55 protein-coding genes and 1 other RNA gene (2 of these 56 only partly in view) are annotated in these 57,340 nt (G+C 50.3%); 29 read left to right on the plus strand and 27 right to left on the minus strand.

The window, feature by feature from the left end:
• The 11 genes from ACM9J1_RS01330 to ACM9J1_RS01380 form a co-directional block, all read right to left on the minus strand.
• Positions 1-406: the start of a T9SS type A sorting domain-containing protein gene (locus tag ACM9J1_RS01330; protein WP_415580053.1), read on the minus strand. The gene continues 839 nt to the left of window position 1, outside the view; the window shows 406 of its 1,245 coding nt (coding positions 1-406); it begins with the start codon at positions 404-406; its stop codon lies beyond the left edge, outside the window.
• Positions 403-2,625 (minus strand): DUF7619 domain-containing protein, encoded by a 2,223-nt coding sequence (locus ACM9J1_RS01335; RefSeq protein ID WP_415580054.1) that lies wholly within the window; start codon positions 2,623-2,625, stop codon positions 403-405. The genes ACM9J1_RS01330 and ACM9J1_RS01335 overlap by 4 nt, the downstream gene beginning before the upstream one ends.
• Positions 2,626-4,737 carry a DUF7619 domain-containing protein gene (locus tag ACM9J1_RS01340; RefSeq protein WP_415580055.1) on the minus strand — a complete coding sequence of 704 codons (2,112 nt, stop codon included), beginning with the start codon at positions 4,735-4,737 and terminating at the stop codon, positions 2,626-2,628.
• Positions 4,738-6,735, minus strand: a complete 1,998-nt coding sequence (locus ACM9J1_RS01345; RefSeq protein WP_415580056.1) for a DUF7619 domain-containing protein — start codon at positions 6,733-6,735, stop codon at positions 4,738-4,740.
• 73 nt (positions 6,736-6,808) lie between these two features.
• Complete coding sequence (locus ACM9J1_RS01350; RefSeq protein ID WP_415580057.1) at positions 6,809-7,573, minus strand: hypothetical protein; 765 nt, start codon at positions 7,571-7,573, stop codon at positions 6,809-6,811.
• Between the two features lie 76 nt (positions 7,574-7,649).
• Complete coding sequence (gene creD / locus ACM9J1_RS01355) at positions 7,650-8,984, minus strand: cell envelope integrity protein CreD (RefSeq protein WP_415580058.1); 1,335 nt, start codon at positions 8,982-8,984, stop codon at positions 7,650-7,652.
• Between the two features lie 17 nt (positions 8,985-9,001).
• The gene (locus ACM9J1_RS01360) at positions 9,002-9,301 is read right to left on the minus strand and encodes a hypothetical protein (protein WP_415580059.1); all 300 of its coding nucleotides are present in this window, start codon (positions 9,299-9,301) and stop codon (positions 9,002-9,004) included.
• A complete protein-coding gene (locus ACM9J1_RS01365) occupies positions 9,301-9,936 on the minus strand; it encodes a DUF1361 domain-containing protein (RefSeq protein WP_415580061.1) in 636 nt (211 codons plus the stop codon). Before ACM9J1_RS01365 ends, ACM9J1_RS01360 begins: the two co-directional genes overlap by 1 nt.
• A 47-nt stretch (positions 9,937-9,983) precedes the next feature.
• Complete coding sequence (locus ACM9J1_RS01370) at positions 9,984-10,280, minus strand: winged helix-turn-helix domain-containing protein (RefSeq protein ID WP_415580062.1); 297 nt, start codon at positions 10,278-10,280, stop codon at positions 9,984-9,986.
• 30 nt (positions 10,281-10,310) lie between these two features.
• Complete coding sequence (locus ACM9J1_RS01375; protein ID WP_415580064.1) at positions 10,311-10,940, minus strand: hypothetical protein; 630 nt, start codon at positions 10,938-10,940, stop codon at positions 10,311-10,313.
• Positions 10,941-11,007: 67 nt separating this feature from the next.
• Positions 11,008-12,975: a T9SS type A sorting domain-containing protein gene (locus tag ACM9J1_RS01380; protein WP_415580066.1), complete on the minus strand. Its 1,968-nt coding sequence runs from the start codon at positions 12,973-12,975 to the stop codon at positions 11,008-11,010.
• A gap of 118 nt (positions 12,976-13,093) precedes the next feature.
• Between ACM9J1_RS01380 and lpdA the strand changes: the two genes are divergently transcribed.
• The 3 genes from lpdA to ACM9J1_RS01395 all read left to right on the plus strand — a co-directional run bounded on the left by lpdA (position 13,094) and on the right by ACM9J1_RS01395 (position 17,343).
• On the plus strand, positions 13,094-14,497 hold the full coding sequence (lpdA, locus tag ACM9J1_RS01385; RefSeq protein WP_415580067.1) for a dihydrolipoyl dehydrogenase: 1,404 nt from the start codon (positions 13,094-13,096) through the stop codon (positions 14,495-14,497).
• 87 nt (positions 14,498-14,584) lie between these two features.
• Positions 14,585-16,006, plus strand: coding sequence for a choice-of-anchor B family protein (locus ACM9J1_RS01390; RefSeq protein WP_415580068.1), 1,422 nt, complete (start codon positions 14,585-14,587; stop codon positions 16,004-16,006).
• On the plus strand, positions 16,003-17,343 hold the full coding sequence (locus ACM9J1_RS01395) for a hypothetical protein (RefSeq protein ID WP_415580070.1): 1,341 nt from the start codon (positions 16,003-16,005) through the stop codon (positions 17,341-17,343). Before ACM9J1_RS01390 ends, ACM9J1_RS01395 begins: the two co-directional genes overlap by 4 nt.
• Positions 17,344-17,424: 81 nt before the next feature.
• Here ACM9J1_RS01395 and ACM9J1_RS01400 read toward each other — a convergent pair whose 3' ends face one another.
• The gene (locus tag ACM9J1_RS01400) at positions 17,425-18,312 is read right to left on the minus strand and encodes a DUF4349 domain-containing protein (protein ID WP_415580072.1); all 888 of its coding nucleotides are present in this window, start codon (positions 18,310-18,312) and stop codon (positions 17,425-17,427) included.
• 170 nt (positions 18,313-18,482) lie between these two features.
• Between ACM9J1_RS01400 and ACM9J1_RS01405 the strand changes: the two genes are divergently transcribed.
• The 11 genes from ACM9J1_RS01405 (at position 18,483) to ACM9J1_RS01455 (ending at position 31,288) form a co-directional block, all read left to right on the plus strand.
• The gene (locus ACM9J1_RS01405; protein ID WP_415580444.1) at positions 18,483-19,772 is read left to right on the plus strand and encodes an anthranilate synthase component I family protein; all 1,290 of its coding nucleotides are present in this window, start codon (positions 18,483-18,485) and stop codon (positions 19,770-19,772) included.
• A gap of 69 nt (positions 19,773-19,841) precedes the next feature.
• Entirely contained in the window at positions 19,842-20,273 is a 432-nt protein-coding gene (locus tag ACM9J1_RS01410) for a thioredoxin family protein (protein WP_415580073.1), read from the plus strand.
• Complete coding sequence (locus ACM9J1_RS01415; protein WP_415580074.1) at positions 20,260-21,207, plus strand: FAD:protein FMN transferase; 948 nt, start codon at positions 20,260-20,262, stop codon at positions 21,205-21,207. Before ACM9J1_RS01410 ends, ACM9J1_RS01415 begins: the two co-directional genes overlap by 14 nt.
• Positions 21,204-21,425 (plus strand): DUF4266 domain-containing protein, encoded by a 222-nt coding sequence (locus ACM9J1_RS01420; protein ID WP_415580075.1) that lies wholly within the window; start codon positions 21,204-21,206, stop codon positions 21,423-21,425. The genes ACM9J1_RS01415 and ACM9J1_RS01420 overlap by 4 nt, the downstream gene beginning before the upstream one ends.
• A gap of 15 nt (positions 21,426-21,440) precedes the next feature.
• Complete coding sequence (locus tag ACM9J1_RS01425; RefSeq protein ID WP_415580076.1) at positions 21,441-22,628, plus strand: DUF3570 domain-containing protein; 1,188 nt, start codon at positions 21,441-21,443, stop codon at positions 22,626-22,628.
• Between the two features lie 32 nt (positions 22,629-22,660).
• Complete coding sequence (gene tilS, locus ACM9J1_RS01430) at positions 22,661-23,962, plus strand: tRNA lysidine(34) synthetase TilS (protein ID WP_415580077.1); 1,302 nt, start codon at positions 22,661-22,663, stop codon at positions 23,960-23,962.
• Positions 23,959-25,962, plus strand: coding sequence for a protein-disulfide reductase DsbD family protein (locus ACM9J1_RS01435; protein WP_415580078.1), 2,004 nt, complete (start codon positions 23,959-23,961; stop codon positions 25,960-25,962). Before tilS ends, ACM9J1_RS01435 begins: the two co-directional genes overlap by 4 nt.
• A 130-nt stretch (positions 25,963-26,092) precedes the next feature.
• Positions 26,093-27,523: a hypothetical protein gene (locus tag ACM9J1_RS01440; protein ID WP_415580080.1), complete on the plus strand. Its 1,431-nt coding sequence runs from the start codon at positions 26,093-26,095 to the stop codon at positions 27,521-27,523.
• A gap of 68 nt (positions 27,524-27,591) precedes the next feature.
• Positions 27,592-28,119 carry a sigma-70 family RNA polymerase sigma factor gene (locus ACM9J1_RS01445; protein WP_415580081.1) on the plus strand — a complete coding sequence of 176 codons (528 nt, stop codon included), beginning with the start codon at positions 27,592-27,594 and terminating at the stop codon, positions 28,117-28,119.
• A 2-nt stretch (positions 28,120-28,121) separates the two neighbouring features.
• Positions 28,122-29,024 carry a FecR family protein gene (locus tag ACM9J1_RS01450; protein ID WP_415580082.1) on the plus strand — a complete coding sequence of 301 codons (903 nt, stop codon included), beginning with the start codon at positions 28,122-28,124 and terminating at the stop codon, positions 29,022-29,024.
• Entirely contained in the window at positions 29,021-31,288 is a 2,268-nt protein-coding gene (locus ACM9J1_RS01455; protein ID WP_415580083.1) for a TonB-dependent receptor plug domain-containing protein, read from the plus strand. The genes ACM9J1_RS01450 and ACM9J1_RS01455 overlap by 4 nt, the downstream gene beginning before the upstream one ends.
• On the opposite strand, the gene ACM9J1_RS01460 is transcribed toward ACM9J1_RS01455, so the two are convergent.
• Positions 31,285-31,485 carry a helix-turn-helix transcriptional regulator gene (locus ACM9J1_RS01460; RefSeq protein ID WP_415580084.1) on the minus strand — a complete coding sequence of 67 codons (201 nt, stop codon included), beginning with the start codon at positions 31,483-31,485 and terminating at the stop codon, positions 31,285-31,287. The genes ACM9J1_RS01455 and ACM9J1_RS01460 overlap by 4 nt on opposite strands.
• On the minus strand, positions 31,475-31,954 hold the full coding sequence (locus ACM9J1_RS01465; RefSeq protein ID WP_415580086.1) for a hypothetical protein: 480 nt from the start codon (positions 31,952-31,954) through the stop codon (positions 31,475-31,477). The genes ACM9J1_RS01460 and ACM9J1_RS01465 overlap by 11 nt, the downstream gene beginning before the upstream one ends.
• A 136-nt stretch (positions 31,955-32,090) precedes the next feature.
• Between ACM9J1_RS01465 and ACM9J1_RS01470 the strand changes: the two genes are divergently transcribed.
• From ACM9J1_RS01470 to ACM9J1_RS01480, 3 genes are all read left to right on the plus strand, one after another.
• Positions 32,091-33,620, plus strand: coding sequence for a YifB family Mg chelatase-like AAA ATPase (locus tag ACM9J1_RS01470; protein ID WP_415580087.1), 1,530 nt, complete (start codon positions 32,091-32,093; stop codon positions 33,618-33,620).
• A gap of 337 nt (positions 33,621-33,957) precedes the next feature.
• Positions 33,958-34,344 carry a hypothetical protein gene (locus ACM9J1_RS01475; protein WP_415580088.1) on the plus strand — a complete coding sequence of 129 codons (387 nt, stop codon included), beginning with the start codon at positions 33,958-33,960 and terminating at the stop codon, positions 34,342-34,344.
• Between the two features lie 92 nt (positions 34,345-34,436).
• Entirely contained in the window at positions 34,437-34,565 is a 129-nt protein-coding gene (locus ACM9J1_RS01480; RefSeq protein WP_415580089.1) for a hypothetical protein, read from the plus strand.
• A 1-nt stretch (position 34,566) separates the two neighbouring features.
• Here the strand turns inward: ACM9J1_RS01480 and ACM9J1_RS01485 are convergent, their stop codons facing one another.
• The 6 genes from ACM9J1_RS01485 to panB form a co-directional block, all read right to left on the minus strand.
• On the minus strand, positions 34,567-35,121 hold the full coding sequence (locus tag ACM9J1_RS01485) for a YdeI/OmpD-associated family protein (RefSeq protein ID WP_415580090.1): 555 nt from the start codon (positions 35,119-35,121) through the stop codon (positions 34,567-34,569).
• 3 nt (positions 35,122-35,124) lie between these two features.
• On the minus strand, positions 35,125-35,988 hold the full coding sequence (gene ypfJ / locus ACM9J1_RS01490; protein ID WP_415580091.1) for a KPN_02809 family neutral zinc metallopeptidase: 864 nt from the start codon (positions 35,986-35,988) through the stop codon (positions 35,125-35,127).
• Positions 35,989-36,016: 28 nt separating this feature from the next.
• Entirely contained in the window at positions 36,017-37,345 is a 1,329-nt protein-coding gene (locus ACM9J1_RS01495; protein WP_415580093.1) for an aldehyde dehydrogenase, read from the minus strand.
• Between the two features lie 35 nt (positions 37,346-37,380).
• The gene (locus ACM9J1_RS01500) at positions 37,381-38,724 is read right to left on the minus strand and encodes a DUF5723 family protein (protein WP_415580094.1); all 1,344 of its coding nucleotides are present in this window, start codon (positions 38,722-38,724) and stop codon (positions 37,381-37,383) included.
• A 73-nt stretch (positions 38,725-38,797) separates the two neighbouring features.
• Positions 38,798-39,487, minus strand: a complete 690-nt coding sequence (locus ACM9J1_RS01505; RefSeq protein WP_415580095.1) for an RluA family pseudouridine synthase — start codon at positions 39,485-39,487, stop codon at positions 38,798-38,800.
• A 140-nt stretch (positions 39,488-39,627) separates the two neighbouring features.
• Positions 39,628-40,446 carry a 3-methyl-2-oxobutanoate hydroxymethyltransferase gene (gene panB / locus ACM9J1_RS01510; protein ID WP_415580096.1) on the minus strand — a complete coding sequence of 273 codons (819 nt, stop codon included), beginning with the start codon at positions 40,444-40,446 and terminating at the stop codon, positions 39,628-39,630.
• A 97-nt stretch (positions 40,447-40,543) separates the two neighbouring features.
• On the opposite strand from panB, the gene ACM9J1_RS01515 reads away from it, so the two are divergent.
• The 5 genes from ACM9J1_RS01515 (at position 40,544) to ACM9J1_RS01535 (ending at position 46,168) form a co-directional block, all read left to right on the plus strand.
• Positions 40,544-40,978: a nuclear transport factor 2 family protein gene (locus ACM9J1_RS01515; RefSeq protein WP_415580097.1), complete on the plus strand. Its 435-nt coding sequence runs from the start codon at positions 40,544-40,546 to the stop codon at positions 40,976-40,978.
• Positions 40,979-41,033: 55 nt separating this feature from the next.
• Complete coding sequence (locus ACM9J1_RS01520; RefSeq protein ID WP_415580098.1) at positions 41,034-42,167, plus strand: sensor histidine kinase; 1,134 nt, start codon at positions 41,034-41,036, stop codon at positions 42,165-42,167.
• On the plus strand, positions 42,160-42,846 hold the full coding sequence (locus ACM9J1_RS01525) for a response regulator (protein WP_415580099.1): 687 nt from the start codon (positions 42,160-42,162) through the stop codon (positions 42,844-42,846). The genes ACM9J1_RS01520 and ACM9J1_RS01525 overlap by 8 nt, the downstream gene beginning before the upstream one ends.
• An 81-nt stretch (positions 42,847-42,927) precedes the next feature.
• Positions 42,928-44,865, plus strand: coding sequence for a KUP/HAK/KT family potassium transporter (locus ACM9J1_RS01530; protein WP_415580100.1), 1,938 nt, complete (start codon positions 42,928-42,930; stop codon positions 44,863-44,865).
• Between the two features lies 1 nt (position 44,866).
• Positions 44,867-46,168, plus strand: a complete 1,302-nt coding sequence (locus ACM9J1_RS01535; protein WP_415580101.1) for an outer membrane beta-barrel protein — start codon at positions 44,867-44,869, stop codon at positions 46,166-46,168.
• A 3-nt stretch (positions 46,169-46,171) separates the two neighbouring features.
• On the opposite strand, the gene bla is transcribed toward ACM9J1_RS01535, so the two are convergent.
• Both bla and ACM9J1_RS01545 read right to left on the minus strand, forming a co-directional pair.
• Complete coding sequence (gene bla, locus ACM9J1_RS01540) at positions 46,172-46,876, minus strand: BlaB/IND/MUS family subclass B1 metallo-beta-lactamase (RefSeq protein ID WP_415580102.1); 705 nt, start codon at positions 46,874-46,876, stop codon at positions 46,172-46,174.
• A gap of 2 nt (positions 46,877-46,878) precedes the next feature.
• The gene (locus ACM9J1_RS01545; RefSeq protein ID WP_415580104.1) at positions 46,879-48,306 is read right to left on the minus strand and encodes an L-serine ammonia-lyase; all 1,428 of its coding nucleotides are present in this window, start codon (positions 48,304-48,306) and stop codon (positions 46,879-46,881) included.
• Positions 48,307-48,432: 126 nt separating this feature from the next.
• Here ACM9J1_RS01545 and ACM9J1_RS01550 point away from each other — a divergent pair, with 126 nt between their 5' ends.
• The gene (locus ACM9J1_RS01550; RefSeq protein WP_415580106.1) at positions 48,433-49,677 is read left to right on the plus strand and encodes a TPR end-of-group domain-containing protein; all 1,245 of its coding nucleotides are present in this window, start codon (positions 48,433-48,435) and stop codon (positions 49,675-49,677) included.
• On the opposite strand, the gene ACM9J1_RS01555 is transcribed toward ACM9J1_RS01550, so the two are convergent.
• On the minus strand, positions 49,653-50,018 hold the full coding sequence (locus ACM9J1_RS01555; RefSeq protein WP_415580107.1) for a VanZ family protein: 366 nt from the start codon (positions 50,016-50,018) through the stop codon (positions 49,653-49,655). The two genes, ACM9J1_RS01550 and ACM9J1_RS01555, sit on opposite strands and share 25 nt — an antisense overlap.
• Before the next feature lie 231 nt (positions 50,019-50,249).
• On the opposite strand from ACM9J1_RS01555, the gene dnaK reads away from it, so the two are divergent.
• Positions 50,250-52,139, plus strand: coding sequence for a molecular chaperone DnaK (gene dnaK / locus ACM9J1_RS01560; protein ID WP_415580109.1), 1,890 nt, complete (start codon positions 50,250-50,252; stop codon positions 52,137-52,139).
• A gap of 48 nt (positions 52,140-52,187) precedes the next feature.
• Here the strand turns inward: dnaK and ACM9J1_RS01565 are convergent, their stop codons facing one another.
• Positions 52,188-52,850 (minus strand): carboxypeptidase-like regulatory domain-containing protein, encoded by a 663-nt coding sequence (locus ACM9J1_RS01565; protein ID WP_415580110.1) that lies wholly within the window; start codon positions 52,848-52,850, stop codon positions 52,188-52,190.
• 75 nt (positions 52,851-52,925) lie between these two features.
• Positions 52,926-53,414, minus strand: a complete 489-nt coding sequence (locus ACM9J1_RS01570; RefSeq protein ID WP_415580111.1) for an acyl-CoA thioesterase — start codon at positions 53,412-53,414, stop codon at positions 52,926-52,928.
• 111 nt (positions 53,415-53,525) lie between these two features.
• On the opposite strand from ACM9J1_RS01570, the gene ACM9J1_RS01575 reads away from it, so the two are divergent.
• On the plus strand, positions 53,526-53,879 hold the full coding sequence (locus tag ACM9J1_RS01575; RefSeq protein ID WP_415580112.1) for a winged helix-turn-helix transcriptional regulator: 354 nt from the start codon (positions 53,526-53,528) through the stop codon (positions 53,877-53,879).
• Positions 53,880-53,944: 65 nt separating this feature from the next.
• Entirely contained in the window at positions 53,945-54,541 is a 597-nt protein-coding gene (locus ACM9J1_RS01580) for a hypothetical protein (protein ID WP_415580113.1), read from the plus strand.
• 2 nt (positions 54,542-54,543) lie between these two features.
• On the opposite strand, the gene ACM9J1_RS01585 is transcribed toward ACM9J1_RS01580, so the two are convergent.
• Together ACM9J1_RS01585 and ACM9J1_RS01590 are read right to left on the minus strand one after the other, a co-directional pair.
• Positions 54,544-54,777 carry a hypothetical protein gene (locus ACM9J1_RS01585; RefSeq protein WP_415580114.1) on the minus strand — a complete coding sequence of 78 codons (234 nt, stop codon included), beginning with the start codon at positions 54,775-54,777 and terminating at the stop codon, positions 54,544-54,546.
• Positions 54,777-55,817 carry a glutaminyl-peptide cyclotransferase gene (locus ACM9J1_RS01590; protein ID WP_415580115.1) on the minus strand — a complete coding sequence of 347 codons (1,041 nt, stop codon included), beginning with the start codon at positions 55,815-55,817 and terminating at the stop codon, positions 54,777-54,779. Before ACM9J1_RS01590 ends, ACM9J1_RS01585 begins: the two co-directional genes overlap by 1 nt.
• A 73-nt stretch (positions 55,818-55,890) precedes the next feature.
• On the opposite strand from ACM9J1_RS01590, the gene ffs reads away from it, so the two are divergent.
• The 3 genes from ffs to fsa all read left to right on the plus strand — a co-directional run.
• Positions 55,891-55,989, plus strand: an RNA gene (gene ffs, locus ACM9J1_RS01595) — signal recognition particle sRNA small type.
• A 317-nt stretch (positions 55,990-56,306) separates the two neighbouring features.
• Entirely contained in the window at positions 56,307-57,110 is an 804-nt protein-coding gene (locus tag ACM9J1_RS01600) for an SDR family oxidoreductase (protein WP_415580116.1), read from the plus strand.
• A 141-nt stretch (positions 57,111-57,251) separates the two neighbouring features.
• Positions 57,252-57,340, plus strand: partial view of a fructose-6-phosphate aldolase gene (gene fsa, locus ACM9J1_RS01605; RefSeq protein WP_415580117.1) — the beginning only. It continues 565 nt past the right edge of the window; 89 of the gene's 654 nt are visible here — the first part of the coding sequence; the start codon lies at positions 57,252-57,254; its stop codon lies beyond the right edge, outside the window.

Here is a 57,340-nt window from a genome sequence, read left to right on the forward strand (position 1 = left end):
TCGGATTTCCCGGCATCACTTCGATGTCCTCGGCGTAAAAGTCGCCGGTAATCTCGTTGCTGCCCAGCAGAATGTCGGCACCTATGGTGTGCGTCGTGACGTCAAACGGCCGAACGGCGCCAGCACTTTTGAGACCGACGTAAATTTTTTGGCCGTCACCTGACACCGCCATGACGCCCGGATTGTCACCAATAGGATAGTAGTCTTCAAACTGCGCGGTGGCAGGATCGATTTTCGCGAGCGTACTGGCATTGGCGGCCGCGGCCGCAGAAACCGAAACATACAACCGGTTGGTTTGGCCGCTGTAAGCCAAATCGTTGGCGGTGACCTCGAGCACTGATACCGTTTGCCCGTTTGCCCATGCCGACAGCAGTGCGATGAATAGGAGGTAGTCTTTCCGGATCATATTTTTATCATTTTTTTCGTTGTTTTTCCTTTGCTCGAGACAAGCTGCAAGAAGTAACTTCCCGGCGACAAACCGGAAATGTCGATTGTCGTCTGCCGGTTTGCCGTCTTGACCAATTGCCCCAGCGTGTTGTAGATGGCGACCGATTCAATGGAGGTATGCGCTTGGATTGAAATTGTATGTTTCGCCGGATTCGGATACACCACAAAATCATTCGCGGCCACTTCAGGATTGCCCAATGCTGTTACGGTTGTAGTTACGGTATTGGTTACGATGGGCGCATTAAAATCAAAGTAGATTGACGCGTCGTTTGCTATGGTGTTGCCCACGACAAGATTGCTTTTCGGTTTGATTTTAAACGTCACGTAACCGTGGCTTCCGGGCTCGTCGTCGCCGACTGCCGGAAGGTTGATGCCTTCAAAGAAGAACTCCAGTTTGTTGGTGTTTGTCAGGGTCGCGCGGTACGGATGGCTGGCCGATACCATCTGCAACGTCGTCAAATCGAGGTTGGCGGAAAGCATGTCTTTCACGACCACGTTCTCCGCATAAAAATTTCCGGTATTTTGGAACCGGACCGTGTAGTACAGGTAGTCGCCGAGTTGCGCAATGCCTATACTTTCGCGCGAAACCGCCTTATCATTCGGGTCGAACGAACCCACCACGACATGGTCGAATTCGAAAGTGTTGTCGGCAGGCGTTTCATCAGTTCCGGCTGAAACCGCCGCGGTAAAATCAAGGACGTCGCCGATATTGACCGCAGGTGTCTCGAGCGGAGAATTCACATTGAGCGTCAGCGTAATCTCTCGCGACTCGAATGGGGCGAGGTTTGAAAAATTCCACGACAAGGTGTTGGCGGCTTGTGAATCTGTCGTTGGGTTTGCCGATACAAAATCGAGAATGTCGTCCTCGAAAGCAAGCGACACGGTACCGGATTGGGTTTCGGTGCCTTTGTTCCTGTAATTGATTTTGTAGGTCGCATCAAATCCTGGGCGCGCCACGGTAATAGGAATCAGCGTGATTTCCAAATCCGGATGGACGCCGTTGGGCGCGATGCAGAAATCGGCCGTAGCAGAATTCCCATAACCAATAAATGACGTAGTGTACGTCGCGGGTGTCGCCGAATAATATAGGTTTTCAAAAAGCGGGGTCAGTATGGTGTTGTATCCGCCCGGATTGGAGAACACCGAGTAACTGGTATATCCGCCTTGCATATTCGTAAAAGTCTTGCCGCGTTCGACGGCTCCCGAATTAATTTTAACAGCCAATTGCGGAACCACCGCATCGTCGGCATCGCAGCCGTTTCCACTGGCGTCAAGCCTTACGGTTCCGGTAACTGTATTGTAGTCACCACCGGGCGTAAAGCCGCAATACGATGAAATGACCGGATTGGAGCCGATGGGCAATGACATGATGTTTGCGAGGTCAAAGTCGTCGCCACAGATAAATTCAAGTGAAGGAAGTAGTGACAAGTAAAGTTGCGCCCAGCCGCCTGAGGCAGTTTCGGGGCATCCATTTTTCAGATTCAGGTATTGCAGCAAAGGATTGTTTTGGATTTTCGTGTCGCCATTGAGGTTATGGACGCCCGACAAATCGAGCGAAACAAGCTGCGGATTGTTGGAAAATTCTATATCTGGAATGATCGAGCCGGTGGGGTTGCTTACTATGGCCGATGAAATATCGGTATTGGACACTTTAACCAGGTTAGATGCAGAGATGATGTAATCTCCTACAAGCGGGTTATTTGAAATCCAGCAATAACCGAAGTCGTGGTTCAAATCGAGTGTGCTAAGCTGGTTGCCGGCGCAGAACAGGTCGCGGATGCTGTCACTCAGCGTGAGAGAGGTCAACGCATTGCTTTCGCAATACAATTCTTTGATATTTGTATTGCTGATGTCCAGTGTCACCAAGTCGTTGCCACTGCACAAGAGCAGTTCCATGTTCATCAGGCCACCCACGTCAAGCGTTGTCAGGTTATTTCCTTGGCAAATCAATTGCGTCAGGCCTGTAAATGCCGAAATGCCTTCCAACGATGAGATGTTTGATCCGGTAACGTCCATGAAGGTGACTGCCGATGCTTCGCTTTCCTGGATTTCATTATCGTTGTTGGTGTCCACACCAATCACCAATAATTTGTTCTTGAAATTCGCATCGGGGATGTTGACAATTTGAGCACTGGCCGACAAGCCCACCAATACCAGCAAGAAGTAAATTTTTCTCATTTAAATCTTGATTAGTTTTTTGGTTGCTTTTCCTTTGTCTGACACAATCTGTATCAAGTAACTTCCTGCCGACAACTCCGAAACATCAATCGTCGTTTGCCCATTGGCGGTCTTGACCAATTGCCCCAGCGTGTTGTAGATGGCGACGCTTTCAATGGTTGCATCTGACTGTATCGAGATTGTATGCTTCGCCGGATTCGGATACACCACAAAATCATTCGCGGCCACTTCAGGATTGCCCAATGCAGTTACGGTTGTAGTTACGGTATTGGTTGCGATGGGCGCATTGAAATCAAAGTAGATTGACGCGTCGTTTGCTATAGTGTTGCCCACGACTAGACTGTTTTTAGGCTTGATCTTGAAGGTTACGTAGCCGTGGCTTCCGGGCTCATCGTCGCCAACCGCCGGAAGGTTGATGCCTTCGAAGAAGAACTCCAGTTTGTTGGTGTTTGTCAGGGTCGAGCGGTACGGATGGCTGGCCGAAACCATCTGCAACGTCGCCAGATCGAGGTTGGCGGAAAGGATATCTTTCACGACCACATTTTCGGCGTAGAAAGTCCCGGTATTCTGGAATCGCACCGTGTAATAGAGGTAATCGCTGAGTTGCGCAATGCCTATACTTTCGCGCGATACGGCTTTGTCGTTCGGGTCGAACGAACCCACCACGACATGGTCGAATTCGAAAGTGTTGTCGGCAGGCGTTTCATCAGGTCCGGCTGAAACCGCCGCGGTGAAATCAAGGATGTCGCCGATATTGACCGCCGGTGTCTCGAGCGGGGAATTGACGTTGAGCGTCAGCGCAATCTCTCGCGACTCGAATGGGGAGAGGTTGGAAAAATTCCACGATAATGTATTCGCGGCTTGTGAATCTGTCGTCGGGTTTGCCGATACGAAATCGAGAATGTCATCCTCAAAAGTCAAAGTTACCGATCCCGATTGTGTTTCCGTGCCTTTGTTTTCGTAATTGATTTTATAGGTTACATCAAATCCCGGACGCGCTACCGTTACCGGAATGATGGAAATTTCCAAATCAGGATGGACGCCATTCGGAACGATGCAGAAATCGGCCACTGCGGTGTTTCCGGTACCTGAGAACGCAGACGTGAATGACGCTGGCGAAAAAGCATAATACGGATTTTCGAATTGAGGCGTTACAGTGCGGTTTCCGGAACTCGTGTAAGTCGTAAAATTTCCGGTATTGTCGGTAAAGGAAATGCCGTTGAAATTTGCGCCGTTGTAAATATTTACAGGAATTCCCGACGCGAACGTATCGCCAGCGTCGCATCCGTTTCCGTTGGTGTCAAACCTGATTGTTCCTGTGATTGTGTTATAATTTCCGCCAGGCGTAAAACTGCAATAGGTCGAACAGTTGAAGTTTGAAAAATGGGCTGCTTCTGCCTCGTTGTCCACACACATGAATGCAAGGTTGGGATTGTTTGCAATACTTAGCGACATGCCCGAACATTCTTCGGGCGTAGGCGATGAGCAATAATCTGCACTACCGTTCTTTAAATTGATGTACGCAAGGTTTTGGTTACCGGCTATCGAAAAATCACCTGTCCCGAGATTGAACCTCAGGTTTGAAAGGTCGAGCGATGTCAACAATGTATCGTCGCAATAAAAAGCATCGACAAGTCCTTCCGGGAGGTCAATTGACGTGTACAAATTTCCGGAAATGTCCAATCCGTAATATTGATTTGGGTTAAATGGAAGCAGCGGAGGTAAATCGACGTTCGTAAGCTGGTTGTATGAGATTGTAATAAATTGCATCGGGTGGTCAGGAAAAATGAGCGTCGAGAGTTGGTTGTGGTCACAATGCAGTGTTTTCAAATTTTCCAGCGCGCTTACATCAAGTGAGGTCAACAGGTTTGATTGGCAACTCAGCTGATGCAGATTTGTGAACGCCTGTATGCCTTCGAGAGAAACAATTCCCAAACCGTCAAGTAAAAGGTAGTTCACGGTCGCGGCTTCGCTTTCCTGGATTTCGCCATCGCCATTGGTGTCGAATTCGTTTGATAAAAGAAAATTTTTAAAGTTCGCATCCGGAATGTTGACAATCTGAGCGCTAGCCGACAAGCCCACCAATACCAGCAAGAAGTAAATTTTTCTCATTTAAATCTTGATTAGTTTTTTGGTTGCTTTTCCTTTGTCTGACACAATCTGTATCAAGTAACTTCCTGCCGACAACTCCGAAACATCAATCGTCGTTGGCCCATTGGCGGTCTTGACCAATTGGCCAAGCATGTTATAGATGGCGACCGAGTTTATGGTTGTATTGGCCTGTATCGAGAAAGTATTCGCCGTCGGATTCGGAAACAACGCGAAAGCGCTTTCCAATACTTCACCGGCGTTGAGCGAAGTGATTGTCGTGGTGACCGTATTGGTGATGATCGGGAAGTTGAAATCGAAGTAAATCTCGGCCTTGTTCGTGATCTGGTCGTTCAGGACCAAAGTACTTTTCGGTTTGATCTTGTAAATGACATAGCCGTGGCTGGCCGGTTCGTTTACTGATTCGGCGGGCAGATTGATGCCTTCAAAATAGAATTCCAGGATGTTTCCAGGCTTGAGGTTGCGGTGCCCGTTGTGGCTCGTGGCGACAATTTCCAATGTGGATGTGTCGAGGTTTGCAGATAGGACATCCTTTATGACGACATTTTCGGCGGCGAAATTTCCGGTATTCTGGAAACGTATGGTGTAATAAAGATATTCATCGAGGCCAGATGGCAAAACGGCAACTTTGGAAACAGCTTTGTCGTTTGGATCGTACGACCCAAGAACGACTTGCTTGAACCCGAAGATATTGTCGGCAGGCGTTTCATCGCTTCCGGCTGTGACCGTTGCATTGAAGTCCAAGGTGTCGCCGATGTTGACCGCGGGGGTTTCCATCGGGGAATTGACATTTAGCTTAAAGTTCACCACCTGGTTTGCAAACGGGACAACGTTCGAAAACGTCCATGAAATCTGGTTTCCGGATTGGACGCCCGATCCGGATGCCGAAACAAAATCGGTCAACGCGTCATCGAATGTGACCGCGAAAGTTCCTGATTGGACTTCTGTTCCCTTATTTTTCACGACGACCACATAATCGGCATCGAATCCGGGCCGCGCCGGGCCGTTGGGTAAGATGGAGATTTCCAGATCCGGGTGCACGCCGTTGGCATTGAGGCAGAAATCGGCGGTGACATTGTTGTTGAGCGAACTGAAAGTAGTGGAAAAGCTTGCCGGAGTCAGCGTGAAGTAGGGCGAACCCGGGATTTGCGGTGTAACCGAAACCGGACCGTTGCCCATAAAATACGAATATTGCCCTAGCCAGTCCGTATAGACGGAGTTGCTTCCGGCGCTGCCTTCGATGGTCGTGAGCGCAACGCCCGGCATCGGGTAATTGCCGTTGCCGCAGTTTACCGTCAAATGGCCCGTAATCGTATTGTAATCGCCGCCCGGGGCAACGCTGCAGTAGGAATTGATGACACCCCAAGGCAGCGGTGCGTATCCGGGTGTTTGTATCGTCAATTCGCCTTCGTCGCGGCAGACGTATTTCAGGTTTGTCAATAGAAACCACTGCGTGCAGCCATCGTCCGGACCGTACTGGCAAGATGATAAGTAACCGTTCTTTAAATTCAGGTAGGTCAATTGGTTGCAGCCGTTCACGTCAAATGTCACTACTTTGGTCTGGCTGAAATCGAGCGTTTGCCACAGTCCGTTTTGGCCGTTGAAGGTTTGTAGATTGGCCATCTGACTCGTATCGAGCGTTGCCGCCGCAGCATTGTAAAGACTCAGGTATTCCAACGCGGTTAGCCCGGAAATGGGCGAAAAATCAGCAAGCCCCGTACTTTGTAAAAGCAGTCGTTTTACACTCGTGAACGCCTCGAGGCCTACGCATGACGTCAAGGCGCCCGACACAAAGAGTTGTTTAACGGCAAGCGCCTCGCTCAATTGAATTTCGCCATCGCCATTGGTGTCAACATTATTCGTGAAGTTGCCGGTATCGGTAAAGCTCGCACAGATTTCCGTGACAAGCTTGTTCTTTAGGACCGGGTCGGGAATGTTCACGATTTGCGCCTGGGCAATTCCAACAAACATCAACATTGAAAGAAAGTAAAACTGTTTCATAGCCAAGGATTTTCGAGTAAATATAACAAAAAAAGCCACTCCGGAAGTGGCTTCATGTTAAATTGAACAATCGTTAATGCGTATAATACTGTTGCAGGAATTCATGCCGGTAGTAGGCTTTGGCCTCAGGGCTGCGCAGCTGCCGGAAGTTCCGTCGGAATTTCAACCGCATCTTCCGGAAGTATTTCCAAAAACCGTTGCCACCGGCCGTAAAAGCTTTGCGGTGCGCAAACCAAACCACCGAAATGGTCGCGAAATAGAAAAGCATGTACGCCCAATACCGCAACAGCCGCGTACTGGGTTTGGCGGCAAAATAAATCGTTTCCATCCGTTCGCGTTGGAATTCGATGTGTGGCGCTTCGTCGATTAAAATGTCGGTACAGATTTGCTTCAACAGAGGGCAATTGGTAGCGTCCTTCAACGACTGGTAAAACACCTGCGCGGTACTTTCCACCGTGATGACGGCCAACGTCCAGAGTTCCATGCTGGTGTTGTAATAGCGTATTTTCCTAAACATCGTATCGCCCCAGTCTTTCGAGACGCGTTTTTCGCCAATCAGGTCGAGGTATTTTCCGAGGTTGTTGCCGTGCTTTTGCTCTTCCTTGATGAACAATTCCACGGCCAGCGGATAGATCATGTCGTGCGTTTGATTGGCATAACGGCGTGCGGCTGACAGCAGGTGGCTGCCGTCTGAGGTTTCGCCCAATTGCCACGCCTGCAATGATTTCAGAATGGCTTGTTTTTCTGTTGGCGTGATGGCAACTTTTGTGGTCCAATCCACGCGGTGTATTTTGCTGTTGTCACCGAAATGGCGCACCCAGTCTGCAGATGTTCTCATAAGTTCAATATTAATTTGACGGTCTGTTNTCCCTTNTTCTTTCTTCTTTCTTCTTTCTTCTTTCTTCTTTCCTCTCCTAATTCCAATCAATCTTCCGCGAGAAATACATCACCGCGCCCAAAATCGCAAACAGCCCGATGCTGCCAAAGAGCAAGGCATAATTTTCCAATTGGATGATCACGTAAATGAAACTGTACAATACCGTGAGCGCGCCGCCGATGAACAGCGGGAATTTCCGGCCTTTTAAAATGGATATCGAATATAAAGTGATCATGGCCACGACCGCGCCGCCTGCAATCAGGTAGGCCGTCAAAAACGAGCTGTGTTCGGTGATCGAAATCAGTAGTGTGTAGAACATGATGAGCGCCAACCCAATCATCGAGTATTGGAAAATGTGGATCTTAATCTTGCTGATGGTCTGGATCAGGAAGAAAATCAGGAACGTCAGCCCAATCATCAAAAAGCCGTATTTCACCGCGCGCTCATTCTGCTGGTATTGGTCCACGGGAACGACGAAGTTTACGGTAAACGCGAACGCACCCAAGTCGGGCAATTTCCCGAAAGATTGTTGCTGGAACGGACGGTTAATGTCGAGTATTTTCCAGTGCGCGGAAAAGCCACTTTCATTGATTGTTTTGTCGTCTGCGGGCAGGTAATTCCCGGCGAAACTCGGTGACGCCCAATCCGAAGTCATCTGCGCCGTTGAGGTTTTCCCGACCGGAACCATGCTGATGCTTTGACTGCCGTTGTAGGTCATGTTGAAGGCGAACTTGGCCGTGCCTTCCTTCAGGAAACGGGCATCGAAATAACCCGTATTGAGTTCCTGCACAGCATCGTTGGCTTCGTTGTACACCGGCCGGAAAGAAAATTCCTTGTCGCCAATGGTAATCTTTACGGCTTCCTTGATGCTTTTCAGGTTCGTCGTCTTGATCAGGATGCTGGCCTTTTCCCAATGGATATTTTCTTCAGCAATGTCTTCCGGGGTGAAATCGGGAGCAGTGAAATCACCGGTAAAAGCCATTTTCGTGCTGTAAACCACAGATTCGTAATTGTTGCGCTTGAGTAATTTGGTCTGCACCGATGAGTTGTTATTGAGCGTGTTCGGGAAGAAATACGCATAATCCGTGATGGCCGTGCGTTCGGTGGTTTGCACTTTCGTTTTTTCATCGACGGTCACTGTTTCCTGATACCTCGTGTACGGCACTTGCAGGATCGGTCCGTAGCAATAAACGCTTTCGCCCCATTTGTCGTTGATTTCCGAGACGACTTCCAGCTGCCGTCCGGCGCGTTCCTGTATCAGGCCGTCGACCAAAACCAGTGGCAGCATGAGCACAAGGGTGAGCAGCCCAACCATGATCATGCGGGCGGTGTTCGATTGAAAAAATCCGGGTTTGTTTTCAGGTGTTTCCATGTTATTGAGATTGGTGGTTAAAATGCAATATGGGTGTAAAGCCCGGCCACAGGAATGTTGCAGAGCAGCAGGAAGATTTTGTGTGCGTAATAGGAGCGATACCCCGAACGGACGACACAGTAATAGCAGAGCCAAAGCAGCAATACGGTATTGGCCGATGCCGCCATCAGCGTGAAATAGCCGGTAGCCGAAACAAGATTTTTATTTTCGGGCAACAACAACCTGAGCACGACAATCAGCGTGGCAAAGGCGAAGGTGCCGTAGGCGAGGAGCGTCGCGTACAATCCGGCCTGACTGTGGTAATTCTTGGTATGCATCACGGGTTGGTCTTGAAAATGCGGTAGAAAAGGAAAAAGAAAATACCGTAACCTAAAGAAAACCCAACTGCTCTGGGTTGTAGGAGCAGCGGCGGCAAATCAAGCAATAATTGAAAGGGTTTGTGTACAATATCCCAGCTGTTGTAGCGTAGGAAACGGCCCATGTAAATGCCCAGCCCGGACAGCATACAGGCGAGGAAAATCATGGCAGTTGCAGCCTTTTGATGGAATCGGACCGTCCAGGTTTCCTCCATCGTCTGGAGCGAGGTGAAACCGAACGCGAGACCGCTGCAGGAAAAGGACGCCAGCAGCAAGACATCATACCATTCGGGCATGGCGGATTCTTTTTTGAAATGCAGGAAATCCGTGACGATGTACGGCGCATTGGGCAAGAACAAAAGCCAGAGTGCCGTCCCGAAAAACAGCCACAGTTTGCGTTGGTGCAGTTTCCAGGTCGTCGCCCAAACCCACGCGATCAAAAACGGCACGGTGGCCAGAAAGAGATTGAAGATCAAGAATCCGTAGAAGACTTGTTGCGTCAGGATGATGCGGAACGCCACCAGCATAAAGCTGAAAAGTGCGAGCAGGCTGAGGCTTTGCTGTTTTTGTTTGCTGAAGATTTGCGAGGTTATCATATTTAAAAGTACTTTGTATTTCAAAGTTAAACAACAAAAAAATAGATTTATTCTTTCCGGATTAATTTTTCCAACGCATCGATATGCGCCGTAAACGCCTGTTTGCCCATTTTCGTCGCGTGGTAACTGGTGTTGGGCTTTTTCCCGATGAACTGTTTTTCCACGCCCACATAGCCTTCCGATTCCAGCGCCTTGATGTGGCTGGCCAAGTTGCCGTCGGTCACACCGAGCAATTCCTTGAGCGTGCTGAAGTCGGCCGACTCGTTCACCATCAGGACAGACATGATGCCCAACCGGATCCGATGGTCAAAGGCCTTGTTGATATGTTGGATGATGTTCTTCACGGTGCAAAAATAACCGACAATGGGCAATCGTCAATTATTCCTTTCATATTTAAAATGCATGATACCGCCATAGATGATGTGGCAAACGCCGAATCCGAGTGCCCAGAATTCCAATGCGTATCCGGAATATTCGGTGGCAATCAATCCAAGGAGAATTACGGTGATTCCCAAGTAGCGCACGTCGCGGAAGGTATGTTTACTGGCATTCACGCATGCCAATCCGTAGAAAATCAGCGTGACCGGCGCAATCAACCCGTACACCTGATGACGGAGCAGGAGCAGTGCAAACACGCCGCCCGTCACCAGCGGGATCAGGAAATTGATCACCAATCTTCTAGAAGTAGCGTTCCAAAGGCTTTGCCCGTTCTTTTTGGCTTTTATCCGGGACATCAGCAGCGCCGTTCCTACCGACAATACCAATACGCCGATTGCCATTGCCATGATGTTCCGGAAGGTGTCGCTTTCCAAGGTGACATAGCCGGAGTAATCATACCCGCGCTGCATATGGCTGTTCAGGATTTGCTTCGCGAAGAAGGCGCCAATGAGCGCATACACGCCGGCCAATACACCCGAAAGTCCGCTCAGAGAAATGAATTGCGTAGAGCGGTCCATCATTTCCCGGATGTTCTTCAGGTCGTCGAGGTATTTTTTGTCATCCATAGTAAAGTACTTTGAAAAACAAAGTAAATGATAAACATTTTATTGTGCAATAGTTTATGAGAAAAAATTACAGCTTCATGATTTTTTTTGTTGTCGCGCCGTTGTTTGTAACAAACTGCATGAAATAAGTTCCGGTGTTCAAGGCATCCGTATCAACACTCATTGAACCGTTTTCAAAAGCCGGCGTGATTGATTCGACCAATTGCCCGAGCATATTGTAGATTGAGATGCGCGATACCGCAGCATTATTAAGCATCGAAATCGTCAAGCTATTTTTGACAGGGTTAGGATAGAGGCTGAAATTATCGGTCACCGTTTCGCCTACGCCCAACGCCGTAACGGTTGTCGTTACCGTATTGGTAATAATCGGGAAATTGTAATCGAAATAAATTTTCGCCGTATTCGAAATCGAATCGCCCAATTCGAGTCCGCCGACAGGCTTGATTTTGTAGGCGACATAACCTTGGCTGCCCGGTTCATCTTCGGAAGTTGGCGGCAGGTTGATGTTGGCGAATAAAAATTCCGCGCGGTAGCCTTGCAGCGACAGCCTGACGTCGTGGCTCCAGGAAACGATTTCCAGCGTAGTCAAATCAAGATTGTTGCTCAAGTCATCTGTAATCCTGACGAACTCGGCGCTGGCGTTTCCTGTATTTTGGAATCGGATGACATAGTGCAGGAAGTCATCGATCTGGTCTGGGGTAATCGTTGCTCCTTCATTTACAGATTTATCATTCGGGTCATAGGATCCAACCACAGTTTCTTTGAGCGCCGCAATATTGTTCGCAATCACATCATCAACCGGTATCGAGGCACTGGCGATAAACTCGATTTGTTGCCCGATATTGACGGCCGGCGTTTCTACGGGCGAATTCAAATTGAGTATAACAACGTATTCCCTCCTTTGGAATGTGTACAAATCGGTAAAGTCCCAACTTACGTTTCCGGCAGTAATATTACCTGACATTGATGCTGAAATGACATCCAGGATTGATTCATCAAAGCTGAAATTTACTGTGCCACTTTCCGGTAAATGGCCATGGTTTGTAACGATGATTTTGTAAGCGCAATCAAATCCCGGACGCGGCGGCGAACCAAGGCGGATGATTTCGACACTGACATCGTAAATCAAATCTCCGCTGGGCACAAAGCAAAAATCTGCAGTTGCCGAACTACCGCTTCCGGGAAAATTGATTGTGTGAGATAACGGCATAGGACTGAATATGCTTGGATAATTGTGCGGCGAGACTGTAAAATTATTTCCCAATACAGTCATCGAGTAGGTTCCGTCGTATGCTTGCTTGTAAAATGTATAGGCGCCGTTGTCGGCAGCAATGGTGATGGCATTCACGCCGTCGTTGTCACAACCATTGCCGTCAGCATTATAAGATACGGTCCCATTGATAGTATTGACAGATTGATTCTCACCCGGCGACCCTTCGGCTACTGAAACATTATCCACAAGCCAGCGGTCACCGCTCAATGGCGCATCGAATTGCTGAAAACGCCGCATAAATGCGATATAAATACTTTGCCCGGCATAGGCACTTAAAGATACTGCTTTCTGTTCATAAATATTGTATGCGGCCGTCAAGTCACTTTCATTCCAAAGCACAATTGGGACAAAGCTGGATTGGTCGCTCTGCGAAGTGGTCGATACCAAGATCTGATAATCGGTACCTTGGTCGCCGAAAATGGTCGTCCGCGTGTAGAAGGTAAGCACGTAGTCTGGACCGACAGTTACCGCAGGTGTAACCAGCCAGTCTTGTCCAATGTTATCAGGGCCTATGTTTTCACGGTTGATGTAAGCTGCGTTTGTTCCTTCATAAACCGTCGGTGGGAAGGTGACGGCTGAGATGGTTGTCCATTGCTGATTAAGCCCGACACCGTTGTCGAATACCAGCCAGTTTCCGGAGCTGAGTGTCCATTGTCCGGTGACTTGATTAGCTAAAGTCGTTCCCTCAAATCCCTCAAAAAACTGCGCTTCACCACGGCAAAAAGCAAAAAGCGCCAAAATGGATAGTAATATTTTTTTCATAGCGGTGATTTTCCGATAAATATAAAAAAATAATTTGCGCGACAACGCCCATCACCACGCAAAAACTCGTAATTTTGTGCAACTCAAAAATCATCGTATTAACTAATCCATATCCTGCATGAATTCATTTGATGTCGTCGTTATCGGCTCCGGTCCAGGTGGTTACGTATCTGCCATCCGTTGCGCACAACTTGGTTTCAAGACCGCCATCATCGAAAAATACCCAACCCTTGGCGGCACGTGTCTCAACGTGGGCTGCATCCCGTCGAAGGCGCTTTTAGATTCGTCCCACCATTACCATGATGCGGTGCACCATTTTGAAGGCCATGGCATCGAGATCAAGGGCGGCGTAAAAGCGAACCTCAAACGCATGATCGAAAGAAAAGGTGAAGTCGTTGACCAGAACGTATCGGGCATCAAATACCTGATGGACAAAAATAAAATCACGGTGATGGAAGGCGTCGGCTCGTTTGAGGATGCGACGCGCATCAAAGTCACCAACGGCAAGAAATCGGAAGTGATCGAGGCGAAAAACACCATCATCGCCACCGGATCGAAACCGTCCACATTGCCCTTCATTAAAATCGACAAGGAGCGCATCATCACTTCTACCGAAGCCTTGAAACTCAATGAAATCCCGAAACACCTCATCGTCATCGGCGGCGGCGTGATCGGGCTGGAACTGGGTCAGGTTTACTTAAGGTTGGGTGCCGAAGTTTCCGTGGTTGAATTCATGGACCGCATCATTCCGGGCATGGACGGCGCACTCTCGAAAGAACTCACCAAAGTCCTGAAGAAACAAGGCATGAAATTCTACACCTCGCACAAAGTGAAATCGGTGGAAGCCAAAGGCGAGAAAGTGACCGTACAGGCCGACAATGCCAAAGGCGAAACCATTACGCTCGAAGGTGACTATTCGCTCGTATCGGTAGGCCGTCGCCCGTATACAGACGGTTTGGCTGCCGAAAAGGCTGGCGTGAAAATCACCGACCGTGGCCAAATTGAAGTGAACGACCATTTGCAGACCAACGTGCCGAACATCTATGCCATCGGCGATGTGGTGCGCGGTGCCATGTTGGCGCACAAGGCCGAGGAAGAAGGCGTGATGGTAGCCGAAATCATCGCAGGGCAGAAGCCACATATCGATTACAACCTGATTCCAGGTGTTGTATATACGTGGCCGGAAGTCGCCGCAGTAGGCAAGACCGAAGAGCAATTGAAGGAAGCAGGCGTGGCGTACAAAGCCGGTTCGTTCCCGATGAAAGCACTCGGGCGTTCACGTGCCAGCGGCGATACAGACGGTTTCGTAAAGATATTGGCCGATGCCAAGACCGATGAGGTGTTGGGCGTCCACATGATTGGCGCGCGCGTGGCCGATTTGATCGCCGAAGCGGTAACCGCCATGGAATTCCGGGCATCCGCTGAAGACATCGCCCGCATGTCGCACGCACACCCAACATACGCCGAAGCCGTTAAGGAAGCGGCGCTCGATGCCACCGACAAGCGTTCCATCCATTCTTGAAACTTTTAAAGAGCATAAAAAAAATCCGCATGGTCTTTCACGGGCTTTGCGGATTTTTATTTAAACTTGTTGCTTAATCTACTGACTATGAAAAGAATTACTTTGGCCATTTTGGCTTTTACCTTGAATTTCGCCGTCGCGCAAACCGTTTGTACCGGCGGTTTCGCTGGTGCTTATCCGTGCAGCAACGTCAACCTCATGGCGCGTGTCGACTTCCCTGACATGGGCGGAAACGCCAACACCGAAGGCAGCAGTTGTTGGGGTTGGACCGACCCGCTCAACGGACGCGAATACGCCATCATGGGTTGTTCGACGCACACGGCGTTTGTCGATATCACCGATCCGGTCAATCCGATATACAAGGGTAAATTGCCATCTACCAACAACGTGGCCAGCATCTGGCGCGAAATGAAAGTATACAACAACTACGCGTTTATCGTTAGTGAGGCAGGCGGTCACGGGCTCCAGATTTTCGACCTGACGCGACTTCGGACGGTGACCACGCCACAGACGTTTGCCGTCGATGCATTGTATACCGGCTTCGGGAATTGCCACACCATTACGATAAACGAAGAGAAAGCCTATGCGTATTGTAACGGCACGGGCACGTTTGGCGGCGGGCCGCACATCGTAGACATCAGCAACCCACTCAACCCAGTATTGGCTGGAGGCTACGCCGATATGGGCTATTCGCACGACGCTCAGGTAATCACGTACAATGGACCCGATATAGACCACATCGGCAAGGAAATCTTCATCGGTGCCAACGAAGATCAGGTCGTTTATGTAGATGTAACCGACCCGGCCAACCCGTCGCTGATCTCTCAATTTTTCTACCCAAATACGAGTTATACCCACCAAGGCTGGACCACGCCAGATCAGCGGTATTGGATTTTGGGCGACGAGATTGACGAGCTCGATTTTGGATTCAACTCGCGCTCAATCGTGATAGACATGAGTGACCTGGACAACCCGGTTTGGTCCAGCGAGTATTTCGGCCCGACCGAGGCCATTGACCACAACGGTTTCGTGTTGAACGACAAATTTTACCTGGCCAATTATACCGCCGGACTACGCATCATCGGTACGGCCGATATCGACAACGGTAACCTGGAAGAGCAAGGCTTTTTTGACACGTTTCCAGGAAACAACAATGCCACGTTCAACGGCGCGTGGAGTGTGTATCCGTACTTTCCGAGTGGCAGCATCATCATCAGCGATATTGACCGCGGATTGTTCATCGTCAGGAAAGGTGCCGCGTTAGGGTTGACTGATTTCACAGGCGACGATACGCTTAAAATTGCACCGAATCCGGCTGTGGATGTCACCACGATTTCTGCTTCGGGAATTATCGAAACCGTTGCCGTGTATGACATATTGGGCAAGGAAATAAAGAGTTTTAACGGGCTTTCCTCATCCGATTTCAGTTTTGAAATCGCAGATCTGGCGCCAGGCATGTACGTCGTAAAAGTCAATAACATCCTTGTCAGGAAAATGATCAAGCAATGAAAAAACTGAGTTTTCTTGTATTCGCCGCAAGCCTTTTGGCTGGCTGTTCCGCGTCCGATCCGGTGGACGAGCCGATGGGTTTCGAAGGGGAAAAAGTCTGGAGCAAAACATTCGGCGGCAGCCATGACGAGCACATCGGGACATCGGTGGCCACACCCGACGGCGGCCTGATCGTGATCGGTTACACCGACAGCGACGATGGCGACGTCATCAAATCGCACGCATCGCTTGAGATCTGGCTTTCGCGTTTCGATGCCAATGGCAACTTGGTCTGGACCAAAACCATCGGCGGCGCGCAGGACGATTACGGTACGAGCATCACGGCCACAGCCGACGGCAACTACATCATTTCCGGTTACAGCGGCAGCCAGGACGGCGACGTGCCCGCAAACATCGGGATGCACGATTTTTACATCTCGAAGATTGACGGCAACGGCAACATCATTTGGAGCAAGAATTACGGCTTCATGAGCCACGACCACGCCCATAAGATTATCCAAACGCGCGACGGGGGCTATTTTGTCGCCGGTTATGCAGATTTTGCGGGCATCGACGGTTCGGTCACCAACAACGGCGAAGGCCATTCCATGCGCAGCGTACAGCACGGCGTGGGCGAGTTCTTCGGCATCAAGTTGACGGCCGACGGCGGTTTCTCGTGGTTCCGTTATTTCGGCGGTACGATGAACGACCGCGTCAACGACGTGGTAGAAGCCAACGATGGCAGCATCTTGATGTGCGGCTACACCGAAAGCGAGAATTTCGACGTGACGGACAGCCACGGAAGCTATGATTATTGGGTGGTGATGTTGCATGCCGACGGCGGACTGCATTGGAAGAAAACCTATGGCGGTTCGGGCATTGACCAGGCGTTCGGTATCGTCAAGACCAACAACAATTCTTACCTGATTGCCGGGCGTTCCAACAGCACCGATGGCGATGTCACCGCAAGCCTCGGTAATTTCGATGCCTGGATCGTGCACATCAACGACCATGGCGATTTGTTGTGGCAGAAATCTTTCGGCGGAAGCGATTATGACGTGGCGTCTGCCATCCGGAAAACGCGCGACGGGAATTTCGTCGTGGCCGGCAATACCCGCGGCAACTTGGGCACCGATACCAACAAAGGCCAGAATGATTTCTGGTTGTTCCAGATAGACAACTTCGCCAACACCACACAACACTGGCAAAAAACCTACGGTGGTTCTGGGATTGATATTGCGACAGACGTGACCGAAATGGCCGATGGTTTTGTCATTACCGGCGAATCACAAAGCGCCGACGCCGACGTTCCGGGTAACAAAGGCATGAACGACTTATGGCTGCTGCGTTTGCGGTAAGCCGCGTTCACCTCAAGATAAGTAAAACCACGAATTCACGAATGGGTTAAAATTCGCGAATTCGTGGTTTGTCTTTTTTAACTACAACGCCGGTTTGGCTTTGCGGCTGTATTTTCGGAATAGGAAAATACCGATGAGCGCCAGCAAGATCAGGCTCCATAACTGCGCAATGAACGCCAGGATGCCTTCCAGGATGAACCAACCGGTCTTGAACGAATCCCAAATCTGCAGCCCAATGTGCGGCCTGTAGGCGTTCACGCTTTTTTCGTTCGCGACCAATTCCTGCCTTACTTTTTCATTCTGGTAAAGCGCCAAGGTAACGGTGCTGTACGCGACTTTGTCTTTCAAGGAAAGGCTTTCCAGTTTCGTGTTGTCCGCAGTTTCCTGTTTGTCGAGCAGGTCGTTTTCGCTATTGGCGATATCATTGAGTTTGCGTGGTTGTTTGTCGATGGCGTTCTGCATCCGGTCGCGGTGTGCGTCTGTCCGGTGCTGCGCCATGTTGTTGGCCAGGAGTTGTAGGCTGGCGTCCTCGGCCTTGATGACGCGGAAATCGAGATAATCTACTTGTTTTGCGATGGATTTGACAACCGTATCAAGCCTGTGGTTCGGGACGCGGAACGTGAGGTTGTTCTCGACGGTGAATTTGGTGGTTTGCAGCGTACTGTCTGGGCTGACTTGGGTTTCCTTGTGCTGTGAAACGACGCTCTGCAAGTTGGTGTGCGTCACGAAACCGCCAAATTTCTGGACGGTGTTCTCGATGGCGTACGTGGATTGTGCGACATCCTTGACCTTAAACTTCATGTCGGCGGTGCGGATGAATTGCCGACCTTGGTCGTTGGTTGTGGAAGCTGCCGAGGACGAGGCAAGGGTTTTGGCCTCTTCGGCCGCTTCGGCATTCTCGCCGGATTTGGCGCACGCAAACGCGGCCAGAAGGAGTAGGGCCACGCCCATTGTTGGAAGTGTTTTCATAAAATTCAGATTAATGGTTACTATTTAAAAATTACGGATCCAAAAAAGGCGGGGCGAAGTAATTTTGCGCAATAGGCTGAATTTTATGTTTTTCGGGCGCCACTAAAAATGGTGCCAAAAATTTTGGGTTGGGCGCGAAAGGTTTAATTTTGGGCTTTTCCGATTTCGATTTGAGGACTTCCGTAACCCGACATATAGACGATGCCACCGCATTCAAGGAAAAACTCCTGGCATGGGCGCAGCAGTTCCGCGAAGTAATTTTCCTGGACAGCAATGACTTTCCGCAAGCCTATACATCGTTTGATGCGGTGCTCGCCGTTGATGCCTTGACGTCGATCCGGACGGACAGCGGCAATGCGTTTGAAGACTTGTCTCAGTATAGAAGGCATACCGGGGATTGGCTTTTCGGCTATTTGTCCTATGATTTGAAGAACGACATCGAAGATTTGCACTCTTCCAATTTTGATGGCTTGGATTTCCCCGACTTGTTTTTCTTCCAGCCCAAGAAATTGTTCCTGCTGAACGGAAATCGGTTGGAAACCCACTATCTGAAGATGTGCGACGATGAGGCCGACGGAGATTTCGATGCGATTACCCATTACCCATTGTCCGCTAACGATTCCGCGGCTCCCGTTTTTGTGAAGCCGCGCATTTCCCAAAGCGGTTATCTCGATAAAGTTTCCGACATGTTGGCGCACATCCACCGCGGCGACATTTACGAAGCGAATTTCTGTATGGAATTTTTCGCCGATGATGCCCAGATCGATCCGTTGGTTACATTTTTTAAGCTCAACGCGATTTCCCGGCCGCCGTTTGCCGCTTTCCTGAAAAACCACCACCAGTATGCCTTGTCGGCCTCGCCCGAACGGTATTTGCGCAAACAAGGAAACAAAATCATTTCACAACCCATCAAAGGTACGGCGCGGCGCAGTGTTGATCCGGCAGAAGATGCGCGCATCAAATCGGAACTGGTTTCTTCCGAAAAAGAGCGTTCGGAAAACATCATGATTGTTGATTTGGTGCGCAACGATTTGTCGCGGACAGCCGAAAAAGGCTCCGTAAACGTCGAGGAATTATGTGGCGCGTATGCCTTCAGGCAAGTCCATCATTTGATTTCGACCGTCGTTTCCCAAAGCGATGCCGCGCCTGAAGACATCCTGAAGACCACGTTTCCCATGGGCAGCATGACCGGCGCCCCGAAGATTTCGGCCATGCAGATCATCGAAAAACTGGAGGACACCAAGCGCGGCCTGTACAGCGGCGCCATCGGCTATTTCACGCCCGACGGTAATTTCGATTTCAATGTCGTCATCCGGTCGATTCTGTACAACCAACATCGCAATTATGTTTCGTTGTCGGTCGGCAGCGCCATTACCTCTTTGTCTGACCCGCAGCAGGAATACAACGAATGCCTGTTGAAAGCCAGTGCGATGCGCAAGGTCTTAAGCGGCGATTCTTAAGGTTCGCTTAAGAAAATCTGAAAATAACTGGGGTAATTTCTCATTGTGCTGTTTAAAAAAAAAACAACAATGAAACTACTTGCACTGCTTTTGATTTTTTCGCTCCCGATCCAATGGGAAACCGATTTTGAGAACGCCAAGAAAACGGCGGCCGAACAACACAAACTCATCCTGCTCAATTTTTCCGGTTCAGACTGGTGTGCGCCGTGTATCCTGATGCACCGCGATTACATCGGTAGCGAAGCGTTTGCGGCGATGGCCAAAGACAATCTCGTATTGGTCAATGCGGATTTCCCGCGCAAAAAGAAAAACGCCTTGTCACCGGAATTGGCCAAACGCAACGATGGGCTCGCCGAGAAATACAACAAATACGGCGATTTTCCATTGACACTGCTGCTCGATGCCAACGGCAAAGTCCTGAAAACCTGGAAAGGCAAGCCGGAAAGCAGCGTCGAGGACTGGACAAAGGAAGTAAAAGCCGTTTGCGATGCCAACCGTTGAAACCGTGACGCTCGAAAAATTTTCCCGGTCGCTCAAACTCATGGGCAATAACTTCACGATCACGGTCGTGGAAGGTGATGCCGCGGCCGCGGAAGCCTATATTGATATGGCGGTGGAAGAAATCCGTCGGATTGAGCGTTTGCTGACGACTTTCGCGGACACGAGCCAGACCAACCAGGTGAATGCGATGGCGGGCATTGGGCCGGTGAAAGTTGATGAAGAAATGTTTGCCCTTGTCCAGCGCAGCATCGCGATATCACAGGTCACGCAAGGCGCGTTCGACATTACCTACGGGAGCATCGACAAAAGCCTGTGGAATTTCGACAAAGACATGACGGCGCTTCCCGATGCGGAAACCGCGAAGAAAATGGTCCACCTGATCGATTACCGCAACATCATCATGGACGCCGAAAACACCACGATTTTCCTCAAGGAAAAAGGCATGCGCATCGGGTTCGGCGGCATCGGGAAAGGTTATGCGGCCGAAATGGCCAAGCAACTGCTCCGGAAAAACGGCGTGCTAGGCGGTATCATCAACGCCAGCGGCGACCTCACGACTTGGGGTTGCCAGCCCGACGGAAAACCCTGGACCATCGGCATCGCGAACCCCGACCATCCGGAAGGCGCATTTTCATACCTGGGTATTTCCAACAAAGCCGTGGCCACGTCGGGCAACTACGAAAAATACGTCCTCATCGGCGGAAAGAAATATTCGCACACCATCGACCCCAAAACCGGTATGCCGATTACGGGCATCAAAAGCGTCACGGTGATTGCAGACAATGCCGAGTTCGCCGATGCCATGGCCACACCGATTGCCGTCATGGGCATCGAGGCCGGATTATATCTGGTCAACCAAATCAAAGGCTTGTATTGCCTGATCGTTGACGACCACAACAAATTATATACTTCCCGTAATATCAATCTCACATGAAAAAAACAATCCAGAAAACGATGGCTTTGGCCGGTGTTTGCGCCGTGGCGGCAGCTTGTTCGCCGGTCAAGGAGTACGAAAAGGCCAAACTCAACGACTCCGAAATGGTACTTTCCACCCGGAAAATCCAGAAAACTGAAATGAGTTTCCAATCCTACCGCGAAGGCGCTTCGGGTGCCAATGGCGGCAAAGTAGGCGGCGGCTGCGGCTGTAACTAAACCTTAAAACAAAGCATGAAAAAAAGAATCATTACCGGATTCGCCCTGATGCTGATGTTTCAGGCGTATTCCCAGACGCAACAGACCGATTCAACTAGTTACAAAAGCCAAAAATTGAAGATCGACGAGATCAACCTGGTGTCGAGTTACTACAAGCAAGACGGCGAAAATTCAGCGGTTACCGGCGGTATCGGCACAGAAGAATTGACTGATATTTCCAACACCATCGATGTCAAACTGGTCAAGTACGGCAGTACCGGCAAGAAACACACGCTCGATGTGGAAGTAGGGGTAGACCATTACACCTCTGCGTCGTCAGACCGTATCGATTTGGCCGGAAATTCCTCGGCATCGTCAAAAGACAACCGTTTTTATCCGTCCTTGACCTATGCGCTCGAGAACGAGGAAAAAGGCACGACGTTCAGCGCAGGCGTTTCGTCATCGAGTGAGTTTGACTACCAATCTTTCGGCGGTAACGTGAGCTACTCCAAGAAAACCAAAGACCGCAACGGCGAATTCACGGCGCGGTTCCAGGCGTTCCTCGACCAGATCAAGATCATCAAGCCATTGGAACTCCGAACGATTGACGAAGACGGCGGCTACCCGAGCGAATCGCGCAACACATTCGCCGGTTCACTCAGTTGGGCGCAGGTCATCAACAAGAATTTCCAGTTGATGTTCGTTGGCGAATTCGTCACGCAAAGCGGTTACCTCGGGCTGCCTTTCCACCGTGTCTATTTTACGGATGGTTCGGTCAATCAAGAGAAATTGCCCGATACGCGCATGAAAATCCCGATTGGCGTACGTGGCAGTTACTTCCTGGGCGACAACGTCATCATCCGCGGCTACTACCGTTACTATACAGACGATTGGGGCATCAACGCCCATACACTTGATCTGGAAGTGCCGCTGAAATTGACGTCGTTCATCTCGGTCAGTCCTTTCTATCGATTCTATTCGCAGACCGAATCCAAGTATTTCGACGGCTTCGAGAGGCACACTGCGGCCGATGAATTCTATACCAGCAACTATGACTTGTCACGGTTCACGGCCAATTTCTTCGGCGCAGGCATCAAGTTTACCCCGGTGAACGGCGTATTTGGCATCAAGCATTTCAACACGTTGGAAATCCGATACGGCCATTACGACAAGAGCAATACGATGTCGGCGAACATCATCAGCATCAACCTGAAATACAAGTGATGCCGTACCGATAAAATCCCGTATTTTTGGGCATGCTTGACGCATTCCAAAAACATGTGGCCGCGTACTTTCCGTTTCTTTCCGGAAAGCGGTTGCTCATCGCCTGTAGCGGCGGGCTGGACAGCATGGCACTGTGCAGCCTGTTGCTCCGGTCGGGGCATGATATCGCTCTTGCCCACGCCGATTTTGGCCTGCGTGGCGCAGAAAGTGACCAAGACCGGCAATTCGTGGAATCCTTTTGCAGGGAACAAAGCCTTCCGTTTTTTACGGCGAAGTTCGATACGAAGGCTTTTGGAAGTGAGATGAAGGTGTCGCTCCAGATGGCCGCTCGGGAATTGCGGTATGCGTGGTTTGCGGAACTGTTGCAGGAAAATCAATTGGACTTTTTGCTGACGGCGCACCATGCCGACGACAACCTGGAGACGTTCCTGATCAATTTGTCCCGCGGCACCGGAATAGACGGTTTGGCGGGCATTCCGGCGGTGCACGGGAAAGTCATTCGGCCATTGTTGTTTTTTTCGAGGAGCGAAATCGAATCCTACGCGACGCAACAAGGATTGGATTGGCGTGAAGACAGCAGCAACGCTTCGGATGCTTACCTTCGGAACCAGATTCGGCATGATGTCGTTCCGATTTTGAAAACAATAAAGCCCGGTTTTTTGGATTCGTTCCTCGAGACGCAGGCGCACCTTCGGGAATCGCAATCGCTCATTGCCGATGCCGCGAAGTTGGTGTACAAACAAGTGGCTTTGGAACTTGACGATAAAATATTGTTCAAATTGTCCGAACTGACACGGTTGCCGAATTACCGCGCGTATCTGTACCAATGGCTCAGGGATTTCGGTTTTACGGCATGGGATGACCTCTATGCACTGCCCGACGCCAACTCCGGAAAGCAAGTACACGCGCCGGAATTTACGCTGCTCAAAGACCGCGACGTGCTGGAATTGTTCCGAAGTCAAGGATTTGACATTCAGGTTTTTACCATCGAAAAAGATACAAAAGCAATTGAAAATCCAATAAAGATGTCGTTTTGTCGGGCAGCCGTCATTTCGCAAACCGCGCCAACACGTATCTTTGTGGACGAAGAAAAATTGCAATGGCCGCTGACCTTGCGCAAGTGGCAACCGGGCGACCGTTTCCAACCCATTGGCATGAACGGCAGCAAAAAAGTCGGGAAGTTTTTCAAGGACGAAAAGTTCTCACTACACGAAAAATCAAAAACCTGGCTGCTGTGTTCCGGCGATGATATCGTCTGGATCGTCGGCCATAGACAAGACAATCGTTTTAAAGTAACCCAAACAACACAACACATACTCGAAATTTCTTTATGAAAAAAGCAAGCCTTACCTTATTGTTCCTGCTCGTTTCGCTGGCCGCGATGGCACAAATCGTCGAACCGGTAAAATGGAAAAGCCGCACCGAGAAAATATCAGATACGGAGTTTAATTTAGTGGTTGAAGCCAAAATCGATGAAGGCTGGCACGTGTATTCGCAATTTACGCCCGACGGCGGTTCGCTCCCGATGGAACTCAAATACCATGACACAAAGGGCAATTATGAACTCATCGGCAAAACCAAGGAAAGCCCATACAAGAAATTGTATAGCGACGTTTTCGAAGTCGACGAATATTTCTTCGAGAAGTCGTTCAAGTTGCAGCAGCGGGTGAAAATCAAAAATCCGAAGTTGGCTAAAATAAAGTTGTCCATCGATTACCAAGTCTGTCAAACGGCCTGCATCAACGGTTTCAAGGAATTGACCTTTGACATTCCAGTCTCGTCGAATGCGGCAACCACACCGCCCAGCACAGATACCGTGACCATAGAAAATGCGGTATCGCCAGAAATAAAACCGGCTGTAACCGACGTGAAAGCGAAGACGGTAGCGGTGACAGAACCTGTCAAGGGCAAGGAGCAAAAAGGTCTTTGGACGATATTTTTCTTGTCGTTCCTGGGCGGTTTCGCCGCACTCATGACGCCGTGCGTATTTCCGATGATTCCATTGACGGTAAGTATCTTCACCAAACAGAGCAAGACGCGCGCGGCCGGTATCCGCAACGCGATTTTCTACGGGTTGTCCATCATCTTGATTTACGTCTTGCTGGGCAGTATCATCACGGCGATTTTTGGTGCCGAAGCGCTCAATGCATTGTCCACCAACGTATGGTTCAATATTATTTTCTTCGTGTTACTGGTGGTTTTTGCGATTTCGTTCCTCGGCGCGTTCGAAATCGTACTCCCGAATTCCTGGGCCAATAAAGTGGATCGGCAGGCAGACCGCGGCGGCATTGTGGGCATTTTGTTTATGGCGCTCGCCTTGGCCATCGTATCGTTTTCGTGCACGGGCATCATCGTAGGCGATTTGCTCGTAGTGGCGGCCTCGAAAGGTGGCGTGGCGCCGGTTGTGGGCATGCTCGGCTTTTCGCTCGCGCTGGCCTTGCCGTTCATGTTGTTCGCGATGTTCCCGGGTTGGCTCAATTCGCTCCCGAAATCTGGCGGCTGGCTCAACACCGTAAAAGTTTCCCTCGGTTTCCTGGAATTGGCCTTTGCGTTCAAGTTCCTCTCTAACGCCGATTTGGTATTGCAGGCACACTGGCTGGAGCGCGAGGTTTTTCTGGCGATCTGGATTGCCGTATTCGGCGCCTGGGCATTGTATCTGCTGGGTAAAATCACCTTGCCGCACGACAGCCCGCTGAGCAGTATTTCGGTTGGCCGGTTGTTGCTCGGATTGCTCATCCTGTCGTTTACGGTGTACATGATTCCGGGCATGTTCGGTGCGCCGCTGAAGTTGATCAGTGCGTTTCCGCCGCCGCAGACTTACAGTGAAAGCCCAATGGGATTTGGCGGTGGCGCTGAGTCCGATAGTGAGCAAGCGTTGCCCGACGGTGCAAAATTCGGCGAACATGGTATTGTCACGTTTAACGATTACGAAAAAGGCTTCGCGTACGCCAAGAAAGTAAACAAACCCATCATGCTCGATTTCACCGGTTACGCCTGTGTGAACTGCCGCAAGATGGAAATAAATGTTTGGTCGGACGAACAAGTCCTGAAAGTACTCAAGAACGACGTCGTGTTGATTTCGCTGTACGTGGACGACAAACGTCCGTTGCCGGAAAACGAGCAGTATGTCTCTAAAGTCACCGGGCGGAAAGTCGAAACCATCGGCAACAAATGGAGCGATTTCATCATTTCGCGTTACCAGACCAATACGCAACCGTACTATGTGTTGACCGACCTGAACGAGCAAAAACTGAATGAACCGATTGGCTACGCACCGGATGCGGATGATTATCTGGCCTGGCTTCGCGATGGCATCGGTAAATTCAAGAAATGACGTACGTTAAATAAACGAATTGCAATCCCGGAAGTTTGTCGTCCGGGATTTTTTTTGACTATTTTCGAAAAGAAAAGTAGGGTGTCTGTTTTTTCGGTTGTCTAAACAGAAACCTAAAGACTAAAATTGTATGAAAACAATCAAACTCCTTTTGCTGTTCCTGGCCGTTTCTGCGGTGACTTTGTATTCTTGTTCGGATTCTGATCCTATCGACAACAATGCAACGACGCAGAAAAGCATCGCCCTGCGCACGGCCTTGAACGAAATCAAGAAAGCCAACAATCCAACCGGCCGCGATGCCGCTGACAGCGCGTTGTGCTTCAACTTCGTTTACCCGATTACCTTATCGCTCAGCAACGGCACATCGGTCACCGTGACTGATTTCGCTGGATTGCTGGCGCTCCTGGAAGGCGAGTCGTCCAATCTTTATGTGGAAGGCATTGCATTCCCGTTTCAGGTCACGTCGGAAGGCGCGGTGCAAACCATCGAAAACGAAGAACAATTCATCACTTTGCTCATCAATTGCGGATTCAGCACCTGGAACGATGATCTTGAAACAAGTTATTGTTTTGACATCGTATTTCCCGTATCGGTCACCACACCAAACGGAACGTTCGAGATTACGACTGTCGAACAATTCAATGCGTATTTGGATGCGCCGGCAAACGGCCAAGTACAGATCAATTTTCCTGTCCAGGTTTTGTATGGCGGTGCTGTCGTGACGGTAAACAACATTTACGAATTCTACGACATGATCAACAACTGCGACAGTTGCATCTGTACACAAGAGTTTATGCCGGTATGCGTGCAGACGCCAGTTGGTGTCATCACTTACGGAAATATGTGTTATGCCATTTGCGCCGGCTATTCGCAAAGCGATTTAGTGGATTGCAATCCGGGCGACCCATGCAGCATCTCAAACCTTGTCGTAACCGTTGGTGAGTGCACCAATACAGGCTACCAACTTACCGTTGATTTCGACTACGTCAACACACAAGCCACACAATTCCAGGTGCACAACGCGAGCAACCAATTGGTTGGTACGTTCAATCTGGCCGACCTTCCGGTGCACATAGACAGTTGGTTCCATACCGGTCAGAATTCGGACTTTATGACCGTAAGCATCCTCAACGGCGCATCGCCTTGCGATTTGTCCCAGCAATGGACTACACCGGACTGCGGTGTGGATTGTGCGAGTACTTGCCCGACAGACTTCAGCCCGGTTTGTGTACAGACGGCGTTGGGCTTGCAACAATTCAGCAACGCCTGTTTGGCCGAATGTGCCGGATTTACACAGGCTGATTTCATCGATTGCGGCGTGACCCAAAACAACTTCGGCAACACACTCGGCAGCTGTTTCAACATTTCCTATCCGGTGCTGATCCAGCATCAAGGCCAAGTCATCACCGCAAATTCAGACGGCGACGTCCTTCAGTACTGGTTCCCGGCGCAGGCATCGATTCCTGCATTCGTGTACCCGGTAACGATCACGACAGGCGGCATGACGCTGGTGATCTCGAACCTCGCCGGATTCGAAGCCGTAGTCAACGATTGTAACTAAGTTAAAAATTGGTAATTAAGTGCCGTTGCCACACATCTGAAAAGGTGTGTGGTAATGGTTTTTAAAGCATGGCAGCACCCACCGATAATTCCACGGCAATATTGTGTAGCGAAAAAGTGTTTCGCGACGTGTTCGATGCGCAATTCAAGCTCTTGCGCAATTTCCTCGCATTCCGGTTCCGCGATCTGGAACGCGCCGAAGACACTGCGCAGAACGCTTTTGTGATTCTCTGGGAAAATTGTGCGATCTTGAAACCGGAACAGGCCAAAAGCTTTCTGTTCACCACGGCCATCCGGTTGTCGCTCAACGCCATCAAGCATGATAAGGTCGTGTCTGATTTCAGTTTCCGTGTGAAACCGCAGGCGGCGCATCAAGAATCCCCGGAATTTCTGTTGGTCGAAAACGAGTTGAAATCGCGTCTCGAAACCGCGATCGGAAACCTGCCCGAAAAACAACGTACCGTATTTTTAATGAACCGGTTCGAAAACCAATCCTATACGGAAATCGCTAGATTGCTGGACATTTCCGTCAAAACCGTAGAAAAGCGCATGCATCTGGCCTTGATTGCCCTGCGTGCCGTAATCCCAAATGTCTGATTATGAAGAAGGACGACGAAACATTCTTGGCCGGTTGGCTTGCCGGCGACCTGACAGACGACGACTTGCGCGCCAAAGTCTCCGCCGAAGATTTTCAAGCCTACCGGAAACTAAAGGATTCGCTGGCCGCGCTTGAATTGCCCGTGCCGGATATGGATGCGAATTTCGCGTCGGTCAAGGCCAAGAAAGCCGCCGCGTTGGACCGGAAACACCGCCCGAAAGTGGTCAGGTTGTACGCCTACATTGCCGTGGCCGCATCGGTGTTGCTTTTGGTCGGGTTGTACAACGTATTCGTCTTTTCAAATTCCGCGGAAACAAGTTTCGGCGAAGCGCGCGATCTGGCACTGACAGATTATTCACATGTGCGTTTGAACGCGAAGTCATCGGTTTCCTATCCGAATCTTTTTGCGATGAACCGGAATTTGACCCTAGACGGCGAAGCGTATTTCGAGGTCACGAAAGGCCAGCGTTTTACGGTGGAAACAAGCCAAGGCACGGTCACCGTGCTCGGGACGAAGTTCAACGTATTGGTGCGCGACGGCGTGTTTGAAATCACGTGTTTTGAAGGCAAAGTAAAAGTTTGCCACGAGAACGATACGGTCATACTCACACCGGGAAATGCCATCCGGTTCTATGACGGCGCTTCCGAAAGTTGGCAGACCGACGTCGCAAAACCGGGTTGGGCGCAACAGGAATCGTCGTTCCGCAACATGCCGCTGGAGGCCGTACTGTCGGCGCTCGAGAACCAATACGGCGTGGTGATCGATTGCCCTGAATCCGTAAAAAACATCCGCTTTACCGGAACGTTTACGCACAGGAATCTCGATATGGCGTTGCAGTCGGTGTGCGTCCCGATGCAACTCAAACCCACTAAAGCCACCGGAAAAATCGTCCTTTCTGAATGAAGATACGCGCGTGGCTATTTTGTCTGATTGCGATACAGGCGCTGGCACAAACGCCGGCCAGAAAAACCTTGTCGTATCAGGATGCCGATCTGGCCCGCGTACTGCAAACCATCGAGCAGACTTTTGACATTCGCTATTCTTACGCAGACAGCGTGGTGTCCGGAAAAGCGTTTGCCTTGAAACCCGGAAGTTACACCTTGGCCGATGTGCACAGCGAAATGGAAACACAATGCGGTTTGTCGGTCATCAGGATTTCAGACCGCTATTACGCGCTTTCGCACCGCGAGCCGCCAGCCATCCAACAACTTGATGACATTCTCGTGGAAGCATTCCTTTCCAAAGGCATCGGCAAGACCTCGCGTTGTTTTACGTTGTCGCCCCGGCAGATCGAGGAACTTCCGGGCGTAACCGATGTGGATTTGCTTTTTTCGCTCCAGCAATTGCCCGGTGTCAAAAGCCCGAACGAAACAGCCAGCGGCTTGCACATCCGCGGCGGCACGCCAGACCAGAATCTCATCCGTTGGGACGGCATCCGCTTGTATCATCCAGGGCATTTGTTTGGGATGATTTCAGGCTATGACGCTGCCGCCGTGCAGAAAGTCGATTTTTACAACAAGGCCGCAGACCCGAAATTCGGCGAGCGCGTATCCGGTATTATCGATATCCACACGGCCCAGCAAATGGATTCATTGGCTTTTTCGGCCGGCATCAACGGATTGAACGCCGGTGTGCTGGCGAAAATCCCGATCAGCGGGAAAATCGGCGCGCAGATCTCCGGCAGGAAATCCTACACCGAATGGCTGCAAACGCCAACATTCAACGCCTTGGCCGAAAAGGTGTTCCAGAATACACGGTTCCGGAAGTTCGACGACGACAACCAGTTTGGCTTCCAGGATTATTCGGCCACATTGTTTGTGCAACCTTCAGACAACGACAAGATTTCCCTTTCGGGCATCGCGATAGACAACCATCTCGATTTCTCCGCATCGGCGGATACCATTGTCAGCAACCAGAAAATGGACATCCGCAACTATGGGTTTTCGGGCAGCTGGCAACACAGATTCGGGAAGCTGCGTCAGGAATTGTTGGTGCATTATTCAGCCTATACCTTCCACTACGAAAACAACAAACGCTATCCGCAGGGCAATTACCAGTGGTTCGTCAAGAAAAACCGCGCGGTCGATTCTGGCGTGGAAGCCAACTATGCGTATGCTTGGCGCGACGATCTCTCGCTGACATTCGGTTACCAGTTGTCCGGCAACGATTTTTCGCATGTCTTTTTGAACCGTTTTCCCGGACTGGAAGTGGAACTGGACCAGCAACACCGCATGAATGTATCTCACGCGGGTTATACAGGCGTAAAATGGACGCCCATGGATTGGATCATATTCGCCGGAAGCCGTTGGAGCTACATCAATGTCTTGTCCCAATCCTCGTTTGAGCCGCGACTTTCGGTACAAAAGCGTTTTGACAACCACTTCACCGCACAGATTTCCTATGAACGCCGGAGCCAGATCATCGGCCAGGTCAGGGAAAATGCGGCCAGCGATTTGAGCCTGGAAAACTACGTTTGGGTGCTCGCCGGCGATGATGACCCGATGCAGACCGCGTCGCAAGTCACAGCCGGATTGACTTTTAAATCGAAGACTTTTCTGCTGGATGCCGACCTTTATTACAAAACCCTGGACGGCGTTACCTCACGTACGTTCGGTTTTCTGCACCGCTATGATGCACAAGTCCGGCGCGGAGAGGGTTTTACCAAAGGCTTCGATGTTTTGTTGCAAAAGAGCGCGCCGTCTTGGCGGATGTGGCTGACCTATACGTTCCAGGATTCGCAGAACCGATATGGTGGTATCGAAAATGGCAACTATTTCCCGATTTCGTCGGACATCACCCATGCCGTTACGGTATCTTATTTCAAGCAATGGGGAAATTGGTCGGCGTCGGTGGGCTGGTTTTGGAATACGGGAAAACCTTATAGCACGCTTGATGACGACGGACAAGTCAACGCCTTCAACAGCAAACGCTTGCCGGTGTACCATCGGTTAAACGTGTCCGGCTCGTACACCTTCCGTTGGAACGGTATGCAATCCGGGAAAGTTGGGATTTCGGTCTTGAACCTCTACGACCGAAGATCCGTCATCAGCCGGGAATTTGACCGCGATGCCGCCGATGTCTTCGATGTCGCCACATCGGGATTCGTTGCGCGGGATTACCATTCTTTGGGCTTTACACCGAATTTCTTCCTCCGGCTCAACTTCTAGTCTGCGTCTTCCAACTGGAAAATTTCGCCGACTTCCTTCTTAAAGAATTTTGCGAGTTTCAAGGCCAGCACCGTAGAAGGCACGTACTTTCCTGATTCCATGGCGTTGATGGTTTGCCGACTGACCGCTATTTTTTCGGCGAGTTCGGCCTGCGACACATTGGCCATAGCCCGCAGTACTTTCAGGTTATTCTTCATCGCCGAGGGTTTTATTGAGTTTGTACAGCATCAAGTGGAACCGCACGACAAAGAACAGCAATATGGTGAACATATTGGCGAGCATGACGTGATAATAGTACATGCCGTACACGAAGATTGTGGCAAGCAACATCACACCGAAGTTCGCATACACGGCCCAAACGAGGCTTTCATACCGGATTTGTGCGATGAGTTCGTCTTCGTTTTTGACTTTAGAAAACCCGATGAGCAAGCCACCGACAACCAACCCAATTAGGATCAATTCGTCCGAAATGTTATTTTCGATGACGGAAAAGAAGGCGTGCTTGCCCAGAATTTCGTCCGATGCCGCCGCAAATACTTTCGCGGTCCACAACTCATCGTATGGTTGGCCCGAAGCCAAAAGATACACCGCCAGCGCCAATGCGGGTAAAAACAATAGCCAGCCCAGCCACTTGTACCGGTGCGGAAAAAGGAAATGTGTTTTCATGGTAAAGTAAATTTGTCCAAATGTAAAACAAACTTTACATAAAGTCAATTTTATTTTACTTTTATTTATGAAATTTTGCGGTTTAGCCGTATCCCGATTTGGATGATAAGCGCTAAAATGCGGTAAATTTAAAGTCATGCTCGTCAAGGTTTTCGGTAGTGCGGTATTTGGTGTGGAAGCCACCACAATCACCATTGAAGTCAATACAGATAAAGGAATCGGGTACCATCTGGTGGGTTTGCCCGACAACGCCATCAAGGAAAGTTGTTACAGGATAGCGGCTGCGCTGAAGAACAACGGTTTGGAAATGCCCGGAAGAAAAATCACCATCAACATGGCGCCCGCCGATTTGCGCAAGGAAGGTTCGGCCTATGACCTGACGATTGCCGTCGGGATTTTGATGGCGTCCGGCCAGATCATTGCGAAGGACGTGAACCAATACATCATCATGGGTGAGCTTTCGCTAGACGGCACGCTGCAACCCATCAGCGGTGCATTGCCCATCGCGATCAAGGCCAAGGAAGAAGGCTTCAAAGGTTTTTTCCTGCCGAAGCCCAACGCCACCGAAGCCGCCATCGTTGACGGCATTAACGTATTCGGTGTCGAAAACCTCAAGCAAGTCCTCGATTTCTTCGAAGGGAAATCATTACTTGAACCTGAAGTGTTTGACACGCGCACGGCATTTTTCAACGCACTCGACCATCCGGAGTTTGACTTTAGCGACGTGAAAGGGCAGGAATCCATTAAGCGCTGTATGGAAATCGCGGCGGCCGGCGGGCACAACATCATCCTGATAGGGCCGCCCGGTGCCGGAAAGACCATGCTGGCGAAACGGCTTCCGGGCATTCTGCCGCCCATGACGCTGCGCGAGGCGTTGGAAACCACCAAAATCCACAGTGTAGCCGGAAAGTTAAAATCGGTCGGGTTGATGAGCCAGCGTCCTTTCCGCAGCCCGCACCATACCATTTCCAATGTAGCGCTCGTGGGTGGCGGCAGCTATCCGCAGCCCGGCGAGATTTCGATGGCGCACAACGGCGTACTGTTTCTGGACGAATTGCCGGAGTTCAAGCGTGATGTCCTGGAAGTCATGCGGCAACCGCTCGAAGACCGCGAAGTCACCATTTCTCGGGCGAAGTTTACCGTGACCTATCCGTCGTCTTTTATGCTGGTGGCCAGCATGAACCCGAGCCCGGGCGGCTTTTTCAATGATGGCGATACACCGGTGAATCCGTCTGAAATGCGTCGCTATATGGGGAAGATTTCCGGCCCGCTGCTCGATAGGATCGACATCCATATCGAGGTGACGCCGGTACCGTTCGAGAAATTGTCGGACCTACAGAAAGGTGAAACCAGTGCCCAAATCAGGCAGCGCGTTATCCGGGCACGAGAACGCCAATCAACGCGTTTTTTCAAGTTTGACCACGTCCATTACAACGCGCAAATGAATACGAAACACATTCGGGAATTTTGTGTGCTGGACGAAGCCTCTTTGCAATTGCTCAAGCAAGCCATGGATCGGCTGAACCTTTCTGCGCGTGCTTATGATCGTATCCTGAAAGTGGCGCGGACCATTGCCGACCTGGATGACTGCGTAAACGTACTGGCGCAGCACATCGCCGAAGCCATACAGTACCGAAGCCTCGATCGGGAAGGCTGGCTGGGTTGAACAGTCCAACCATTACGCATACTTTTGGCATCCGTTAAAATAATAGCCGCCCGTTTTGCGTTTCTAAGAAATTAACAATCAAAAACTTAACGCAATAGGAGGCTGGCAACCTCACAATGACTGGGCGACGGTGGAAGGCCGAACCGCGCAACAGTTGGGAATCGGCCACAAAAAAAAAAGCAGCCATGCCTGTTTTGTTTTCGCGGACAAAAGCATGACTGCCAAATCATTAAATGATATCCAAAAGTATGGAAAATTTCTTTTCAGGGTTACACTTTAACCTTTCGTTTTCTCGTCTGCAACCCAATCACACCGTAAGTTAACACAAACCTGAACCATGAAACGTATTGTGATGGCATTGATCATGCCCTGGGCGATGCATGCCCAATCCGATCTGGAGACGATTATCCGCGGCAGCGAAATCCTGCTCACCGGCTTGACGGCGTTTAAGATGGCGAAGTCTGACCCGTACGCGCAACACATCGAATCGGTTTGCGTGAAGAACAAACTCGACGACAAGATCACCTTCGCGCTTATCGGGAAAGACGAAGATGGCGAGGAAATACGACGGGAATTGGTGGTTTCAAAAGGTGGCAAGGAATGCCTGCTCAACATCACCAAAGGCGTTTACACCTACGAAGTGTTGCTCGCCGACGAATCGGTGTACAAGAAAGGTGAGTACAAACTCACGGGCAACGAGACCATCGTCATCAAAGGCGAATGAACAGGCTGGCCAATGTTACTTTATCGTTAATAATGGTACTTGGTCGATAAAACATGGAATTAATGCTTACATTTGGTCGTATAGAAAACGCCATGAACCGATTCATCAAACTCAATCCGGAACAGAAGTTCATCGCCGCATTGGCGGGCATCGCCTTGAGTTTGCCGGCATTGCTTTTCGGCGGATACGCACTCGTATCATTGGCCAAAGCCATACTCTGATTCACAACCTTTTTTGATTTGCGCTGGCTGAGATTAATTTCTCAAGCCGATTCAGTTGCGTGGTTTCCTGTTTGGCCGACATCACGTGATGGACAGACAATTTTCGGTAACCTGGCGGCTGGGCGTTGAAGAATGTCCATGCCGCCTTATTTTTTCTGAATAACTTCTCGTATTCGGGTAGCAGGCTTTCGGCCGGCTTTTCAAAACTGTAAATTCCTGATTTTGCCTCGGACCGTTTCGCGAACGCAGCGATTCCGGCCGGCTGCATAAGGCCTTTTTCGGTGAGTTCGGCCACTTTTCGGATGTTCACGTTGCTCCAGATGCTGTTGGGCTTGCGCGGCGTAAACCGTATGGAATAACTATTTTCATCTACAGAACGCCTTACGCCATCAATCCAACCGTAACACAACGCTTGATCCACAGATTCGGGCCAGTTCATACTAGGTTTCCCGGAGTTTTTCTTATGGAATCCCACAATGAGTGCTGATTCGGAAGCATGGTTTATGTCGAGCCATTTCCGGAAATCCTCTGGTGTTTCAAAAAAATACGGTGTCAAAATCTACTGATTGAAAGTCGCACTGGCGCCACGGAAGCTGCCTGTTTCAAAACCCTTACGGAACCAATACATGCGCTGCTCCGACGTGCCGTGCGTGAAAGAATCGGGCATGACCGTACCGCGCATTTTCTTTTGGATGGCGTCGTCGCCTACGGCATGTGCGGCGCTCAACGCTTCATCGATGTCGCCCTCCTCGAGCATGTGATTGAGTTTCTGGTCATGATGTGCCCAGACGCCGGCGTAATAGTCGGCCTGAAGTTCGAGCGAAACAGAGAGTTTATTCGCGTCTTTTTCGCTGGATTGTTGCTGTTGTTGGTGCACTTCGCCCGATGTGCCAAGCAAATTCTGGACGTGGTGCCCGATTTCATGCGCAATCACGTACGCAATGGCAAAGTCGCCGCCTTTCGCCCCAAAGCGCGTCCGCAGTTCCTCAAAAAAGCCCAAGTCCATATACACTTTCCGGTCGGCAGGGCAGTAGAATGGGCCGGATTGTGAAGTCGCGCCGCCACAGCCCGTTTGCACGCCATCGCGGAATAAGACGAGCTTCGGTTCTTCGTAGGTCATCCCGTTGTCCTCGAATATCTTTTTCCAGATGTCTTCGGTATCCACGAGCACGGCGTTCACAAATTCGCCCATTTGCTTGTCTTCTTCGCTCAGCGGAACGGCTTCCGTCTGCGAAGCTTGTTGCTGTTGTTGCATTTGCTGCAAGCCTTCCTGAAGCAACTGCCCGGTGTCGCCGTTACCGGAGAACATGGCAATCAAGAGCACAATGATGCCGATGATGCCGCCGCCAGCCGCTACTTTCCCGCCAGAAATCCCGCGGCGGTCTTCTAGATTGTCACTTTTTCTTCTGCCTTCCCATTTCATGATGTTTTGTTTTGGATGTTTGAAATTACTAAAACCATTTGAGGATTTTCTTGATCAGTGAAAATTTCTTTTCATATGGCGCATACCGCAGCGTAATGTCGAGCCAAGTGGCTTTTCTGACGATGCCTTTGTAGTGCGAAAAGGTCTCGAACCCGAACTTGCCGTGGTAGCGCCCGACGCCGCTGTAGCCAACCCCACCGAAAGGCAACTTCTTGTTGGAGAAATGCACGACCGTATCGTTGATGCAGCCGCCGCCGAATGAATATTCAGAAATGATTTTTTCTGCGAATCGTTTTTGGGACGTGAACACGTATAAAGACAAAGGCTTTTCGTAGCGTCCGATGGTGTTTTGCAAATCCGCGTCGGAATCATACGCCAATATAGGCAACAACGGCCCGAAGATTTCCTCGGCCATGATGCCGCTTTCCATCGCCGGATTATCGATGATCGTGGGCGCAATGTAGTGCGTTTCCAGATCGAATGAGCCGCCGTGTACCACTTTGGTTGTGTCGATCAAACCCGTCAACCGACGAAACTGGCTGTCGTTGATGATGCGCGCGAAATCTGGGGAATGTTTGGGGTTTTCGCCGTACATCGCCTTAATCGCTTTTTTCAGGTGTCCGATGAACTCGGTTTTGACCGGAGATTTCACCAGGACATAGTCGGGCGCAATACAGGTCTGGCCGGCGTTCATGAATTTTCCCCACGCGATGCGTTTCGCAGCCAACGCCAAGTTTGCCGTCTCGTCGACAATGCATGGGTTTTTCCCGCCGAGTTCGAGTGTCACGGGCGTGAGGTGTTCGGCGGCTGCCTTCGCGACGATTTTCCCGACACGCGTACTGCCGGTAAAAAAAATATAATCCCAGCGGCGTTGCAGCAACTTTTCGGCGACTTCTGCGCCGCCCTTAAAGACTTCCACGTGCACCGGATCGAACACTTCGGAAATAATGATTTCGATGATGGCCGTTACACTCGGGGTGTGTTCCGATGGTTTCAAGACAACCGAGTTTCCTGCGGAGACGGCCGAAATCAAAGGTGTCATCGCCAATAAGAACGGATAATTCCACGGTGCGATGATGAGCACTTTGCCGTATGGTTCAGGATAAATGTAGTCGCGCGATGGGAAATTCAACAGGTTCGGGAATACTGATTTCTGGCGCGCGCGGTAATGAATTTTACGGATGGTGTCTTTCAGCTCCGAAATGACGAGCGAAGTTTCCGTCAGGACAGACTCAAATGGCGGTTTTCCGAAATCCAGTTGCAAGGCTTCGATGACATCGGCCTCGCGGCGCATGACGGCATCGAGCAACTTGGTCAAGATCTTCCTGCGGTAACCGATGTCGGTCTTGAAATCCATGGGCGGTTTTGTCCTAAAAATAACAAATAATTGCTTTAGATACGGAAACCGTAGCCCAAATACACGTCGGCCTGTTTCGCATTGGATGACAAAGCGGTGAACGCCGATGACGAACCGATGAAGAACCCGTACGCCCGGAAACCAAAGCCTGCCGAAAATCCGGAAATTTCATTGACCGACAGCGGCACGTAAAATTCAATGTTGCGGTTCAACAGGTATCGCGGTGTAAGCGACGTCACGTTCTCAACGGCAATCTGGTCGTTCTCGTTGTTTTCTTTTATTTTTTGCTGCGTAAAAATCGTGGCGTAAAACCCTTGGATGATTTTCACGTCGGCGTAGCCCACGAATGTGGCAGGCAACTGCACTTTAAAGTCTGTCGCGTTGTTTTCGGTGCGGTTGAGATAACCGCTGGCCAGTAATATTTCCTCGACTTCCTGCAAGCTTTCGATGTCTTGGAACTGATTCAAATTGAGGCTTTCCGTTGCCGGGATGTTCAATTCGTAATTCGTGGACGCGTTGTTCGTGTCGCTGAAGGTCATGCCGCCCAAGTTCCTGATGGCGAGACCGGCGTTGAGCTTGTATCTTCCTTCTTCCTCGTCTTTCCAGCGGTAGTTGACGCCCAAATCTGCGGCGAAGCCATTGGGTTTTCCAAAGAGCGACCCGGTATAGTCTCCGAATTGGCTGAAACTTTCCCCGAGATTCCCCGAGTAGGCGATGTTGACGGAGGCACTGGCATCGGTCAGTTCCACATCACCGGCGGCGTACACGATCGTACCATTGAAGTCGCGCGCACCGAAGTTGGCATACGAACCCGGAAAAAGGATTTTGAGGGTAACGCCTGCGCCGAAACTGTGCTGCTGGTCATCGTATAGGTTTCGGGCCACGGAAATCCCGACTTCGCCCCAAGACGTTCCGGTGAGCCTTTGGTTGTAGTCGTTGTTGAGCGTGGTCGTACTCACTAGTGAATTGAGCCCGCCGTTCACGATGGCGTCGCCGATGTTCGGGTCAACATCCACCAGGTCAAGCCTTGCGTACGCTTTGGTCATGAGTGCGAAAGTCCATTTGTCATGCTTATAGGCGAAACCCGGCCCGACGATTTCCCCGTCGATGCGCAGGTTCACGGTTTCCGAGCCGCTGAACAGTTTTTCTTCGAGGTTGTCACCGCCAATGAGATCGCCAATGCCCAGTTTGTTGTTGGAGGCTACGATGCTGGGCGCGAAAATGAACACGTCGTATTTTGACGGGTTGTTGGCCAATTCGGCCGGATTCAGAAGGCCGCTCATGATGCCGCCGCGCGACGATGTGCCGATGCCTGCGAAATGTTGTTGCGCCGATGCCGTGATGCTGGCCAGTAGCGCGAAAATCAGAAGGTTTCTCATACTGTTTGTTTTGGGGAAGTTACCGCGTTTTTGGGCGGATGTCTTACACTTTATGAAACGGAAGTTACAACATTTAAATTGCCCGCCAAAGGGCATCATCGGGAACGGGCGCCGTGATGACCAAATTTTCCTTGGAGACCGGATGCGTAAAGGCGAGTTGCCGTGCGTGCAGGGAAATGCCGCCGTCCGGATTGCTGCGGTCGGAACCGTATTTAAGGTCGCCCTTGATGGGGCAACCGATGGCAGCCAATTGGGCGCGTATCTGGTGATGGCGTCCGGTATGCAGGTCGATTTCCAGGACGTAATAGTTGTTGAGTGACGCGATGATCTTGTAGTCGAGGACCGCTTTTTTGCTGTTGCCGACTTCTTTGATGTGCGCTTTGGACGTGTTGCTTTTTTCGTGTCGTACCAGGAAATGCTCAAGCGTGCCCGATTCCTGTGGTGGTCGGTTCTTGACGATGGCCCAATAGGTTTTCTGGGTTTCGCGGTTCTTGAACAAATCGTTCAATCGTGTTAGGGCCTTTGAAGTCTTTGCAAAAACGACGATGCCCGTGGTAGGCCGATCGAGCCGGTGGACGACGCCGAGAAACACATCGCCGGGTTTTTGGTATTTGTCTTTAAGGTATTCCTTGACGATGTCGGACAAGGGTTTGTCTCCGGTTTTGTCGCCTTGCACGATGTCGCCGACGCGCTTGTTGACCACGATGATGTGGTTGTCTTCGTGTAGGATTTGCAGGTTGTCTTTGGTGGAAACGATTTTCATGGGAAGACGGATGCCCGCGTTAGCGGTTGGAGCGGATAGCCCGCAGCGCAGCGAGGACTATAAGCGAAAGACGCGACGGCGGCGTCAGCAAGCCGGAACGCCCAAACCATCATTGTCAATTATCCATTATCAATTGTCAATTAATACTGTTCTTTCTCATTCGGGAAATCTTTCGATTTCACATCGCCGACGTATTTTCCGATGGCGGCCGTCATGTCGTCGTATAGGTTCATGTAGCGGCGCAGGAACCGCGGACTGAATTCGTTATTCATGCCGAGCATGTCGTGGATGACCAGAACCTGACCGTCAACGCCGCCACCGGCACCGATGCCGATGACGGGAATGGAAATACTTTTGGCGACTTTTTCGGCCAATGCTGCCGGGATTTTTTCGAGCACGAGCGCGAAACAACCTAATTGTTCCAAGAGTTTGGCATCTTCGAGGAGTTTCTCGGCTTCAGCCTCTTCTTTGGCGCGCACGCTGTAGGTGCCGAATTTATAAATGGACTGCGGGGTCAAACCCAAATGGCCCATGACCGGGATGCCCGCGTTGAGGATGCGGCGGATGGATTCCTTGATTTCGCTGCCACCTTCCATTTTTACGGCGTGTGCACCGCTTTCCTTCATGATCCTGATAGACGAACGCAGCGCTTCTTTCGGGTCTGACTGGTAGCTGCCGAAGGGCAAATCTACGACGACCAAGGCGCGGTGCGCGGCGCGCACGACCGAACCCGCATGGTAGATCATCTGGTCTAGCGTAATGGGCAACGTGGTTTCGTGGCCGGCCATGACATTGGAGGCCGAATCGCCTACGAGAATGACATCTACGCCCGCACTGTCAACGATTCTGGCCATCGTAAAATCGTAGGCCGTGAGCATGGAAATTTTCTCGCCGCCGGCTTTCATGTCGATAAGCGTTCGGGTCGTGATGCGTTTGTAATCTTTCTTGGCGACAGACATACCGTTTGTTTTAAGCACGTAAAAGTAGTAAATGCTTTTGAGCGGATGTAACGCGCCATCGTTTTTTTGCACTAACGTTCACAAAAACCGAAAAACCATGCGCCATCTCTTTTTGGGCTTTTGCCTTTTGCTGTTGCAACCTGCCGTGTCTCAGGAAGCCGAAGTTAAGCAAACCATTCTCGATTTTTTCAAGGCCTTCCACGCCCGTGATACCGTGGCGATGAAAGCGGTGATTGACAAAGAAATCGTGTTCCATACCGTAAGTGAGAAGGCGAGTGGCGTAGTCATGGAAGCGCAATCGCGTGAAAATTTCCTGAAATCTGTGGCGTCGATGTCTAAAAGCATTGCGTACGAGGAACGGCTGACGGGTTGGAACATCCAAGTCGATAAGAAACTCGCGCACGTCTGGACGCCGTATGAATTTTACGTGAACGGGCAGTTGGTGCACACCGGTGTGGATTCGTTCCAGCTCTACTGGAAAAACGGCTTCTGGAAGATCATTTATTGCGCGGATACGAGGAACCGGTTGTAATCTTTATAAAATCTTTACGGTTTCGGCGACAATCTGAATACTTCACTTGCGGCTTATGGCGTACCTTTGCCTCGAAGTATTCCAGATGAAGACAACACGTCCTTTCGAGCAATCAAAAAGCCAATATGCCATTGGGTTGTTGGTTGTTGGCGCCGTATCGTTTGTTTGCCTGTTCACCCGTGAAGCGTTCAGTTACCAGTTTACCGCTTATATCTTGTTGGCCACTGTCTCTATCTTGGCGATGTTCCTCGAGCTGTATCCGGTACTCGTTTCGGCGGCAGTGAGTGCCTTGGTGCTGGACTTTTTCTTCATCAAACCGTATTACACGTTGCACATCAACAGCGCCGAAGATTTGCTGTTGTTGCTTTTGTTCCTGGTGATTGTCGTGGTGAACGGCGTGCTGACCCATAAAATCCGGAAAGCCGCACAAATGGCTCGTATCCGCGAGACCCGAACGGATACCATGAAGTTGTACAATACGTTGCTTGACTCGCTGTCGCATGAACTGCGCACTCCGATAGCGACCATTATTGGCGCATTGGGAAATTTGCAGGACGAAGTATTGTCTGAACAGCAACGCCGGGAGCTGCTGGGCGAAATGGACAAGGCATCGGTGCGGCTGAACCGGCAAGTGGAAAACCTGCTGAACATGTCGCGGCTGGAGTCGGGTTTCATCCAGCCGAAAGCCGATTGGCTGGATATGGATGAATTGCTGCACAATGTGGTCAACCAGCTTTCTTCGGAATTGGTTGGTCATAAAGTCACGATTGCCAGCGATGATTTGCTGCCATTGTTTAAGTTGGACTATGGGCTCACCGAACAAATCTTCTACAACCTGATTTTCAATGCGTCGCAGCACACACCCAAAGGCGCGGCCATCACAATCAACATCTCGTTTTCGCCGGCAGTAGATTATGAAACCGGCGGAGAGAACATGACCTGTATCGTGACCGTGGCCGATAATGGCGATGGTTTTCCGGAAGCCGACCTGGGTAAGGCATTCGATAAGTTCTACCGTTCGGCCCACGCAAAAACCGGCGGCACGGGCTTGGGTTTGTCTATCGTGAAAGGTTTTACCGAAGCGCAAGACGGTACCATCACGCTGGAAAACCAACCCGACGGCGGGGCATTGTTTACGGTGTCTTTTGCCGCGCCTGTTCTGCAAACCAAAGAAATCGGACATGACTAACCGTGCGCACATATTGGTCATCGACGACGAAAGCCAGATCAGGAAACTCCTGGAGATTACCTTGGAATCGCACGGGTATCAAGTGCATTTCGCGTTGAACGGGAAAGAAGGCATCCAACTGGCAGCGAACCGTCCGCCGGATCTAATCCTGCTCGATTTGGGGCTTCCGGACCTGGACGGACAGCAGGTGTTGCGCGCTTTGCGGCAGTGGTATTCTAAGCCCATCATCATCTTGTCTGTACGCAATGCCGAAGACGACATCGTAACCGCGCTAGATCATGGCGCGAATGACTTTTTGAACAAGCCGTTCCGGGCGCAGGAGTTGCTTGCCCGCATCCGGAGTGCTTTGCGCGTGCAACTTCCGTCGGTGAATGATCCGGTGTTCCGGTTGGGAAATTTGGACATTGACCTTGCGGCACGGTCTGTCAAGAAAAACGGGCAATTGCTCAAGCTGACAGCCACCGAGTATAATTTGTTGGCGTTGCTCGTAAAAAATGAAGGCCGTGTATTGACGCACCAATATTTGCTCCGCGAAATCTGGGGACCGAGTTATGCCGACCAAACCCAATATCTGCGCGTTTTCGTGGCGCAACTCAGAAAGAAAATCGAGGATGATGCCAACCGTCCTAAATATTTATTGACCGAATCGGGGATAGGCTACCGCTTCCAATCCGGGTAAAAATCAATTTACATATCGCAAACCCTTGCCGCCAACAGCCGTTGCGCGACAGGACTTCTCATGTTTTAAAATCAGACTATTATGCAACAACATTTTAAGAAAATCACGGCGGCATCTTTGCTGGTCGCACTCGGTATCATTTACGGCGACATCGGTACCTCGCCGCTGTACGTCATGAAAGCCATCGTGGGCGACCGTGATATTTCGCAACATTTGATCTACGGCGGGATTTCGTGCGTATTCTGGACGCTCACGTTCCAAACCACATTCAAGTACATTTTCTTGACGCTTTCGGCCGACAACCACGGAGAAGGCGGCGTATTTTCTTTGTATGCGCTGGTGAAACGCTTCGGGAAAGGCAAACTCGTCATCCCGACGATTCTGGGCGCCACGACACTGTTGGCCGATGGCATCATTACGCCACCCATTTCTGTGGCTTCTGCCGTGGAAGGACTGGAAGTGGTTTCGCCGGGCTTGCCCACGATCCCGATCGTCATCGTGATTTTATCCTTGCTGTTCTTTTTCCAACGTTTCGGGACGCAGAAGGTTGGCTCGTTTTTCGGGCCGATGATGTTGATTTGGTTTTCGATGCTCACCGTATTGGGCGTGTCACAAATCGTCCACCATCCGGAAATCCTGAAGGCTTTGAACCCGATTTATGCGTATGATTTACTGGTGGAATATCCGCAAGGTTTCTGGTTGCTCGGTGCCGTATTCCTCTGTACGACCGGCGCGGAAGCCTTGTACTCAGACCTCGGCCATTGCGGTCGGCGCAACATCAGGATTACGTGGGTTTTCGTCAAATTGGCGTTGATCACCAATTATCTGGGTCAGGCTGCGTGGCTCATGACACGGCAACAGCCGAAGCTTGACGGCGTGAATCCGTTCTATGCCATCATGCCTGATTGGTTCTTGATTCCGGGCATCGTCATCGCAACGCTGGCGGCCATCATCGCGTCGCAGGCGTTGATCAGCGGTTCATACACACTTATCAACGAAGCGATTTCACTCAATTTCTGGCCGCGAGTGTCGTTGAAGAACCCGACCGATCTGAAAGGTCAGATTTATATTCCGTCAATCAATACTATTTTGTGGATCGGTTGCATCCTGATGGTGCTCTATTTCAAGAGTTCGGAACACATGGAAGCGGCGTATGGCTTTTCGATCACCGTGGCGATGATGATGACTACGCTGCTATTGGTGTACTACCTGAAATTCATCAGGAAAGTGCACGGGTGTTGGATTTTGTTGGTTTTTGTCGTCTTCGGCGCGATTGAGGTGTCATTTTTCGTGGCGAACATCGTTAAGATCAAGGAACGTTGGATGTTTCTTTTCTTCGAACTATTCATTTTCCTGGTGATGTACACTTGGTACTATGCCCGGAAAATCAACAACCGTTTCCTGAAATTCACCAACTTGGAACAGCATGTACCGATGCTCAAGGAACTGAGTGCCGATGCGTCGATAAGCAAGTATTCCACACACTTGATTTACTTGACCAAGGCCGACCGGAACTACGACATCGAGGAAAAGATCATCAAGTCTATTTTTGCCAAGAAACCCAAGCGTGCCGACGTCTATTGGTTTGTGCACATCCATCGGGTGAACGAGCCGTTCCGCCTGGATTATGAAGTCATTGAACTGGCCGACGACAAAGTCATCAAGGTTGTGATCAATGTCGGGTTCCGGATCCAGCCACGCGTGGAATTGTATTTCCGACAGATTGTGCGCGATCTGGTGATGAACAAGGAACTGAACCTGCACATTACGCCGGACGGTTCAACCCGTTACAACAACCAGCCGGATTATAAGTTTATCCTTCAGGAGAAATTCCTGTCTGTCGAAAACGAATTCTCCGTCCGCGACGGCGTTTTGCTCCATGCCTACTACTGGCTGAAACACCTTTCCATCCCAGACACGAAAGCCTTCGGGCTCGACAAGAGCGACGTCGAGACCGAGCAGATTCCAATCATTTACCAACCAGTTGCACAAACCCCTTTGCAACGCAAAACCCTCTAACATGAAACAGATTTGCCTAGTTCTTTTGTTCCTGGCTACCGCAGCCGCTGCACAGACCGATACCTTGAAAGTGCCATTTGTAGACCGCGACCTCACCTGGATCAACGGCCAAAACCGCCAACAGCATTTCCCGCTGACCTTTAAGGATGGCAATGGGGAAACTGTCATTGCCGGTGTGGCGTATCTGGATTCGTATTTCAACTACGACTTTAACAACCCGATAGACAACACCCACACGATTTCTTCTACCATTGGGCGCAGCAATGAATTTACGGTAAACTTGGCGAGCATCGGGATTGAATCCAATTACCAGAACATCATCGGGCGGCTGTGGCTGCAGTACGGACAAATGGCCGCGATTGTTCAGGACGCGGATGGCACAGTCTTGCACGGAAGAAACACGTCTGTCAATAACCTGAAATACATCCGTGAAGCTGCAGCCGGTTATCATTTCAACAAATGGTATGGCGTCAATGTGGAAATGGGGATTTTCATGAGTTACATCGGGCTGGAGAGTTACATCACGCAAGAAAACTGGACGTACCAGCGGTCTTTGGTGTGCGACTTTACACCGTTTTATTTCTCGGGTGCGCGGTTGCAGGTTTTCCCGACGCAGCATTTCAAGACCGAACTCTGGCTGCTCAACGGCTGGCAGAGTTACAATTCCTGGACGCGTTCGGTAGGTGTGGGCAATTCCAATTATTACCGCCCAACCAACAACTTGCAACTCGTGGCGAATTTTTACTACGGACAGGACAGCCGGCAACCCATAAAGCGTTTCCATCATGACCACAGCGTCGTGTATCGGTATTTCGCCGACAAAGGCGCGCAGGGTTTGTCTCAGGCGGCGTTCAGTCTGAACAACCACTACGGTTTTCAGGATGGCAGCGGGAATTCCGCTAAGAGCCAGTTCATGCTGGGCAGTTCACTGGCCAACCGGCTTTGGTTCAATAAGAACAAGTTGGCCGTGACGTTTCGTGCCGATTTCGTGAAAAACCCCGGTTTGCATCTGGCTTTTTCGCCCTCGCCGGTCACGCCGAACGATTTCACCGATGCCATTGCCAATGATCCGAAACAGGATTTGGTCATTGGGCAAGGCACGGTCACTTTCGATATCATGCCCAACGATTATGTCACCTTTCGGTTGGAATGCCGCTACCGCAAGAGCAACGTGCCTTATTTTGCAGGAAACGGCGGTACGACCTCGCCCGATGGCTGGGCCGATACGTCCAGCGAAAACTGGAGGCCTGACTTGGTAAAAGACGAAACAGGAATTACGGTAGCCGTGAATTTCAGGTTATAGGAATCAACGGGAGTTGTGTTCCTGCAGGAGTTTTAAGGTGTGTTCCAACGCGTTTCCCTGCCAGCCCAAATGCCCGGGGATGACGAATTTTGCATCGGGGCATCGAGACATCACGTTTTGGATGCTGTTGGGCCAGGCCTGGACGTTGGCATCTGCGAGATTGCCCAGGTCAGGGCTTTCCTCGCTCTTGACGAAACATCCGCCGTACAGGATTTTGTCTGCCGGAAACCACACCACGATATTGTCTGGCGTGTGGCCTTCGCCCGGGTAAATGACGCGAAAGCGGTGCGTTCCGAATTCGAACATTTGGTCTGGACGGACGATTTTATTGGCCTTCGGTTCCCCGAATTTCTCGCAAAGCGCATACGTCTGCTCGCTGGAATAGGTTGCTATCCCCGCTTTCCTAAAGATATCGAATCCGCCGGTGCGGTCGTCGTGAAAATGCGTCGCCAAGCAAAGGATGACTTTCTTTTTGTGTTTGCGCCAAATGGAATCGAGTAGTGGCTGGCATTGTGTGGTATCCCACGGCGTATCGATCAAGATAGCACCCTTCGGCGTGACGATATACATGCCGTTGGCCGGATACGGTTGACCGCCGTAGTCTTTATGGGTCGTGAAAACATAGAAGTCTTCGGTTAGTTTCTGGATTTCGAGTTTTTGTGCAAAACCGGAAACGCTTAAGAGCAGGAAAATGAGCAACTTTTTCATGGTTAACAATCGGCCATATTGACGGCCACGGCGAGCCCGCCTTCGGAAGTTTCCTTGTATTTGTTGTTCATGTCTTTTGCCGTTTGCCACATCGTATCGATGACTTTGTCCAGCGGCACTTTGGCGTTTTTCGGATCGGTTTCCAGGGCGAGTTCGGCGGCGTTGATGGCCTTGATGGCGCCCATGGTATTGCGCTCGATGCACGGGATCTGGACCAATCCGCCCACCGGATCGCAAGTCATGCCTAAGTGGTGTTCCATCGCGATTTCAGCCGCCATGAGCACTTGTTCGGGTGTGCCGCCCATGACTTCGCAAAGCGCGCCGGCCGCCATTGCAGACGATACGCCGATTTCGGCCTGACAGCCGCCCATAGCCGCAGAAATGGTGGAGCCTTTCTTGAAAATACTGCCGATTTCCCCTGCAACCATCAGGAATTGTTTGATTTCGTTATCGCCGCCCTGGTGGTTTTCGATGGTGAGATAATACATCAATACCGCCGGAATGACGCCCGCGCTTCCGTTGGTTGGCGCCGTCACTACGCGGCCGAGCGCGGCGTTGACTTCGTTGACGGCCAACGCGAAACAGCTTACCCATTTCAGGATTTGCCGGAACTTCACTTCGGTTTTGCGGATGGCTTCGAGCCATTCTTGCGGATTGTTGTAGTTGGAAAGGCCAATCAGGTTCTGGTGCATGTCAAATGCGCGCCTCCGCACACTCAAGCCGCCGGGTAAAATGCCTTCCGAATGGCAACCGATGTACATGCATTCCAGCATGGTGTGCCATACCCGGAGCAGTTCGTCGTGGATTTCCTGCTCGCTGCGTAGTGACTTTTCGTTTTCGTAAACGATGTCGGAGATTTTCTTGTGTTCTTGCTGCGTGTAAGCCAACAATTCCTCGGCTTTGTCTATCGGATAAGGAAACGTGCTTTTGGCGACTTTCTTTTTCTTGGCGTTGCTGCGTTCTTCCTTGACCACAAAACCGCCGCCGATGGAGTAGAACGTAGATTCGTAATGCGAACCATCGTCAAAATAAGCGGTAAACATCAGGCCGTTGGCATGGAACGGCAGGAAGTTTTTGTTGAAAACGATGTCCATCAAAAAGGAAAACGAGATGATTTTCTCGTTGCCCAGATGGATTTCGTTTTTCTCTTCGATGTCTTTGATGATGCCGGAAATGTTTTCCACCGGGATGTATTCCGGATCTTGTCCGCTCAAGCCCAGCATGACCGCCAGGTCTGTGGCGTGTCCTTTTCCGGTCAGTGACAGCGAACCATATAAATCGACTTTGACGCGTTCCGTACTGCCCAGCTTGCCTTGTTCTCGGAGTTCAGACAAGAAGCGTTCGGCGGCACGCCATGGGCCAAGCGTGTGCGAACTGGACGGCCCGACGCCGATTTTCAACATGTCAAATACGGAGATGGATTCCTGCATAATCTGGATTTAGCTTCACAAATATAATCGGATTGCACCAACACGGTGCGCGCGAGCCGTTAAAATTATGGAAAGAGTGGCCGGGAAACGGCCCGAATTATTATTTTTGGGCATTCTTAAAATACCATGAAGAAACTCCTTGTATTGCTGCTTTTGTCGTCATCGGTGCTGTCCGGGCAAACATTAAATGAAATGCATGCCCGAAGCATAAAAGCCTATAAAAGAGATGACTTCAAGCTTTTTTTGGAATGGACCAAAAGACTAGACAGCATCCGTCCATCGCATCCATCGTACACTTATAACCTGGCCGCCGCGTACGCCTTGAACCAACAGCCGGAACGCGCCATCGCCATGCTAAAAAAATCCATTCTTATGGATGGCAGTACGGCGTATGAGCAAGACAAGGATTTTGTGTCGCTGCACAATCTGGCAGGTTTCCAGCAGTTGGCGCAGTATAAAACGACGGTACAACAGCCGGTAAGCACGTCGGCCAAAGTCGTGTCGCTCAGTGAAAAAGACTTGCATCCGGAAGGTTTGTGCTACCTGGCCAAAAAGAAGAAGTGGCTGGCAGGCAGCGTCAGGAAAGGTAAAATCGTTGTGTTCGACCTGAAATCGGGCGAATGTATAGACTGGCTCGATACAGATTTGCCGGTGTTTTCAATCAAGGCCGATGAAGATGAAAAATACCTGTGGGCCGCAACGGCTGCGGTTCCTGAGATGGAAGGTTTTGACCTGAAATGGGACGGCCGTGGCGAGGTGCTCAAAATCGAAATCAAGTCCAAGACAATCGTGGCGCGGTTCAAGGCGCCGGGAAAACACGTCTTCGGGGATTTGATAGTGGCGCGGGATGGTGCGGTGTATGTGTCCGACAGCGAAAATCCGGTCGTCTATAAAATAGAAGGCGACGCCATGATACCGTGGTTCAGGCTTAACGACCGCATTTATAGCTTTCAGGGATTGACCTTCAATGCAGACCAGTCTAAAATTTACCTGGCAGACTATCTGAGCGGCATCGTTGAAATTCCGGTGGCCGCGCCCAAGGCGTTCCGTTTCCTATCTATGCCTGACGGTACGGTCGAGAAAGGCATTGACGGCTTGGTTTGGTTTGACCAATCGCTCATTGCAATCCACAACGGCGTGAAGCCCATCCGCGTCATCCGATACAAAATGGATGGCGCAGGAAATCTTGTCGGTTATGAAACGATAGACAACAACCGGCCGGAATTCGCTGAACCCACTTTGGGAACTGTGGCAAAAGACGCTTTCTACTTTTTCGGGAATTGCCCTTGGCCGGCCTATGACATTCGGCACCAGCTTGATCTTTCCAAACTTCAGGCGCCGGAGCTTTATTCCTTCCGATTGCGGAAATGATGGTTTAGCACGACCGCGCTGGTCGCGATACCGAGTAAATCGAACCCCAAATCGTACAGGCTGAAACTGCGCATCGGCGAAAGTTGCTGCAATGTTTCCTCGACGATGGCAATTGCCGTTGCGAGGATGATTCCGTGTGGCAGTCTGAAAGTGGTACCTGAGACCGACTTGTGGAAGACTTTCCCGAGCAGATAACCCCACCATCCATACAAAATAAAATGCCCTATGCTGTCGTAGTAGGGAATGTCGTGGAGTTTGGTCGGGATTAGCCCAGCATACGCCAAGAAGCCGATAAGCACCATCGCCGCGGAATACAAGACAAGCTGGATTTTATGGGTCATGTTCAGGGATAAACGAAGGTGTTCCTCATTTATTTTGGAGCAGATGCACTGTCAGTGGCCGTGGTAACGATACTTTTTGGCATCTCACACAGCGTAATGATGACAGGTTGTCAGTAAATTGAGCGTAATTGGTGACACGGCGTTCATTTTTCGGCCATGGCACAACGCTTGACAATGGCGCCGCGAAACTTGAAAAAATCATTTTAAATCATAAACTAAACACATAAGAAAATGGGTAAAATCATTGGAATCGACTTGGGCACCACGAACTCCTGCGTTGCCGTTATGGAAGGTAGCGAACCGGTAGTCGTACCAAATGCCGAAGGAAAAAGAACCACGCCGTCGGTCATCGCTTTTGTTGAAGGCGGCGAAATCAAGGTAGGCGACCCGGCCAAAAGGCAAGCGGTCACCAACCCGCAAAAAACCATTGCATCCGTGAAGCGTTTCATGGGCAACAAATTCTCCGAAAGCCAGAAAGAAGCCGAGCGCGTTCCTTATAAAGTGGTGAAAGGCGACAACGATACACCGCGTGTGGACATCGACGGCCGCCTGTACACGCCGCAGGAATTGTCTGCGATGACGTTGCAGAAGATGAAGAAGACCGCCGAAGATTACCTCGGGCAAACCGTGACGGAAGCGGTGATCACCGTTCCGGCGTATTTTAACGACGCGCAACGTCAGGCCACCAAGGAAGCCGGAGAAATCGCAGGCCTGAAAGTCATGCGTATCATCAACGAGCCAACCGCTGCGGCATTGGCTTACGGACTCGACAAAAAAGGACAAGACCAGAAGATTGCCGTTTACGATTTGGGCGGCGGTACGTTCGATATTTCCATCCTGGAATTGGGCGATGGCGTGTTCGAAGTATTGTCAACGAATGGTGACACACACTTGGGCGGGGATGACTTTGACCAGGAAATTATCAACTGGTTGGCCGACGAGTTCAAAACGGAAGAAGGTGTTGACCTGCGTCAGGATCCGATGTCGCTCCAGCGTTTGAAGGAAGCGGCAGAGAAAGCGAAAATTGAATTGTCTTCATCCTCGCAAACCGAAATCAACTTGCCGTACATCACGGCCACGGCCTCCGGACCGAAACACTTGGTGAAAACCCTGACCCGCGCGAAATTTGAGCAATTGACCGACACACTCGTAAGGCGTTCCATGACACCGGTGGAAAAAGCGTTGAAGGACGCAGGATTGTCTAAGTCCGACATCGACGAAATCATCCTCGTGGGCGGCTCGACCCGCATCCCGAAAATCCAAGAAGAAGTAGAGAAATTCTTCGGTAAGAAACCTTCGAAAGGCGTAAACCCGGACGAAGTGGTCGCCATCGGCGCGGCCATTCAAGGCGGTGTTTTGAGCGGTGACGTAAAAGACGTGCTCTTGCTCGACGTAACGCCACTGTCACTCGGTATCGAAACCATGGGCAATGTGATGACTAAACTCATCGAGTCCAACACGACCATCCCGACCAAGAAATCACAGGTGTTCTCGACTGCCGCCGACAACCAGCCAAGTGTTGAAATCCACGTGCTGCAGGGCGAGCGGACAATGGCGCACGACAACAAAACCATCGGACGTTTCCACCTGGACGGCATTCCGCCTGCACCGCGAGGCGTGCCACAGATTGAGGTGACTTTTGACATCGATGCCAACGGCATCATCAAAGTGTCGGCTACTGATAAAGGCACCGGAAAATCGCATGACATCCGTATCGAGGCATCGTCTGGACTGACACCTGAAGAAATCGATAGGATGAAGAAAGACGCCGAAGCCAATGCCGATGCAGACCGCAAGGCCAAGGAAAAAGCCGACAAGCTCAATGAAGCCGATTCGATGATTTTCCAGACAGAGAGCCAATTGAAAGAATACGGTGAAAAGTTGTCGGCGGGTAATAAGGAAGCGATTGAATCTGCACTCGCGGGCTTGAAATCGGCCTACGAAACCAAGGACATCGACACCATCCAGCCGGCGCTTGACAAGATCAATGAAGCTTGGAAAAACGCGTCGGAAGAAATGTACAAGCAAACCGAAGCGCAAGGCCAGCCGCAACCGGAAGCGCCACAAGGTGAAAGCCAGGGCGACAACGTGCAGGATGTTGACTATGAAGAAGTAAAATAATTTCTAGATGAAGATGAAAAGCCCCGCAACTCGCGGGGCTTTTTATTTTTAATGATGGCGGAACGCAATAGATTTTTTGTTCTCTTTGCTCCGAAAGAGGTTGCCTATCCAAGTGGAAACACGCCCAAAGAGATTTCGCTTTCGGGCAAAAACAACTTCACCCAACAATGCAATGCCATTGCTTTCCATTTCGACATCGTAAGAATCTGCCTGCTTTACGGTTACCACTATGTCATTTAGCCCTATAAATGAAAATACCAAGACATCGCCGGTTTGGGCCTCAATGGCATACCGTCCGTCAAGATCGGTTTGCGTGCCGATATTTTTGTCCTTTATCACTACATTCACGCCCGGGACAGGCAAGCCATTTTCAGAGACGATTCCTGAAACGCGCCTTTGCCTTGCAATTGTGTCCTGCCTTGCGGCTTCATTGGACAACATCGCATCTGTCTTTTCAATCTTGGGCTGCGCCTGCGCAACCGTGGTTTCGTGCCCGAGAATGGCAAAGACGGTAGTAGCCGCTAAGGTCCATACGCGATGCTTTTCTTGCTTTGCGACAAGTTCACGATTCAGTTGCGTACCCGAAAAACGACCACAAATTTTTCCGCTCGCAGTCATTCGCTCCAGGATTTGCCGGTCTGACCATGTCGTGAAGTCGGTTAAGTTCTTCTGGCATTGTTCGCAAAACCTGCCCTTTTCAACGATTGGCATTTCGTTCCATTTTTCATGGCACGGTGTCGGAATGGAGAGGTGTATGTTGCCCTTCATTTCCCAAACATAAAAAAATTATCCTTTTGAATGGAGTAGTTCCACAATTGCTTCGCCGATACGGTCGTTAAAATCTATCGGACGCTCAAGTGGCCATTCAATGCTTTTGGCGAAGTCCATGAATTCTTCATCGTGTGCGCGCCGCTTGCCTGTATTCGGGTCAACCGGAATAAAGCTTGTCCAGAGCAAAGATTTGAGTTGTTGCGTGGGTTCGTCCATCATCAGCATTTCCACCAACAATTCATTGTCGGAACTTTTAAGTAGCCGTGTCCGGATGACGACCTTCTCGGCGTACTTCACCGGTTTCAAGTAAGCGATCTGATGGCCACCGACAACCCAGCTTATCCCTTTAACATAGTAACTATGCAGCTGTAGCCCATAATGGTGTTCCAGATGTTCTTCGCGTGCGTGGAGAAAATAGTCCAAGTAGCGCGCGTTGTTCAGGTGGCCGAAAAGATCGCAATCAGAAAAACGTATTTTGAAAGTTGATTCAGGTGTTTTGTTCATTTTTTATTTATTTTTTGCTAAGCTATACACAATACTATATTTTTGCAAGTAGTATATAAAAAGCGTATTGCTACGTCTGGACATACTGTTGTAAACCACAAGCCATCACGTATGAAAAATTTTGAAAAAAAATGCCCGGTCAGTTATGCCATCGACCTCATTGGCGGGAAATGGAAACTTACGATTCTCCATACGCTCGCGCAAAACAACGGCCCGATGCGGTTCAAGGAACTCGAGCGTACCATCGTCGGGATAACGCCTACGATGCTCACCAAGCAACTGCGCGCGCTGGAGGACGCCGAGCTCGTGCGCCGGAAAATATTTGCGACTGTTCCGCCGACGGTAGAGTATAAACTGAGCCGACACGGCGTATCGATGAAGCCCATGATCGCCGAAATCGAAAAATGGGGCACCGATCAAATGCTGCACAAAGGCTTGGAGCCGCAACCGAGAATTTACTCGTAAACGACAGGAAAGTTTTGGTGTTTCCAAAATAAGTTTGATATTGAACCGTTCTTTTAAAAAAGTCTATGAAAAATATTTTGTTACTACTGCTGGCTGTTGTAAGCCTCAATGTTCAAGCCCAAAAGAAGAAGCCCGTCAAGAAAAAGCCCATGGCAACGGCATCAAAAAGTGCAGTATTGGCCAAATCAGATAACCTGACCGCCGAAATGCTCGAAAAGAACGACACTTACCTGTTTTACACGCTTTCTGGAAAAGACACCTTATTTGCCAAGCCAATTGTGAAGAAAGAAGGCGCGCCTGCAGAAGTCAAGATCGTCCCGTTTACTTCGGGCGGCGCAAAACTCCACTTGATTTCCTGGCAACAGAAAAAGAAAATTGGCGACGCCAAGACCAAACTGGAAAACATCACTGAAAGCCGCACCGAAGTCTGGGATGTCGCGGCGAAGAAAATGGTATTCGAAAACACCTACACGGTAAACAACATCACCGAAGTCGTGTGGCTCGACGCCAACAAAACCGCATCAAAAACCGAAGAAAAAATCAGGCGTGGCGGCACGGAATGTACGCTATCCGCTCAGGGCGACATCATCCTGAAAAACAAGTCGCAGGAAAGCAAATTGGTATTCGACGCGAAACAACAGAAGTTCGTCGCCAAGAAATAATTTCAATACACGTTTTTCCTTTTCTTAGAAAAAACTTTCACCAAAATACCGGCAACCAGCGCGGCCAGCCCGATTTGCATGATGGTGATGGAAATGAGTTCGTTGCGGTTGTATCGGATGACCATTTCTTCTGTCGGGTCTTGGTAGGGAACGCCCGCAAAAACTATTTCATAAATAAAACCGACGACAATCAGCGCCAGTCCTATTTTAATGAGATGTTTTTTGATCCAGTTCATTATTCTGATACCTTGATTTCAAAAAGTTTGTCCCAGTTCTTGCCGGTGACGAAAATCGTTTTGGTCTTCGGGTTGTAGGCGATGCCGTTCAGGACTTCCGCCGTTGGGCTTTTCAGTTCTTTGCGCAGGGCAGACAAATCCAGCACGCCAGTCACTGCGCCGGTGGCCGGATCAATCACCGCGATGCCGTCCTGTTGCCAGATGTTGCCGTAAATCTTGCCATCAATCATCTCGATTTCATTCAGGCTTTTAATCTTGTTCGCCGCCCAATACACGTTTACGTTGCCCACCATTTTTTGCGTGGCCGGATCCATTTTCCAGATCTTCTCCGTACCATCGGTCTGGTAAATGTGTGTGCCGTCGTTGGTCATGCCCCAACCTTCGATGGGTTTGTCGTATTTAAACGTCTTTTCGAGTTTCAAGGTGTTGGCGTTGTAGATGAATCCTACGCCGGATTGCCAGGTCAATTGGAAAATCCGCCCGCCGATGGCCGTTATGCCTTCTCCGAAATATTGGGCTTCCAAATCCACTTGTTTAAAGACTTTCCCTGTTTTATAGTCGTACTTCCTGAAATAAGATTGCCCTTTCTGGCCGGTACTTTCCAAAAGTGTATCGCGGTAAAATTCAAGCCCTTCGGTGAACGAAGTCACGTCATGCGGATAGGTATTGACCACGGTATATGTCAAGACATCTGCCTGCACATCAGAAATCACTTCGATGCGGTCTGTCACCTCCAGATTTTGTCCTTCGAAGTACACCAGCGCCTTGAGTTGCTGGTAGCCAAAATTTGTGTCGGCCAAATCAAACATGAATTTGTTTGTGCCCTTCACCATACCTAGTTTTTCGCCGTTTACGAAATAGACAATGCTGTCAACGGTCTTGCCCTGCGGGTTCAGGATTTCCAGTGTGGCCTTGTCGCCTTTTGTGTATTGTTCTTTCATGGCGCCGCCGTTGAACCGGAACAATTCGGCGTTGTCTTTTTTTTCACAGCTAAAGGCTGCGGCTAATATCGTGAGGGCGAACAGGTTGTAAAACTTCATGTTGACGGCTAAAAAATCCTTATTTATTTGTGCATTTGCCTTGCGAAAATACGAAAAGATTGTACATTTGCAACGGCAAGTCCTGCACGACCAGCTCCTGCAGAATCCTCCAGGGTGGGAACACAGCAAAGGTATGCGGTTGTAGCGGTGCGATGCAGGTCGCTTGCCATTTTTTTCTTCTTTTTACACGGTCTTCCTCAGGGAAGATTTTTTCGTTTTTTAGGAGCCATTCCGGCTGTACGCTGTAGCTTTTTCAAACACGCCGCTTTTGCTGCGCTTCTTCCGGCTTCCGTTGGTCGCCGTCACAAACGCGAAAAAGCAAGCGCTTTTTTCAAAAGGCTGCCGCTGCCATCCGGGCTAAACAGTTGACAATTGATAATTGACAATAGACAATTGACAATTAATAATTGGTTATTTTTGAAACCAGATTGACCTTGAGTGTTCCCATTTCCAAATTTCCAAATTTTCAAATTTTCAAATTCGCAAATTTTGTCTAAAATCATCCTCATCACCGGCGCGTCGTCGGGCATCGGAAAAGCCATCGGCGAATACCTTTACCATAAAGGTTACACGGTGTACGGCACCAGCCGCCAGCCTGAAAAGATTGTGAATTCAATGTTTCCATTGCTCGCGCTCGATGTCCGTGACCAAGACAGCATCCGGCGTTGCGTGGATGAAGTCATCCGGATTTCGGGCCGCATAGACGTCTTGGTGAACAACGCTGGCGTGGGCATCACCGGCCCGCTGGAAGAAATTCCGTCGGCGGAAATCAAGGCCAATTTCGAGACAAATCTTTTTGGCCCGATCGAGATGATGAAGGCCGTATTGCCGCATATGCGCGCCAAGAAATCGGGGCTGGTCATCAACGTGACATCCATTGCGGGCTATATGGGTTTGCCGTACCGCAGCGTGTATTCGGCGTCAAAAGGCGCCTTGGAACTCATCACAGAAGCTTTGCGCATGGAAGTCAAGCCATTCAACATCCAGATCACCAATGTGGCGCCCGGCGATTTTGCGACCAATATCGCGGCCGGCCGTTACCATGCGCCGCTCAGTCCGGCGTCTGATTACGCCAAAACCTACGAAATGATCTTGGCCGAAATGAATGCGCACGTGGACAGCGGCAGCAGCCCGGTTCAAATGGGCGAAGCGATTTACCGCATCATTAATACGCCGCAGCCGAAAATCCATTACAAAGTGGGCGCGTTCATGCAGAAATTCTCCATCGTTCTCAAACGCGTCCTGCCGGACAAAGTGTATGAAAGGATGTTGATGAAGCATTACAAATTGTAACGGCATCCGGCCTTTGTATTTTTTAAATGATTGTTGCGGTTCTCCCGTAAAATAGTTCCGGTTTATTTTAGTAATTTCGCGGCGGGTTGGAAGCCCGGCGCGAAGCGCAACGCCACAATTAAAAACACAACTTTATATATTATGAAATTTTTTATCGACACTGCGAACCTCAATGACATCAAACAAGCGCAAATGCTTGGCGTCCTGGATGGCGTAACCACGAACCCGTC

Source organism: Flavobacterium longum, assembly GCF_965137575.1.
GTDB classification, from domain to species: domain Bacteria; phylum Bacteroidota; class Bacteroidia; order Flavobacteriales; family Flavobacteriaceae; genus Flavobacterium; species Flavobacterium longum.

Excerpts from the sequence above, each read along its gene's own strand:
- ACM9J1_RS01335 (WP_415580054.1), bottom strand. The coding sequence starts at position 2,625 with ATGAGAAAAATTTACTTCTTGCTGGTATTGGTGGGCTTGTCGGCCAGT.
- ACM9J1_RS01340 (WP_415580055.1), bottom strand. The coding sequence starts at position 4,737 with ATGAGAAAAATTTACTTCTTGCTGGTATTGGTGGGCTTGTCGGCTAGC.
- ACM9J1_RS01345 (WP_415580056.1), bottom strand. The coding sequence starts at position 6,735 with ATGAAACAGTTTTACTTTCTTTCAATGTTGATGTTTGTTGGAATTGCC.
- ACM9J1_RS01350 (WP_415580057.1), bottom strand. The coding sequence starts at position 7,573 with ATGAGAACATCTGCAGACTGGGTGCGCCATTTCGGTGACAACAGCAAA.
- creD (WP_415580058.1), bottom strand. The coding sequence starts at position 8,984 with ATGGAAACACCTGAAAACAAACCCGGATTTTTTCAATCGAACACCGCC.
- ACM9J1_RS01360 (WP_415580059.1), bottom strand. The coding sequence starts at position 9,301 with ATGCATACCAAGAATTACCACAGTCAGGCCGGATTGTACGCGACGCTC.
- ACM9J1_RS01365 (WP_415580061.1), bottom strand. The coding sequence starts at position 9,936 with ATGATAACCTCGCAAATCTTCAGCAAACAAAAACAGCAAAGCCTCAGC.
- ACM9J1_RS01375 (WP_415580064.1), bottom strand. The coding sequence starts at position 10,940 with ATGGATGACAAAAAATACCTCGACGACCTGAAGAACATCCGGGAAATG.
- ACM9J1_RS01380 (WP_415580066.1), bottom strand. The coding sequence starts at position 12,975 with ATGAAAAAAATATTACTATCCATTTTGGCGCTTTTTGCTTTTTGCCGT.
- lpdA (WP_415580067.1), top strand. The coding sequence starts at position 13,094 with ATGAATTCATTTGATGTCGTCGTTATCGGCTCCGGTCCAGGTGGTTAC.
- ACM9J1_RS01390 (WP_415580068.1), top strand. The coding sequence starts at position 14,585 with ATGAAAAGAATTACTTTGGCCATTTTGGCTTTTACCTTGAATTTCGCC.
- ACM9J1_RS01395 (WP_415580070.1), top strand. The coding sequence starts at position 16,003 with ATGAAAAAACTGAGTTTTCTTGTATTCGCCGCAAGCCTTTTGGCTGGC.
- ACM9J1_RS01400 (WP_415580072.1), bottom strand. The coding sequence starts at position 18,312 with ATGAAAACACTTCCAACAATGGGCGTGGCCCTACTCCTTCTGGCCGCG.
- ACM9J1_RS01410 (WP_415580073.1), top strand. The coding sequence starts at position 19,842 with ATGAAACTACTTGCACTGCTTTTGATTTTTTCGCTCCCGATCCAATGG.
- ACM9J1_RS01415 (WP_415580074.1), top strand. The coding sequence starts at position 20,260 with ATGCCAACCGTTGAAACCGTGACGCTCGAAAAATTTTCCCGGTCGCTC.
- ACM9J1_RS01420 (WP_415580075.1), top strand. The coding sequence starts at position 21,204 with ATGAAAAAAACAATCCAGAAAACGATGGCTTTGGCCGGTGTTTGCGCC.
- ACM9J1_RS01425 (WP_415580076.1), top strand. The coding sequence starts at position 21,441 with ATGAAAAAAAGAATCATTACCGGATTCGCCCTGATGCTGATGTTTCAG.
- tilS (WP_415580077.1), top strand. The coding sequence starts at position 22,661 with ATGCTTGACGCATTCCAAAAACATGTGGCCGCGTACTTTCCGTTTCTT.
- ACM9J1_RS01435 (WP_415580078.1), top strand. The coding sequence starts at position 23,959 with ATGAAAAAAGCAAGCCTTACCTTATTGTTCCTGCTCGTTTCGCTGGCC.
- ACM9J1_RS01440 (WP_415580080.1), top strand. The coding sequence starts at position 26,093 with ATGAAAACAATCAAACTCCTTTTGCTGTTCCTGGCCGTTTCTGCGGTG.
- ACM9J1_RS01445 (WP_415580081.1), top strand. The coding sequence starts at position 27,592 with ATGGCAGCACCCACCGATAATTCCACGGCAATATTGTGTAGCGAAAAA.
- ACM9J1_RS01450 (WP_415580082.1), top strand. The coding sequence starts at position 28,122 with ATGAAGAAGGACGACGAAACATTCTTGGCCGGTTGGCTTGCCGGCGAC.
- ACM9J1_RS01455 (WP_415580083.1), top strand. The coding sequence starts at position 29,021 with ATGAAGATACGCGCGTGGCTATTTTGTCTGATTGCGATACAGGCGCTG.
- ACM9J1_RS01460 (WP_415580084.1), bottom strand. The coding sequence starts at position 31,485 with ATGAAGAATAACCTGAAAGTACTGCGGGCTATGGCCAATGTGTCGCAG.
- ACM9J1_RS01465 (WP_415580086.1), bottom strand. The coding sequence starts at position 31,954 with ATGAAAACACATTTCCTTTTTCCGCACCGGTACAAGTGGCTGGGCTGG.
- ACM9J1_RS01470 (WP_415580087.1), top strand. The coding sequence starts at position 32,091 with ATGCTCGTCAAGGTTTTCGGTAGTGCGGTATTTGGTGTGGAAGCCACC.
- ACM9J1_RS01475 (WP_415580088.1), top strand. The coding sequence starts at position 33,958 with ATGAAACGTATTGTGATGGCATTGATCATGCCCTGGGCGATGCATGCC.
- ACM9J1_RS01480 (WP_415580089.1), top strand. The coding sequence starts at position 34,437 with ATGAACCGATTCATCAAACTCAATCCGGAACAGAAGTTCATCGCCGCA.
- ypfJ (WP_415580091.1), bottom strand. The coding sequence starts at position 35,988 with ATGAAATGGGAAGGCAGAAGAAAAAGTGACAATCTAGAAGACCGCCGC.
- ACM9J1_RS01495 (WP_415580093.1), bottom strand. The coding sequence starts at position 37,345 with ATGGATTTCAAGACCGACATCGGTTACCGCAGGAAGATCTTGACCAAG.
- ACM9J1_RS01500 (WP_415580094.1), bottom strand. The coding sequence starts at position 38,724 with ATGAGAAACCTTCTGATTTTCGCGCTACTGGCCAGCATCACGGCATCG.
- ACM9J1_RS01505 (WP_415580095.1), bottom strand. The coding sequence starts at position 39,487 with ATGAAAATCGTTTCCACCAAAGACAACCTGCAAATCCTACACGAAGAC.
- panB (WP_415580096.1), bottom strand. The coding sequence starts at position 40,446 with ATGTCTGTCGCCAAGAAAGATTACAAACGCATCACGACCCGAACGCTT.
- ACM9J1_RS01515 (WP_415580097.1), top strand. The coding sequence starts at position 40,544 with ATGCGCCATCTCTTTTTGGGCTTTTGCCTTTTGCTGTTGCAACCTGCC.
- ACM9J1_RS01520 (WP_415580098.1), top strand. The coding sequence starts at position 41,034 with ATGGCGTACCTTTGCCTCGAAGTATTCCAGATGAAGACAACACGTCCT.
- ACM9J1_RS01525 (WP_415580099.1), top strand. The coding sequence starts at position 42,160 with ATGACTAACCGTGCGCACATATTGGTCATCGACGACGAAAGCCAGATC.
- ACM9J1_RS01530 (WP_415580100.1), top strand. The coding sequence starts at position 42,928 with ATGCAACAACATTTTAAGAAAATCACGGCGGCATCTTTGCTGGTCGCA.
- ACM9J1_RS01535 (WP_415580101.1), top strand. The coding sequence starts at position 44,867 with ATGAAACAGATTTGCCTAGTTCTTTTGTTCCTGGCTACCGCAGCCGCT.
- bla (WP_415580102.1), bottom strand. The coding sequence starts at position 46,876 with ATGAAAAAGTTGCTCATTTTCCTGCTCTTAAGCGTTTCCGGTTTTGCA.
- ACM9J1_RS01545 (WP_415580104.1), bottom strand. The coding sequence starts at position 48,306 with ATGCAGGAATCCATCTCCGTATTTGACATGTTGAAAATCGGCGTCGGG.
- ACM9J1_RS01550 (WP_415580106.1), top strand. The coding sequence starts at position 48,433 with ATGAAGAAACTCCTTGTATTGCTGCTTTTGTCGTCATCGGTGCTGTCC.
- ACM9J1_RS01555 (WP_415580107.1), bottom strand. The coding sequence starts at position 50,018 with ATGACCCATAAAATCCAGCTTGTCTTGTATTCCGCGGCGATGGTGCTT.
- dnaK (WP_415580109.1), top strand. The coding sequence starts at position 50,250 with ATGGGTAAAATCATTGGAATCGACTTGGGCACCACGAACTCCTGCGTT.
- ACM9J1_RS01565 (WP_415580110.1), bottom strand. The coding sequence starts at position 52,850 with ATGCCAATCGTTGAAAAGGGCAGGTTTTGCGAACAATGCCAGAAGAAC.
- ACM9J1_RS01570 (WP_415580111.1), bottom strand. The coding sequence starts at position 53,414 with ATGAACAAAACACCTGAATCAACTTTCAAAATACGTTTTTCTGATTGC.
- ACM9J1_RS01575 (WP_415580112.1), top strand. The coding sequence starts at position 53,526 with ATGAAAAATTTTGAAAAAAAATGCCCGGTCAGTTATGCCATCGACCTC.
- ACM9J1_RS01580 (WP_415580113.1), top strand. The coding sequence starts at position 53,945 with ATGAAAAATATTTTGTTACTACTGCTGGCTGTTGTAAGCCTCAATGTT.
- ACM9J1_RS01585 (WP_415580114.1), bottom strand. The coding sequence starts at position 54,777 with ATGAACTGGATCAAAAAACATCTCATTAAAATAGGACTGGCGCTGATT.
- ACM9J1_RS01590 (WP_415580115.1), bottom strand. The coding sequence starts at position 55,817 with ATGAAGTTTTACAACCTGTTCGCCCTCACGATATTAGCCGCAGCCTTT.